Raw genomic sequence first — 57,671 nt, 5'->3', positions numbered from 1 at the left:
CCACCGACCCTGAACAGGCCCGGCTCCGCAACAACCTGATCAGCGCCCTCCTCGGCAGCCACTTCAAACGCTACGCCGACGTCGTCCACGGCAAAGGCGAAGCCTTCGTCACCCTCGACGAAGGCCTGTCCCTCATCAGCCGCCACGCTAAAGAAGAACTCGGCTACGACGCTGTCGTCCTCCTGCTTGACGAGCTGATCCTGCGCTTCACCCGATTCCTCGGCGGCGACGAGGCACGCATCAACGCCGAAGCGCAGAAAATGTCCAAGCTGGTGGAATCCTCCGAGTCCTACCGGCCCGCCCCCATCATCAGCTTCGTGCCCCGCCAGCGTGACCTGCGCGACCTCGTCGGCACCAACGTCACCGGCGCCACCGGCGGCCTGTTCGACACCCTCAAATACTGGGACGGCCGCTTCGGCCACATCAAACTCGACGACAGCAACCTCAGCGAAGTCGTACGGCACCGGCTGCTGCGCCCCAAGAACTCTGAGGCTGCCGCGGAAATCAGCGCCGCCTTCGAGCGCATGGTCAACACCCGCCCCGAAGTGCGCGACACCCTCCTCGACTCGTCCGGCGGGGAAGCCGACACCTGGGACGACTTCCGCGCCCTCTACCCGTTCAGCCCGGCACTGCTGCACGTCATGGTCGACCTGTCCGCGGCCCTGCAACGCCAGCGCAGCGCCCTCAAACTCATGCAGCAGCTGCTCATCGACCACCGCACCACCCTGCCCGTCGGCCAGCTCGTGCCGCTCGGCGCCATCCTCGACGTGCTCGTTGCGGGGGAAGACAAACCCTTCCACGACCGGCTCAGCGTCGAATACGAGAAAATCCGCAACTTCTACCGCGACAAGGTGCGGCCCTGGCTGCTCAGCCGCCACAAACTCACCGAAGAAACCGCAGCCAACCTCGACGTGCGCAACCCGTTCCGCGCCGAAGACCTGCTGGTCAAAACCATGCTGCTGGCGGCCCTCGTGCCCAACGTGCCCGCGCTCAAAGAAATCACCGTCAGCCGGATGATCGCCCTCAACCACGGCATCATCCCCGCGCGACGCACCGGACAAGACATCGCGCGGACCGCCGCGTTCTTCCGGGAACTCAGCGCCCAATTCGGTGAAGTCCGCGTCGGCCCCGGCGACAACCCCACCATCAGCCTCAACCTGCTGCGCGTCGACACCGAATCCCTCATGCGCAGCAGCTACCACGCCGCCAGCGACCAGGCCATGCGGCGGCTGTTCAAACGCCTCCTGTGGGAAGAACTGGGCCTCGAACCGGACGCCACCCGCACCCACATCCTGTGGCGCGGCACCCTGCGCACCGTGGAACTCGACTTCGGCAACGTCAGGTCCGAAGACTCCCTCATGCGTCAGCGGTTCGAACCGGAAGACCCCGCGGCGATCCGGATCGTCATCGACTACCCCTTCGACGAAGGCACCCACAGCCCGGCCGAAGACCGGCAGCGCGTCCAGGTGCTCCGCGAAGAATTCGACAACCCGCCCGCCACCCTCGTCTGGCTGCCGCACTTCCTCTCCGAAAGCCGGCAACAGGACGCGCGACGGCTCCTCATGATGGAATACCTGCTCCAAGACGGCGTTATTGAAGAAAAAGCGCCCGACTGGAGCTCCGACGACCGCCGCGAGGCCTACAACCAGATCGACAACCAGGCCACCCAGCTTCGGGAACGGCTCCGCGGCCTGCTGCGCAGCCTCTACGGGGCCACCGAACCCGACGACACCGAAGTCGGGGAACGGGTCACCCAACACGTTGAAGCGTTCCTGCCCAACGTGGACATCGCCATCGAAGCGGGTAGCCAGCTCCGCGACGCCCTCCAACGCCTCGCCGGGAAACTCCTCGACCACCTCTACCCCGAACACCCCGACTTCACTGCGACCAGCGGGGCCCGGCGGGAAGTGCGCCGCAGCGACCTCAACGCGGTCCTCCACGCTGTGGAGAAAGCCAAAGCCGACAGGTTGCAGCGCTACGAGCCGGAAAACAAAAACGAGATCCAGGCGCTGCGGCGCGTCGCGCAACCGCTGAACCTCGCCACAGTCAGCGAAGTATTCGTGCTCCGCGATACGTGGCTGACCGCGCTCGACGACGCGGCGCGCACCGAATACGCCGACATCACCGACATCAAAGTCCGCGACCTGAAGAAGTGGATCCGCGAACGCGGCGACGGCAAAGGACTCCCCGACGACATCGTCGACCTGCTCGTCCTCGTCTACGCGATCCAATCCGACCGGGCATGGATCCGTGCGGGCAGACGCTACACCCAGGTCGCGATCGGCAGCCTGGAAGGCGACATTGTGCTGCGCCGCCAGCCCTTGCCCTCGGAAGAGGACTTCGCGATCGCCAACCAGCGGGCCAAACTGCTGTTCGGCCTGGAACCCCAGCCTGTCCGCAACGCGCGGGCCGTGCAGCGGCTTGCTGAACAGCTCAAAGAAAAAAGCGTTGACTGGTTTGCCGCTACCGAGAGTCTGCTGAGCCAGCTCCAGCGGCACACCGAGATGCTCGAACTTGACGAAGAAGCCCCGCGGCTGCGCACCGCGAACATCACCTACGACCTGCTAGGACAGATCCGCGGCCAAACCGAAGACAGCACGCTGATCACCGCACTCGCCCGCGCCGACCTGCCCGGAGACGCTGCTGTCTACAAGGTCAGCATGGAAACCGCTGCCAACGTGGCGGCAGCACTCGACGGCGCGCACTGGAAGTTCCTTCGCACCCTGGAGAAAATCGCCAAAGGCGCAGGCGAGCACGCCCCGGAGGCTAGGAGACTACTGCAAGAGCTCAGAACAGTAGCGCGCCACAACGAGCAGCAAAAGAAGCTCGCCACCGCGCTCGACCAGATCACCGGCGAGGCGATCGCGCTTATCGAAAAAAGCGTTGACCCCTCCACTCCCGGCGGTGAAAAGAAGGACGACTTCTCTGGCCCCAGACCGGTCACGCCTCCTCCGCCGCCTTCCTACACCAACGCCGAAACCACCATCCGGGTGTCACCCGGCGAGGACCCGGCCGCGGCCGTCGCTAACCTGCGCAGCAGGCTCAACATCCCTGAAGACACCGAACTTGAGATCATCGTGCGGGTGGTGCGCCGATGACCACTGCCACGACAACCGTTCCGCCCGTCACCGTTGACGCGGTCCGCGGCGCGCTCCGGCGCGCCCTCAAACGCCAGCAGCGGCGCGCAGAACGCGACCCCGCCGCGGCCCACGCCCGCGCGGTCGCCCTGCGTGCCGCCCCCCAATGGGCGGGACCCGACGAAATCACCGTGGACCACGACGGGCGCCACGTGAACGCCCGCGTCGTCCCCGCACCCACCGTGCTGGCGCTGCTCGCCGAACTCAGCCGGCCCCGAGACGCCGAATACCTGGTGCTCCTCACCCCATGCACCACCCAAGAACTCGGCAACACCCTGCTCTCCCGGCTCGTCGGGCAAGAAGTCTTCACCGTCAACAACTGGGAACTAGTCCTCGACCAGCTCGACCTGCGCCACCTCGACCCGCGCCTCTACTCCCGGGAATGGGCGTGGCTCGCCAACGCCCTCTACGACATCAGCCTCGGAACCGAGTGGCGGAAAAGCAGCACCATCCTCAAACTCGACGACGCCCTCCACCGGGTCGCTGCGGCCCGCTTCGGCTACGAGGACGCTGACCGGCTTGACGCGGCCGCACTCCTCGACTGGACCCGCGACCCTGCCCGCATCACCCAATACACGTCCCTGCCCGAAGAAGAACGCGTCGGGCTCCGCCACGCCCTTGAACAGCACATCGGCGCGGTCGCCACCGTCGTCTTCCGCCTCCTCGACCGGCAGCAGATCTCCGACACGCTGCCGCTCGGACTCGTCTTCCGCGAACTCCTCGACCCCGCCAACAGCAGCCTGCCCGGTGTGACCGAGACACGCATCCGCATCGAAGAACGCTTCCTCGGCGCACCCCCGCCCAGCCTCGACGAACTGCGCCGATTCGCAGACAACTGCGAAGCCGCGCTGCTCCGCCTCATGGACGGTGCGGAACACGACACCGCCATCAGCGCCAGCAGGCGGGCCGAAGAAATCCTCGCCGCCGTCGGCGCGGACGCGGTCGCCAACAACAGCCAACTCCTCGCCAGCGGACTCCACGCCCGGCTCGCCACGCTCGGCGAACACATCAGCGAACTCCTCCACCCCGGCAAAGACGATCCGCAACCCCGCGACCTGGGGCACGTCGAAGAAGCATTCACCCGAGTCCGCGACCACCGGCGCTGCGACCCCACCGCCCCCGAATTCGTGGGCGCGCTCAACGCGGTCCGCCTGCTCCGCTGGCTCGCCACCGACCCAGCACCCCCCACCACCGTCGCCGACGGGGTCGCCTCCCACATGGCCGTCACCGCGTGGGTGGACCGTGCCGCCAGCGCCCTATACACCTCCGCCACCGACAACCCGGCGCTCAGCGAGGCCTACCAGCGGCTCTACACGCGCGTCCGGGAACGGCGCGCCCGCATCGACGAAGCATTCGCCCGCCGTGTCGCCGCGTGGACCGAAGTGTCCTCGCACACCGACGAACTGCTCCTCGCCGAAAACCTCCTCAAACGGATCGCTGTCCCCGTCGCGAAACAGCAAGCCCCGCTCATCATCCTGCTCGACGGGATGAGCGCCGAAGTCGCCGTGCAACTCGGGGAAGACATCGCCGCCAGCGGACAATTCATCGAAGTCGCCCGCAGCGACCGGGGACGGGAAGGAGCACTCGCCACCCTGCCGTCCATCACCACCTGCTCGCGGGCCTCCCTGCTGTGCGGCACCCTCACCACCGGCGGGCAGAGCGACGAACGCGCCGGATTCGCCGCCTTCTGGCGGAAAGCCGCCGCCGGAGCCCGCCCCAGCGCCCTCTTCTACCAGCGGGAACTCGCCACCGGCCCCGGGGACCGGCTGCCCGCCGACGTCGAGGCGGCCATCGACGACACCGAACAGGTCGTCGCCGTCGTCCTCAACATCGTCGACGACTCCCTCGCCACCGGCCGGGAAAGCGACACCGCGACCTGGCGGGTCCACCGCATCGGGAAACTCCGCACCCTCCTCGACACCGCGCACCGCGCCCACCGGCCCGTCATCCTCGTCTCCGACCACGGCCACGTGTGGGACCGCGACGAAAACCGCAAAACCAGTGACGGGGAAGCCGCCCGCTACCGCACCGGCACCCCCCACGACGGGGAAATCCTCGTCACCGGCGACCGAGTGCTCGCCGGAGGCGGCAGCATCGTCGTCCCCTGGGACGAACGCATCCGCTACACCTCCCGCCGGGCCGGATACCACGGCGGCATTTCCACCGCCGAAATGGTCATCCCTGTGCTCGTGTTCCTCCCCGGCAAAGAACTCCTCCCCGACAGGTGGGAAACCCTGCGGCCCACCCAGCACGAACCCGCCTGGTGGAACCAGTCCATCGCCACCCGCCTTCCCGACGACACCACACCCACCCCGAGACGGGCTACACGCGCCCCCGCCGTCGACGACGACAACGCGCTCATCAGCCGCGCCGAAGTCGTGCGCAGCCTCGGCCAGCGGATCGTCGACACGGCCGTGTTCGCCGACGTCCACCAGCAAATCCCCAAGAGTCCGCCCAAGGAAGAAATCGCGGCCGTCATCGACACGCTCGCCGAAGTCGGAGGCGACCGGCCCCGCCTGCCCGTCGAACGCGTCGCTGAAGCCGCTGGGAAAGAACCCTTCCGCGCGGCACGATTCCTGAAAATGGTGGCCAAAGTCCTCAACGTGGAAATGTTCCCGGTGCTCGTCCTCACCGACGCCGACCGAGCCGTGGAACTCAACATCCCGCTGCTTAAAGAACAATTCCCGGAAGGTGCCTCCTAGGTGAAAACCGTCAGCGCCGCCCGCCGCCGCGAAGTCCTCGACGCGCTCCGCCGCGGAACCGTGCCCCAAAACGGCCTCGACCTGTTCGCCGTCGGACTCGACCGGTACGAAACCGTGCTCGACGAGGAACTCGCCGCCGTAGGCGCGGGCAGCGCAAGCTTCAAAGCCGTCCGCGGCGAATACGGTTCCGGAAAAACCTTCTTCTCCCGCTGGCTCGCCGAACGCGCCAAACGCGCCGGCTTCGCCGTCACCGAAATCCAAATCTCCGAAACCGAAACCCCGCTGCACCGGCTCGAAACCGTCTACCGGCGGCTCACCGAACGCCTCGCCACCGCCACCCAGCCGCCCAGCGCCCTCCGAGAAATCGTCGACAACTGGGTCTACACCCTCGAAGAAGACGTCCTCGACCACGGCACTGTGCCCAGCGGCGACGAACACGCCCTCACCCAAGCCGTCGCGGAACTCCTCGAACAACGCCTCGCCGGAGTCGCCCGCAGCAGCCCCGCCGTCGCCCTTGCCCTCCGCGGCTACCACCGCGCCCAAGCCGAAGGGCAGCACGCCATCGCAGACGCGCTCGTCGCCTGGCTCGGCGGACAACCCAACGTGGCCGCCGCCGCGAAACGCTACGCCGGAATCAAAGGCGACCTCGACCACTCCGGGGCCCTCGCTGCCCTCCAAGGCCTCCTCACCCTGCTCCGCGACTGCGGCCACCCTGGGCTCCTCATCGTCCTCGACGAACTCGAAACCCTGCAACGCGCCCGCTCCGACACCCGCGACAAAGCCCTCAACGCGCTCCGCCAACTCATCGACGAAATCACCGCCGGCCGCTTCCCCGGCCTCTACCTCGTCATCACCGGCACCCCCGCCTTCTACGACGGGCCGCAAGGCGTGCAACGCCTCGCCCCCCTCGCCCAACGGCTCGCCACCGACTTCATGCCCGACCCGCGCCACGACAACCTGCGGGCCGTCCAAATCCGCCTCCCCAGCTTCGACCTCGACCGGCTCCACCAGCTCGGCACCACCGTCCGCGACCTGTACGCCAACGGAGCCGAAGCCCCCGACCGGATCCGCGCCCGCGTCGACAACACCTACATCCGCGACCTCGCCCAAGCCGTCGCCGGAGAACTCGGCGGCCGTGTCGGAGTAGCCCCCCGCCTCTTCCTCCGCAAACTCGTCGACGTCATCGACCGGGTCAACGACATCCCCGACTTCGACCCGCGCATCCACTACCAGCTGACCGTGCGCGCCAGCGACCTCACCGAAACCGAACGCAACACCTGGACCCCGCGCGCCGCATCCGCCGATGAGGTAGAACTCAGCCTGTGACCGCCCCCACCAGCTTCGACCTGCTCCACCCCACCCTCGCCTACCACGTCGCCAACACCCTCGGCTGGCCCACGCTGCGCCCCCTCCAGCGGGAAGCCCTCGCCCCCCTCATCAACGGCGACGACGCGGTCCTGCTCGCCCCCACCGCGGGCGGCAAAACCGAAGCCGCTGTGTTCCCCCTGCTCACCGCCATGGCCAACCAGCAGTGGGACCGCGTCTCCGTGCTCTACGTGTGCCCGCTCAAAGCCCTCCTCAACAACCTGCTGCCCCGCCTCCAGGGCTACACCGGCTGGCTCGGCCGCACCGCCGCCCTCTGGCACGGCGACGTCACCGCCGCGGCCCGGCAGCGCATCCTCCGCACCCCGCCCGACGTGCTGCTCACCACCCCCGAATCCATCGAAGCCATGCTGGTGAGCACCACCGTCGACCACCGCGCCCTCCTCGGCAACGTCCGCGCCGTCATCGTCGACGAAGTCCACGCATTCGCCTCCGACGACCGCGGCTGGCACCTGCTCGCCGTCCTCGAACGCCTCACCCGGCTGTCCCAACGGCCCCTGCAACGCGTCGGCCTCTCCGCCACCGTCGGCAACCCGCACGACCTCCTCACCTGGCTGCAAGGCAGCAACGCGGGCAACCGCCCCGGCCGCGTCATCGCCCCCGGTGTGCCCCGGGTCAGCCCAGCCGCAGCGAAAAACGGGCCACCACCCGGCGAAGTCGAACTCGACTACGTGGGCTCCCCCGAGAACGCCGCCACTGTCATCGCCGCCCTCCACCGCGGCGAAAAACGCCTCGTCTTCTGCGACTCGCGGCAACTCGTCGAACGCATCGGCGCGGCCCTCCGCGCCAAAGGCGTCACCGTGTTCCTCTCCCACGCCTCCCTGTCCGTCGACGAACGCCGCCGCGCCGAACAAGCCTTCGCGGAAGCCCGCGACTGCGTCATCGTCGCCACCAGCACCCTCGAACTCGGCATCGACGTCGGCGACCTCGACCGGGTCATCCAAATCAACGCGCCCGCCACCGTCGCATCCTTCCTGCAACGCATCGGCCGCACCGGGCGCCGCCCCGACACCACCCGCAACTGCCTGTTCCTCGCCCTCAACGACATGGGCTTGCTCGGCGCGGCCGGGCTCCTCCACCTGTGGGGACAGCATTGGGTGGAACCCGTGCACCCCACCCCCGAACCCCGGCACATCGTCGCCCAACAACTCCTCGCCCTCAGCCTCCAAGAACCCAAAGTCGGAGAACGGCTGTGGACGGAATGGTGGAACGGGCTCGCACCCTTCACTGAAGGGGAGCCGATCCTCGCCCACCTGCTCCGCGAAGGATTCCTCACCAGCGACAACGGCATGCTCATCGTCGGCCCCGAAGCGGAACGCCGCTTCGGGCACCGGCACTTCGCGGAACTCACCAGCGTGTTTACGGCCCCGCCCGAATTCACCGTGCTGCACGGCCGCACCGAAATCGGCCGCACCAACCCGGCGCTGCTGTCCGCAGCCGAACCCGGGGAAGGGCCGCGGCTGCTCCTGCTCGCCGGCCGCAGCTGGGCTGTGACCGGAGTCGACTGGAAACGGCGCCGCTGCTACGTGGAACCCGCAGACAGCGGGGAAGGACGAGCCCGCTGGGACTCTGGGACTGTGCTCGGCTGGTCGTTCGAACTAGCGCGGGCCGTGCGCGACGTGCTTCTCGGCACGGATCCACCCGTGAAACTGACCCGACGTGCCGTCGACGCTTTAACGCACGCCCGAGACCGGCACGCCGACCACGTGCACCCCGACGGCACCGTCATCACCCGCAGTAACGGGGAACTGCGCTGGTGGACGTGGGCGGGCACGCGCGCCAACCTCACCCTGCGCGCCACCCTCAGCGGGATTGTTGACCCGGGCCAGCAGGTCCGCGACACCCACCTGCGGTTGAGCGGGGACGTGGACCGGACCCGGTGGCGGGCCATCCGCACGGCTGCCGCCGAGCGCATCGTGCTGCCCGAAGTCGACGACAAAGCCCTGCACGGGCTGAAATTCACCGCAGCGCTCCCTCGCCACCTCGCCGAACGCACGCTGGCCGCCCGGCTCGCCGACGTTGCAGGGGCACGGACTGCGCTCACCGAACCCACTCGGTTCGTCGTGGGGGAGTAGGCCCTCAGGCTGTGCGATGGGTCCGTTCTTCGCCCGGCGCGACCAGGGGAGCGAGGGGCCTGCGGCTGTGCTCCTTTTCTCGAGCGTGGGTGGCTGCTGCGGAAGGCGAAGGCCGCAGCGAACCCCCGCTGGTCTGGTACCGCGTTGGGGTGATCACTCTTCCTGAGTGAGAAGCTGCGCTGTTTCCGGAGGCCCGTAACGTCCCGTACCGGGATGGAAGACGACGTCGTCGCGGAAACAGTAGTAGAGCTGGTGCCAGTTTTCCAGCTCCCGAGCGTGCTTCTCCCTGTTCTTATGCAAATAGTTTTTTCTTAGCACTACAAAAGCTACGAGAGAGGCTCCTGCCAAGAAGGTGGTGACGCCGTAGAAGGATCCCGCGAAAAGGAACATGATGGCAAGGCCGGAGAGAATGCTGGAGATCCATCCTTTGAGGCTAAAGAGGCTCTTCAAGATGCCTCTTTCCCACTCTTTGGCCATAATAAATATGCATACAACAAGAACGACGGGTACCCCTGTCAAGAATCGGATGAAATCCGGTCCGAAAGCTGCGAGGGCGTAGATGGCCCCTATGAATATGAGGCATCCGGGGGGATCCCAGGGGTGCTCGTAAGAAAGCTGGGAAGCAAGACTGTTCTGAGAGAAATGCCTCACAGAATAGGAGCTGTCCCCCACCCACCCGGTGGTGTACCCCGTCGTGCTTCCTGACCCTACAATCGACGACACTTTTCTTATCTGGTCGTTGTTCAAGCAGACCGGGCATTGGATCACGGCGGTCCTCCGCTGATCACTGCAGGTTGACTCGCGCTCGCAGACTTCTCTCAGAGCACATGATTCACCGCGGGTTTACAGCACCCGGACTCTGCGGATCAGTCCGGAAGGCGAAATAGAACTGAGGGCGCGGAAAATCAAAGAATCAAGCCGCGTATGAGTACTGAGCACGCGTCGACCATGCGAGACCCCCTCATCGCCGAGAGCGGACTGTCCCCCTGTGTCCTGCTGTCGCAGTGCTACCTGCTTTTTACCACACCGAAGACAAGAAATGCACGAGGAGAAAGAGATTGTAGGCCTATGGAAAAGGAAGCTAATGCCAAGTTGCCAACTTTTCTTTTCTGCTTTTCGTGGTGATCGGTAGAGGCCCTCGTGCCGCTGCCGCTGTTCAGGTCAGGGAAATATCCGCTTCGACGGGTTGCGTTCTTTTGTTTCTGGAAAATCCTTTCCTGGCGGGCTGTATGGTGGACACAGAAGGAGCATCCGCTTCGGTGTGCGGCGGGACCGGTGGCGTCTTCCCGCAGCCAGCAGAAGTACGCAGACACTGTCCGCTACGCCACCGCGGGCCCGGCATCCCGCAGGGGCACTCCCAGAGCAGTCAAGCCCGCCTCGAGCGCCAGGAGGAGACGGCCACTTGGGGGAGCAGGCTCGAACAGCGGGCAGCCAGTCGAAGCCTCACGCCACAGACAGCGCAACCAGAAGAAGCGAGGATCGAGGGCGAGTGCACACAGGGGGAAAGGCCGCAAACCCGTCATGGAAACCGGTTAGTCACCCACGACCGCTGCGTTTGATCAACGACTCTCAACAGCGGTGGAAACCCCTGTTCGGAATATAAGAAAAAGCGCAACAACCGTTCCCTGATTCAGTGCGAATTCAGGCCAGAATGCTATCGGGCGCTGCAATCACCGTCCGAAGATAGAACAGATAATCCTTCATTATTACGCGCCCAGGAAAACAGGAGCAGAACCCCTATCCCAGGACCTTGCCTGAATCCACAGCCAGCACCCGCTCAAGACCTCGTCCAGCAAACAAGACGAACAGTATCCTGACCGACTCTGCTGCCACTACTGAAAGCTCACGCTACTGCACGCAGCGCAAAAGGAACAGGCGTTCGGGAATCAAATGCCCGCTCCACAAAATTAGGGAATTTCCGGCACTTCTCTTCAAAAATTCTGCGGTGTGGGACATCGTAGCGAAGGCATACAGTTCTCCGGAGGTTCCCCCATGGTGTTCCACTACGGGCGACTCACCCGACGCGGCGGACTCGACCCCCGCACGCTCACCTACGCGGTCCTCGACCTCGAAACCACCGGCCTCAACCCCAAGCGAGGAGCCCGCGTCTGCGAAATCGCCGTCGTACGCATGCGCGGCGACGGCACCGTCCTCGACGAATACTCCACCCTCGTCAACCCTGGATCCTCGATCCGCAACTCGGCATTCCACGGCATCACCGACACCTGGGTGAAAACCGCGCCCAGCTTCGACCAAGTCGCCGGCGACCTCCTCGCCTACCTCGACGGCGCCATCGTTGTCGGCCACAAACTCGACTTCGAAGAAAAATTCCTCGCCGCCGAATTCGCCCGCCTCGGTGTTCCCCTCACCGGCATCCCCGGACTCTGCACCCTCGTCGCCGCCCGCTACCAACTCGACCGCTATGGCTACCGCCTCGCCCACCTCCACCACCTCCTCACCGGCCGGTGGCCCACCGCGGAACACAGCGCACTCGGCGACGCCCGGTCCCTCGCCGCTGTCCTCACCGAACTCATCAACGCCGCTCCCCAACCCCTCCACTGGGACGGACCAACCCCCGCGCCCCTCCCGCAACTACCCCGCACCCGCATCATCGCCCCCCGCGCCGCCGCACTCCGCAAAGGCAGCGAAGGCTGGCTCGCCACCCTCACCGCACGGCTCCCCCTCATGGTCGACTCGCCTCCGCCCCGGTCCGAGGCTCTCGACGACTACCAGGCGATGCTCGCCCACGCCCTCTCCGACGGCCGCGTCGTCGGCGAAGAAGCCGAACAACTCGCCCTTCTCGCCTCCCACGCCGGACTCACCCAAGAAACCGCGCGCGGCGTCCACGGAGAATTCCTGCTCCGCGCCCGCGACCGGGCTGAAGCCGACGGCGTCGTCACCGCAGCAGAACTCCGCGAACTCCAACGCGCCGCGAAAAACCTCGCAGTCAGCCACCTCATCAGCGACCTCGAAGAAGCCGCTGCAGCCGAAAAAGCACGCCGCAACGGGCCCCTGAAAGGCTGGCGGATCCTCCCCGTCGGCGAAGGCAAAGAACTCACCGACGTCATGGACTACGCGGTTGACCACGGCGCGAAAGTCGCCGCGAACGTCACCAAGACCGTCCGGCTCGTCATCGCCCCCGACGGCGTAGAAACCACCAAAACCGCGCAGGCCAGGGAACGAGGAGTCCCCATCCTCACCCCCAAAGAAGCCTGGACCCTGCTCAGCGCCGAAGTCGAACAGAAGCAGCGCGGGGCAGCACTCGTCGCCGACACGCGGGCTGGGGACGTGGCTGCGCGCATCGCCGCCGAGCAAGCCCACGAACAGGCCGGGGAAACCACCAACGAATGGCACCAGTTCTGGCGCCCCCGCGAACTGACCGACGCCGAATACCGGGTCAAGTTCGTCGACCGGTTCGCCGACGAAACAGCACCGGTCTTCACCTCGAGCAAAACCACGCAAAACGGAGGATGCGCCGGGGCGATCCTGCTCCTCGCAACCCTCGCCGGTGCTGCGGGCACGGTGCCGGGCCTGGTCGGTTGAGCCTGGCTTCACACGTCCTCGCTGGCCGCACGTGGACGGCGTATGCGGCCAGCGAGGACCGCATAGCCGGGGGAGTCAGCGGTTCCGCTCACCGGAACAGCAGCATCAACCAGGCTGCTGGCCCTCCCACAGTGAAGGGAAAACGGCATGTCTCTGGTGGGAGCTATGTTCTCGCTGACATGGCTAGGACCACATTGGCGGAGTAAGCGGATGGGAGGGCGGTTCCGTGCCAGTCTCCGATCCTCAACAGGAACGCTCCCATCGAACCGCTATGCAGCAACGTGAAGAACGGGCCGCCCTGTTCGCTCTGCTCCTCGCCAAGCGCACCGCGTGGTCGAAGATCGTGGAGGAGATCCTCGACGCGGACAGCGTACGGGCCGTCCTAGAGAAGACTTTCCGGACGCGGAACATGCCCTGCGGCACCGAAGACAGTCCACTTGAGCGTGCGATCGCCAAAGCCCGAGCTTTGCTGGACCAGTGTGCCTCGCACGGAGTCGGTGTCCACGCCTTTTGGGAGGACCACTATCCAGCGGCGCTCCGCGAAATCCACGAAATGCCTCCAGTGGTCTTCACCAAAGGCGCAGTCGCCCATGACCGTCGTGCCGTCGCCGTTGTCGGACCGCGCAGACCGTCCCCGCGAGGCCGAGCAATCGTGAGCGGCGTCGCCGAAGCGCTCGTCGAGCGGAACATCACAGTCGTCAGCGGACTGACAGCGGGGGTCGACACGGTGGCGCACACTGCTGTCCTCCGCCGAGGAGGCAGGACTGTGACTGTGCTTGGAACTGGGATCAACCACTACCGCCCGCGGGGCAGCCGGAAGCTCCAGCAGGAAACCGCTGAGCGGGGGATGGTACTCAGCCCATTCCTCCCCGACACCCCTGCCGCACGGGAAAACCTCACACTGCGAACCGCGGTGATGAGCGGTTACGCGGCCGCCACCATTGTTGTAGAGGCTGGAGAACACAGCAGTGCGCGCGCCCAAGCGCACATCGCACTCCGCCACGGGAGGCCGGTGATCTTCACCCAGGAACTCCTGGCCAACCAGTGGGCCCGGGAGCACAGCGAACGTCCCGGAGTGTACGTGGCATCGGGGATAGCGGAACTGGTCGAAGTCGTGGACAGCATCCTCGCAGAGGCCACGATGACCGCCGATGAATTCATCGCTGCGCTGGAGACGTCGACATTTGACTGGTGAAGCTCGGTAATTCCAGATCTCATATGCAACAGGCCAGTTAAAGAAATGTGCATCAGAGTGGATAGAACTCTCTGTAACCTGTTGTCAAAAATCATTTGGATGTTCGGAGCGGGCTACTCCGCTGATCCATGATGCTTGAGAGCACGTGGCAGACTGGAGGCCGTATTTTTGAAGAAGGACATCCTGGACTTGCAGGATCATTAGAGTGCAAGATTTATTCGAAAGTTCTGGGTCGCGAGGTGGCTTTCCAGTTCTTGTGCTCTGATTCAAATATCTGGAACTAGGCCTCTCTCCTGGCGTCATGAGCCGGGGCTCGGAATTAACGAGAGCGAGAACCTTGTTCGCTCTCCTTGTTCCCGAAGGAAAGCACATGACAAACGCCAGGAAGACTTCTGTGCTCCAGAACTTCCCCTTAATTGGTCAATTGTGAGAACCATTCCTCGGGTAACCATCAATAGTAATCATTGGATTGATTCTAGATGAAGGGAGATGGGCCAGTGTACTGGCTTGCCAGGGTGCCCTGCTTCTCCTAAATGCCAAATAGGGCAAACCTATGGCAGCGGTCATAGTGCGCTTGGTAAAAAGGAGCGACAAACTCAGCCAGGCAGAAGTAGAGGACAGCGGTGGAGTCTTGGCAACGGTTTCTCGTGAGACCGATGGTGCGAGCAAAACTCAGCGAACTGCACGGCCAAGAGTTCGAGTCCTTTTTCCATGACTTGATGCAGCTTCGCTATCCCGACTTCGTGCCGGTTCGTACCCAGGGCCGTCTGGGAGACCGCAGCGCAGACGGGCTCACCATCAACGATCGGAAGCTCTACGCGTGCTACGCGCCGGAGACCTACAACGCGTCCGAGATCAGCAGGAAGTTCACCAAGGACCTCACCGGTGCTTTAGAGAAGCGCAGGGACGAGTTCGACACTTTCGTTTTCGTCCACAATGACCTCCGCGGCGTCGGGCCGGTGATCAGCTCAGAGATCAGCAAAGCCCGGAAGGACCACCCTTACCTCAAGTTCGAAGTGTTTGGAGCATGCCGTTTCATCCAGGAGGTCTGCAAACTCGACGTTTCGGACGTAGAGGACTTGCTTGGGCAGAGCCTTCCGGCGAAAGAGGTAGTCGTCGGCGTCGAGATGGAAGACCTCGCCCCGCTTCTCGCTGAACTAGGAAAACGGCGGATACAAGCAAGGCCGTCAGATGTGATCCTTCCCCCGCCGCGCAACAAGCTCGAATACAACGGATTCTCTCCGGACCTGCGGGACGAATTGATAAGCCGGATGAAGTACGTCCCCCTCGTCGAGGCCTACTACCAGCAACGGAACGACCCGTTTGAACGAGACAACACCGCTGCCGCCTTCCACGCCGAGTACCAGCGGATAAGCCAGGAATACTCGGATCCCGACGAGATCCTCTACCAGATGCAACAGTATGTTCTCGGCAATAAAGCTCCGACAAGAGAGGGGTACGTCAACGCACAGGTCATCTTGATGTACTTCTTCGGAGAGTGTGAGATCTTCGAAATCCCGCCGGAGGACTGGCAGCCGTCGAACGAGTACGCGGAGGTAGCAGGGTGATCACCCCGACAAAGGGCATCGCACCACAACGCGCTCTGCTTGCAGTCGGCGCGCAGATCCTGCTAGCCACGGAACACCAGCCCGTCACCGTCACCCAGGCGTGGCGGCGGCTCAAGAAGTGGCGAGCCGAGAACCGGCACACCTCCCCCATTCCCTTCTGGTGGTTCGTCCTGGCCCTCGACGTCCTCTACGCGTTGGGAGTGGTCGAACTCCGCAACGACATCCTTGTGTTCCGGGAGCGCCCCCATGCTGCGTGAACTCGGATCGGACGATCCCCGCTTCCGTACAGTCCGCTTCCGACCAGGGCTCAACCTGATCGTCGCGGATCGGACAGCAACCTCCACCCCTGACCAGAGCCGCAACGCCGTCGGCAAGACGAGCGTGGTGGAACTGCTGCACTTCCTGCTGGGGGCAGACAAAACCGGGATCAAGCTGATGGACGACAAAACCATCAGCCAAGCAACCTTCCGGCTCGACATGGACTGGCCGGGACAGGAAGACCCGATCCGAATCAGGCGGAGCGGCCGCAGCCCGAACGAGATCCTGCTGAACCCGGACATCACACAGGAGTCACACACCCTCTTCGAGGACGAAAAGCCCGTCACACTCAAAGAGTGGCGTGCTGCCATTGAACGAGACCTGTTCGGCATACGTCCCGAGGACAAAGGACTCAGCGGACGCATCCTGCTCAACCTCTACATGCGCCGTGAGGAGAAAGGCGGGTTCAAAGACGCCCTCAAACCTGCAGAGCGGACCTCCGCTCACCTGGTCACCACTAACCTGTCCTACTTGCTCGGCATGGACTGGAGGTTGGCCCGGCGTTACGTTGACCTTTCCGAGCGGGAGGCAACCAGAAGGAAACTCGTCGCTGCGCAGAAAGACCCTGTATGGGGCAAGATTGTCGGTTCGTCAGCGGAGCTGCGAGGACAGATTCGTACAGTCCAGCAGCGGGTCAACGAGCTGGAACAGCAGATCAACGAATTCAAGGTGGTTCCCGAATACGAAGAAATCCAACGGGAAGCCGACGAGGTCAACAGACGCATCCGCAAGCTCCGCAACGAGGAAGCCGTCCACCGCCGCAACCTGGAAGAACTGGAACAGGCCGTCACCGATGTCTACGAACCTGATGATCGCTACCTGGAGAGGGCCTACGCCGAACTCAACGTCATCCTCGGTGACCAGGTACGGGCACGCTTCGACCAGGTTAGGGAATTCCACCAAGCGGTAGTGCGTAACCGTCGGCACTACCTGCAAGAGGAGATCACCCAGCTCCGGGAGCGAATCAGGGCCAGTGAACAGGAGCGCGAAGAATTAGGTCGGCGACAGGCTGAACTCATGAGAATCCTGAACGAGGGCGGTGCTCTGGACACGCTCACCGTTTTGCAGAACGCTCTCGGCCAGGAACGCGCACGTCTTGAAGCGCTGCAACACCGGCTCGCCGCGGCGCAGGCCCTCGAGCAGAGCAAACGAGAGATCGACCGAGAAAAAGACCGGCTCGAAGAGGAGATGCAGATTGACATCGAAGAACGAGCCGAGGTCGAACAGCAGGCCCACGCCCTGTTCAGCTCATTCGTCCAAGAGCTCTACGGGAACGACCGCACGCCCTATCTCGCTTTCAAAGCACGCAAGAGCTCGCTGGACATCATCCTCCAGCTCGACAGTGACAGCAGCAGCGGCATCTCCAACATGAAGACCTTCTGCTTCGACCTGACCTGTGCGATCATCGCGCACCGAGAAGGACGCGGCCCAGACTTCTTGGTCCACGACAGTAAGCTCTACGACGGAGTCGATGAACGCCAGGTGTACCGGGCGTTGACGCTAGCCGCACGACTCATGGAAGACGAAGGCATGCAGTACGTCGTCACCATCAACTCCGACGACCTTGCCAAGGCCGAGAACCTCGGATTTGATCCGGATCCCTACGTCATCAAACCTCGCCTCAATGACACGCCCAGCGGTGGCCTCTTCGGTTTCCGGTTCTAGGGGATCTCCAAGCGGTCGCGGACCTACGACGGAGATCGATACCGCGGTGCATACGGCTGCTCTCTGCCGGGCGGGGCGATCGGACCGGACTCACCTCTGCTATCCGGGGAGCTGGTGTGCGTATCCATGCACGCCCTGCCTTTTGACCACGGACAACCGGTGATCTTCACCCGGGGGTTCCTGGCCAACCAGCGGGTCCGCGACTACAGCAAACTTCCCGAAGTGTTGTGGCATCATCGTGGCCAGCATTCCTGCGGTCCGATGAACGCCGCCGAGTTCATCCTCGTGGGTCAAACCCCCTCAGCGAGCAAAGCGCAATTCCTGCAGCTCCGGGCTCAAACAGGCAGAGTGGTTGATTCCCTGGGTTAGCACTCGGCGAGTGCCGCAGCACAGAAAAACGGGTCGTTGATCTACCGTGCTGTTCTTCCCTGCCGGGGCGGGAGAGCGGCTTCCCGATGCTGTAGCCGATACGACACGCACCGAGTCCGAAAAGTCCCCAAAAGTGATGATTTGTCACCGTTTCTGCTTATTTGGGGCGGTGTCTCGTTACTCTCACCCGACGGAACACACCACGAAACAAACGTGACAGGGTGAGGAGTCTGCATGGGCGCGGAGACTGCGCGACAGGACACCGAAATCGCACGCCGCATCTTCCGTTTCCTCGCGGAAGCAGAACAGACACGGCTCCGTCCGATCAGGACGCTCAGCTCCGCCCATCGAAAACTCTGGTTCAGCGAACTTCCCACAGGCAGCGACTACGTGGCCTCTGGCCTGCTCGACCCAGACCAGAAGGCGTGGCTCCGCATCAAGAGGATCCACCAGCAAGAACCACCAGCAGTCCCTGAGGTGCTCGAACCCTGGATCACCCTCAGTGACCTGTACTGCTACCAGAACACCGAACCGCCGAAACTGCGGGAACGGATCACCGACATCGACCTCGTCGACGACATCGACGACATCGACCTCGAAGCGCCTCGAGAAATCTTCCTTGACGACCACGAGGACCGCGACCAGATCCGGAAAGCCTACGCCTCGTGGAGCGCCCAGTGGATGAAATGGGCGGAACGTGAACGCGAAACCGCGGAAGCCGTCCGGCACTACGAGACTCTCTACCGCATGCGCGAGGAGATGGAAGACCTCGGAGAGTCGTACGAACTCGTGCTCGGCTTCGGCTACCTGACCTGGAAGTCCGACGGGAAACCAGTCGGCCGCCACCTGGTGACCCGGAAAATGGTCATCACCCTCGACGACACCGGCGCCCTCACCCTCGCACCCGACCCGGAAACCCCCGGACTCGTCCTCGAAGAAGACATGCTCGACCCCGACCAGCGGGTCAGCGAAGAAGTCCGGGAAAGCATCACCGCAGAACTCGACCAGGGCGCCGCCTACGAAGGGGTGGAAGGCCTCGAACACCTCCACACCGCCCTCCAAAAATGGAGCATCGAAGCGGCAGCGGACGCCCACTACAGCGACAGCCTCACCCGCCACGCCGACCAAGGCACCGAAGCTCCGCGCATCAGCTTCGCACCCGCCCTCATCCTGCGGGAACGCCCCCGGGACAACCAGCTCAAAGCCCTGCGGGAAATCACCAAGCGCCTAGAAACGTGCGAAGACCTCACCCCGCTGCTGCGGTTCCTCACCGGAGCTGACGACGACCGCAGCAGCCACTCCCTCGCAGACGTCGACGACGAAGACAAGCGCGCTACCCCGGCCCGCGAACCCTACTTCGCGCTTCCCTCCAACCAGGAGCAGCGCTCCATCGCGGAACGACTCGACCAGAGCCACCTCGTCGTCGTCCAAGGACCGCCCGGCACCGGGAAGACCCACACCATCGCCAACCTGGTCACTGACCTGCTCGCCCAGGGAAAGAAAGTGCTGATCACCAGCCACACCGCCCGGGCCCTGCGCGTCCTCAAAGAAAAACTCCCCGAAGAAATCCAAGCCCTGTGCGTGAGCAGGACCGGTGACGGGGTCGAAGCCCAGGAAGAACTCGAAAAATCCGTTCGCGCCATCCTGGAGCGGCGCTCCGACTTCTCCCCGAAACAGTCGAAGAAAGAAATCCGCCGCCTCGAAGAACACTTGGACAAGACACGCCGCGAACGGGCAGAAGTACTGCGGCGGCTCCGCGAAATCCGGGAACAAGAGACCTACCACTTCTCCCCGGAAATCGGCGACTACCAGGGCTCACTCCAAGACATCGCGGAGCGTCTCGCCGCAGAAGAACCCCGATACCGGTGGATCGGCACCGTCAGCCAACCGCAGCCCGCCCTGACCGCCGCCGACGCCCTCGCCCTGCTGCGCGCCGCCCGCAACTACACCCCCGAACAGCGGAAGCGGGCTGCTGACGTGCCTGCAGCCGACCAGCTTCCCACCCCCACCGAATTCCGCGACGCCGTCCACAAGATCACCGAAGCGGAGAAGGCCGCTCAGGCTGCCGAAGGCCTGTGGGAAGGCGAAGCCGACGCCGCCATCCGCAGCCTGTCCCCGGAACGCTGCGCGGACATTACTGCGGCAGTGGAAGCCTTCGTAGCATCCCGCGACATCACGGCACGGCTCAGCGACCGCTGGCAGCAGGCCAGAAACGACGTGCTTGCCGGTCGGGACCGCAGAATCCGGGAACAGCACGCGCAGATCGAACAAGCGATTGCAGCCGCGGAACAGAAAACCGCGGAAGTCGGTGACGCACGCATCACCGGCCTCGACACCTTCCCCCTCGACAAAGCCGCAGAATATGCGGTCCGCCTCCACGACGGGCTCGCCGCAGGCGAGCAATTGCGCGGCCTGTTCGGCATGCGCACCCGGCTCGGCAAAGAAGTCCGGGAATTCGTGGAAACCGTGCGCGTCGACGGCAAAGAACCCACCACCGCTGACACAGCGGCCCTCGTCCGCGCCCGCGTCGAAGCCGAACAACTCCTGGCGGAAACCGAAGAAGAATGGTTGCCCCAGCAGGCGGCCGGCAACGCGTGGAAGAACCCCCGCTCCCGGATCGCGGCCCTCCGCGACGACCTCGACGGGCTCGCCCAGCTCGTGCACCTGGCAGACACCCGCGCACGCGTCGCCACCGAGACCGCGACCGTTCCCGGACTCGCTGTGCTCGACTGGGCTGATCCCACCGCAGTCGACACTGTGCGCCTGCTGCTCACCGCAGCCACCGCGGAACACGCCGCCAGCCCTGCCCGCCAGCTCGTCGACCGCGCCCTCACGGAAATCCAGCACTGGGAAGAACGCGGAGTGGTGTCCGACGACCTCCGGCAGGCCCAGCTCGCCTTGGAAAAACTCGACCCGGACGCCTACGAACACGCCTGCGCGTCCCTCGCCGAGACCCGCGCTGCGGCACAAGCCCGCCAGGCCTACCAGGATGCGTACGCGACCGTTGACGAAGCCCACCCCACGCTGGCACGGGCCATCGCCGAAACCTACGACGACACCGTCTGGGACGAACGGCTCCCCGAACTAGAGAAAGCGTGGGCGTGGTCGGCGTGGAACACACGGCTCGCTGAACTCACCGACCCGGAAGCGGAAGACCGCTGCCGCGCCAAACTCAGCGAAGCCGACAGCGAGATCCGCACCACCATGCGGAGGCTCGCCGCTGCTCTCGCCTGGGACTCGTGCCTGCGGCGCCTCACCCAAGGCCAAGAAGTCGCGCTCCGCTCCTACCAGCAGAGCGTCCGCAAAATCGGCAAAGGAACCGGGAAATACGCTCCCCGCTACCAGCGGCAAGCCCAAGAAAGCCTCCGCGAATGCCGCCCCGCTGTCCCGGCCTGGATCATGCCCATGTACCAGGTCGTCGCCACCATCCCCATGGACACGCCCCGCATCTTCGATGTGGTGATCATCGACGAGGCGAGCCAGTCCGGGCCGGAGGCGATGCTGCTCGCCTGGATCGCCGACCGGATCGTCGTCGTCGGTGACGACAAGCAGGTCAGCCCGGCCAATGTGGGACTCGACCGGGAACAGTTGTTCCGGCTGCAGGAACGGCTGCTCGCCGACTTGTCGCCCTCGCGGCGCAACCTGTTCTCCCCCGACCGGAGCTTCTTCGACATCACCTCCGGGCTTGCGGGCGGCCCCGGGCAGCTCATGCTCAAAGAGCACTTCCGCTGCATGCCCGAAATCATCGGCTTCTCCAACGAACTGTGCTACCAGGGCCAGTTGCAGCCGCTGCGGCAATACGGCGCGGACCGTCTCCCCCCGCTCAAAACCGTCTACGTGCCGGGCGTCGTGGAAGGAAGCGGGCAGCGCCAGATCAACCGGCTCGAAGCGGAACGCCTCGTGGGGCAGATCATCGCCTGCTGCAACGACCCCGCCTACGAAGGGCGCAGCATGGGCGTCATCACCCTGCTCGGTCACGCCCAGCAGACCCTGATCGAAGACCTGCTCGCCGAACGGCTCCCCTTCGACGAACGCAGTGAACGGCGTATCCGCGTCGGCAGCCCGGCCGCGTTCCAAGGCGACGAACGAGACGTGATCTTCATCAGCATGGTCGTCAGCCGGGAAGGCACCGACGGGCCGCGCCGCCTGAGCCACTTCAGCGCGGAAGGGAACAAGCAGGCCATTAACGTCGCGGCGTCGCGGGCCCGAGACCAAGTGTGGGTGTTCCACAGTGTTTCCATCTCCGACCTGGGACAGAACGACCTGCGCCGCGCCTACCTGGAATACCTGAACCGTCCGCTCCACCTGCACGACGGCACCGGGATCGGGGACGTGTCCCCCGACGTCCGCCAAGAACCGTTCGACAGCCTCTTCGAACAGCGCGTGTTCCTCGCCCTGCGCGACCGGGGCTACCGCGTTTACCCCCAATACCAGGTCGGCCGCTACCGCATCGACTTGGTCGTTGAAGGCGGCAGCCGCCGCCTCGCGGTGGAATGCGACGGGGACGCCTACCACAACGAAGAAAACGCGGCTGAAGACGCCGCCCGGCAGCGGGAACTCGAAAGAGTCGGCTGGACTTTCGTGCGGATCCGCGGCAGCCGGTTCTTCCGCGACCCTGAAGCCGCGCTGCAACCCCTGTGGCAGCGGTTGGCGGAACTGGACATCCGGCCCATGACCCTGCCCGCGGAGACAGGCAGCGGAATGTAGCGGCCAGCGATTCTCGAAGCGGAATGTTGGTGGGGGTCGTGGCAGCCGAACACTGCCCGATCCCCACCAAAGATCGTTTTCTGTGTGAAGGTTTTGGGCCGGCTGCTCATGCCAAGAGTGGCACCTAGGCTGCGTTCCGCGTTGATGCAGAAGTCGCTTCTGAGGAATTGAGCCCTCTAGGGCGGGGATAGGGGGCACAAGGTTGGCCCGGGATGTGCACCGGAGATCAATCCCCTTCCGAGAGGTTGTTGCTGCGGTTCCTGGAAGAAGAGCAGAAGAACACTTCTAGGAAAGAACAGATCAGATGCACCGCTGAAAGTTGACCACAGCAATCAGCACCCGCTGCCCAGGTCCCCTTGCCTAAGAGAGAGGACGAGAAATGGGAAAAGTCTGGCAGCAGCCTCTGTGGTCCTACTACCGCTGTCGTGGTCGCAGAATGGTGGCAAGCGGCGCAAGAGCATACTCCGAAGCGTAGTGGTGAGACCTCATAAAGGCGGCTACCTGCGGCGACGTCTCGGTTTGGTCTTGGTGGAGAGGACCAGAGCCCTCCACTCTCCAGGTCTTAATCCTGGTCGACAATGCACTTTCGAGTAAAGATCAGGAATTGGGGTTGAAGATGTAATGATGTATGAAAAGAGGATAGATGAAACTATCGAATTAGATATCTCTTTATATGGAATCTCCTATACTTTGAGTATTTGAAACCGTTGGTTGTGTGATAGGTGGTGATCAAGTGAAGGAAGTTCGGAGGTTGGGGAAACCCCCGAAAGAACTCGGCAACACCATTGGTGTGAGCGGTTCGCCAGATATCTTGGAGCTTGACGACGGGAGCTTTGCGGTTATCGGTGTGGATGTGACCGAGGAGCTCGGCGAAATACCGCTGCCTGACGCCAGGTGTGCGTCAAATGAGCGTATTGTCCGCATACCGCGTAACACCCTACTAGCGGCACGGAACGATATCCCGGAGGAATAGGTGCACCCACCCGGTTGGGCAGTGGACCACGGAGAACGACTCGACCTCGACGCTTTCGCCGCAGCGTTCTCTCAAGCATGGACTCGGCTAGAGAAGAGATTCCTCAGGGTCGAGTGCTGGCAGTCCTACCGGGAAAACGTCAACAGCGCCTCCCAACACGCCTACGAGCGGGGCGAATACGAGCAAACTGTGCGGCTCTTGCGCGAAGAAGCCGAAGCCGATCGCGCGCTGTACGAAGATGTGCGCTCGCGGGGAATCGACTTCGCGCGTATCCGGGTAGTGCGAGAGCCGTGGACCGACTATCTCCGCTACGAGCTCCTGGCCTACCAGATCCGCGCCGACATGGGGGAGACCATCGAAGTGGTCCAGGTTACGCGAGATACCCCGCTCCCCAGCAACGACTACTTCGATTTCCTGCTCTTCGACCGAACTATCGCCCTCGTCCACGACTACGGGTCGGGACCGGTTGGCGAGCAGACCGGTGGGTGGCTGGTCCGCGACGCCGAGCCCCTGCGCCGGTTGGAGGCCAAAGCCCTAGAGCTGCGCAGCAGAGCAGTATCTTTGCGTAGTTTCCTCGCAGAGGCGGGGTTTTGAGTAAGAACTGCAGATGCTATGAAGTTTTCAACGGGAAGTTCGGGTGAAGCGGGAATTTCCGCGAGCTGTCTCGTTGGGCGCCACTAGTCATTCTCCGGACTGCTGCAGAACAAGCAATTTCCGATCTTCCCCGGCTGGTCATCAGCATCAAGGCAAAACAGTTGCCTGAAAGGGATCCCTCTCAGGTTAGCGCGATGCCCTGTTTTTCAGAAGACAAGAGAGAAGGCTTATAGCTCTGCGTTACCGATGTTCATTATCACTGATAGTCAGGATGAGGGATGGGGATGAGGATCTTTTCTTGATCTCGGCGGAAAAGAACTGAGATCGTTGCCTCCCCTGTCTAAAGTTCTCTTCGGTTTCCTTGGACTGGTATCCACTCTTTCTAAGGAATAGAAATATTCCAGGATAGAGAGGTCCATTTGTGTTGGGCGAGTTTCAAGGAATTCTTTGAAATATGACTTTGCAAGACAGGGGTTCTTCGGTGAATGAAAAGGTTGGATGTGCCGCTGCAGGATTAGTCTTCTTAGTCATCGTCGCTAGCTGCTTCCCATCGAAGGAAGACGAGGGGGAGCCCCGGGCGGAACCCACGCCTACCGTCACCGTTACCGCAACCGAAACCGTCGAGGTGGAGGCCACCGAGACCGTGGAGGTAGAAGTCACCGTAACCGCCACGGAGACAGTCCAGGAAACGGTCTCTTCAGGGTCAGGCTCCACCAACCGGGAACCTGCTCCGCCTGCGCCGCAGCCCGCACCAGCCGCCGAATACTACGAGAACTGCGCCGCTGCACGGGCCGCTGGAGCTACACCGATCTATGAAGGCCAGCCGGGCTATGGGGCCGCCACTTGGACCGCGACGGCGACGGTGTGGGATGCGAGTGGGGCTAACCCTCAGATAACTCCGAGAGCGCCGCGGCAATCCGTTCCCCGCGATCCCTGCCATGCTGCGGCGCTCCCACAACGATTCCACTGCGACAGCCAGGAGAGAGGCTGCCGGATCACGTGCAGTGGCGGGATCCTTTGCCCGGCGGCGGGTCGAGAACCGTCTGATAAGGATCATCGGCCTCGATGGCCTTCGCCATCGCGTCGTAAACCTCGAGGATCGTGTCCTTCGTGCGGTAAAAACCGTGCTGCTTGAGGTCCTTCCGCTTCACAAGAGGGAACATTTCCATGATGTAGGAAACGTCGTCGCGCGCGATCCCGTACAGGTGGAAGAAAGCGGCGTCGATCTCGCAGCGGAGGAGAAACCTGCGTTCCTCGTCCCAAACGAAAGGCGCTCCGAAGTCCCCGAGGTCACGCGCGAACAACTCCATGTCCCAGGTGGTGTAGCTGAGCTCGAGGACACGGGGGGTCAACCATTCATGCACGGTGAACCCGAAATCCCACGCTGCTTTCCTGCTGAAATCCTCCGGACTGATGACGGGGAGCTGTTCAAACTGGAAGAAGTTGAGGTTTGTTCCCCCGAGCTTCTGGCGCAGCGTGTAGTCGAGAATAAATGAAGTGATGTTCGCGTAGAGCGAAGACTTCTCTTCCTTGTCGGTGAGGAGGATGTTTCCTGAATCTGCCAGGGCGCGCAGCGGAAAAGCGAAAGAAACCAGCGTCCGCTCGTTGGTCACGTTGGAGATCTTTCGGAAGCCGATCAGCCAGCCGTTCTCCCGCCCTACCCGCTTCTCGACTTCCTGCCGGGGAACCCAGTACCGGGGAAGAGCGAACCCGTGGGGGTTGTTCTTCTCCTCCAGCGGGATGTCCCGGGCCGATCTGCCGGTTTTTCCGTACGTCGCCCACCTGTGGTCGTAGTGGTGCAGCATTTTCGCCTCGTACAAGGGGAGCATCTGCTCCTCCCCGCGGACGAAAATGTTGCCTTCCAGCCGCCAGCCGTCAGAAGCGAGCTCCGCATAGCTTCGGAAAAGCTGGGCGTCGTTCGACATGTCGAACATTCTCGTGAACGACACACCCCACGGATTCTCCGCTTCTTCGCCGTGGGTGACGAGGACAGGAGCCCTGTCGTAGATCTGCAGTGTGATCTCCGCGTCACGGCGGGAACGGAACACGGGGCAGGTCCCGGTGTTCGGGTTGAGTTTCAGGATCTCCTTCGTGCTCAACGTGAACACTTTGTCCGGCTCGTTCAGTTCAGCAGCGCTGTGCAGGAAGAAAGCGAACCTTGCGTGCTCGACAGTGTCCGCGTGGCCGGTCAACGTCACCAAAGAGAACTTGAGGCGGCTGTCAACGTCAGGAAACAGCCTTCTCCGGTTCTCGAAATCGAACACAGAGGCCAGCACCTGGCGTCCCACGACATCTTTGAAGAAATGCTGAGTCGTGGCGTCAGTGATGATGCCCGTCGGAACAATGACACCGAGCCTGCCGTGAGGATGCAGCAGGTCCTTCCCCTGCTCGGTGAACACGGAATACGTGTTGACGTCGCCGCGCCCGTTCAGCGGATACTTCCCTGACTCACGCAGGAAGAGGCTGAGCCCTTCCGACGTGTGCTTAGCCTCCTGGAACTCGCGCAGCAAGTGCGCGCCTTCTTCGCTCCCCGCCAACTCGCTGATCAGCGCCTTGCGTTGAGCTTTGTTCGCCGCTCCAGCGACTTCTGAATGCCGGGATTCGAAAAACTCCCTCTCTTGGAGCTTCACCCGCTCCCACGGCGGATTGCCGAGCACACACGTGAACCCGCCCCGCCAACCGGTCACCGGGTTGAAGTCCTCCGCTGGATCCCCGTCGCACCCGCGAAAAACCTCGGGAAACTCCACATGCCAATGGAAGAACCGGTACTTCCGGGCCAGCCGGTCGATCATCTCCTGCTGGTCTGGCGGCAGAGCCTGCCCCTGGCTGATGCGGAGAAGAGTGGCCGTCGTCACCCCGTCGGGAGCGCCGGGACGTTGCGGCCACACAAACGCGGCACACCACGCGTCAGCGGCACGCTTGCACCGCTGCTTGTCTAGGGGCGCGTCAAAAACCCGCACCTCCTGGGCTTGCCCGCGAACCTCTCTTCCCCTCTCCCGGTGGAGGGCCCGCACCTCCCGCCGGTTCCGGGCTCGCAGCCCTGCCGCGACCTTCCGGTCGTCACCTTTCAACGCTGTGAAAGCCCCGTCCGGGATCCCGGCCTCGAGCAGTCTCGGCGTGGCTCCGAACAGTGCGTTGCCCACTTTGATGTGGTCGTCGAGGAACGCCAGCGGCTTCCCCGGCTCCACAGACGCAAGCCACAGCGACACTTTGGTCAGCTCCACAGCCAGCGGGTTGAGGTCCACCCCGTAGATGCAGTGGCGCACCACCTTCGGCATCGCCCGGCTAATAGCGTCCGGAGTAGGCTCCTCGTCCCCGGCTTCCAAGACCGCGTAGGCGCGGGCGATACGACGGGCCGCAGCAACCAGGAAATGCCCGGAGCCGCACGCCGGATCGCACACCGTGATCTTCAACAGGTCGTCTGGGACCCCACGCTTGGCGTGCTCCTCGATAACCGGGTCGAGTGTGCTGTCCAACAGCGTCTCCACCAGAGAAGACGGTGTGTAATAGGAGCCGGTCGTCTTCCGGTCGTTCCCGGCAGCGCTCCGCAACTCGAAAACCCGGACAGCAGGGTCGGTGTAGGGCACCAAGTTCAGCAGCGACTCGTACACCAAACCCAACTCTTCGGCGTCAAGATGCTGGTAGTCGACCTGCTGCCAGCACCCGCCCTCGTCTTCGACCCGGGTGAGGTGACGCACCGCGGCCAGCAGACGCCGGTTGGACAAAGTGACGTCCCGGCCCCGCAACAGCCCCGGGTGCGAGCCGTCCCCTTCCACCGCGTTGGCCGGGACAAACAAGCCTCCTAAGGCAGGGAGCGCCAGCTCCGGGCAGCCCTCATCCGAGCCGAGCGCGTTGAGCACGATCAGCAGTGTCCGCCACAGGTCGTCGTGGCGGTCGCCTACCCGCTGCACAGCGATACGGCGCAGCCGCTGCGTAGAAAAATAGGTGCGGTACCGGTCCTGGGCAGCCTGGTCCGCATCCGGGGCGAGCAGCGCACCCTTGTCTTCGGCCACAAACAAGAACAGCAACTGGTAGGCCAGCCGGAGCAGCTCGTCACGGAATTCCCGGCGGGACACGTCCCCGCGGCGCAGCTTCTCCCTCAGCTCCGCGTTGCCTTCCAGAAACCCCGTGCCCAGTTCCTCCAGCGCCGCTTTCAACCCGTCGCGGAGCTTCGCGCGGAACCGGATTCCCGCACGGTCGCCCTCAACCCGCCAGCGTTCAATCCAACAGTTCGCCACGCTCGGCTGCTCCGCACTGTTCCCCGGCTTGTCGGAGGTCCGTGCCTCAAACCGGGAAGAATGGGCGAGCGCGAACAGCAGCACAAAGTCGGCGTACAGGGCGCCGTCGAACATCGACTCCAAGTCGAACTCGATGAACGCGGCCTCTGAGAGTGATGCGGCGTCACGCAGCAGGCGGAGCTTCTGCCCGTTGCTGAGCATCCCCCACACATGCTCGTCGCTCGAGTTCAAGAAGTCCTGGAGCATCGACTGGGGGGCACGTTCCCCGTTGGACCGCCGGTCGAGGTCGCGCCCCCACGCCACAAGGTGGATAGGCACATTGCGCCCCAGATGGCTGACCGGAAACGTGCGCCCGGCCACCGTCAACCCTTCGCGCTGGGGGTGGAGCCGACCGAAACCGAGCGCATCGAACAGCGGCAGCAGCCAGCGTTCCCGAGTGAGCGCTGCCCGCGACTCGCCAGAGCTGGCCTGGGTGAGTTGTTGCTGGAACTCCCGGTAGACGCCGAGCAGCTCCTCCCAGTGGCGGCTCGCAAACTCGCCTAGCCGCCGCCCCGGGGCAAGGCCGTAGTCTTCGGAGCGAAGCCCTGGCAACTGCGGGTCGCCGGAACCGATCCGGCCTATGAGGGCAGCGGTGAGCAGCGAGCCCGCTACGCGCACCGACGAGTAGCCGCGCGGGGCGGCAAAAACCGTCGACGATGCAGGTGGAGAAGACACGGCGGTCACGGGGCGTCCCCCAGCGGAAGGTAGACGTACACGCCAACCACGTCGGCACGGCCATGGGGGACGAGTGCCAGTCCTTGGCCACGGGACCCAGCAGACGCGCGGATGCCGTAGTGGGCGTGGCGGAGCTGTTCGGCGCGCACCACCCCCCACTCGGCGAGGTCGCCGCGGATTTCGTCAAGCTCCGCAACGGCGCGCCGAGCGTGGCACTGCACTAGTTCCGGTGGCAGATCAGCGTCAGGGGGAGTGTCTACGAGTGCCGCAGTCTCAGCGTCGGTAAGCCACTCGCGTCCGTGGGCCCCCGCCCGGTAGCCGCGAATACGAGCCTCCTCCACCACCACAGTGCGCGGCCCGTCCACCCCAGGCAGGGTGAGCAGAAACCGGTAGCGCACCAGCAGCAGCACGGTGCGGACAGTTACGCGGCCGGTCCACGTCACCCCGCAGCGTTGCACGACAGGACGCGTTCCCGGATCCGGTTCGAACGCGGTCTCCACCACGTAGCGGGCTAACGCGCGCACCGCTGGATCAGTGCGCACCAGCACGTGCTCGTGCGGCCCGGCAGGCAGGTCACGCCGGAACACCAGATCCTGGTGGGCGGTGTCAGCGACCCCCAGGGCAGCGCGCACCCCCGGCGGCAGCGACTGAGGGGGCACGGTGAGCTTCCCGGCATCGGCGTGGACTGGCACTCCCAGCCTCGTGAACACGCGTGCCACAAAGGAAGCGATATCGCGGGGACGGCCCAGTTCGTCGTCGATGGCGGGGATGAGACGCTCCAGATGTTCCACCACATCCGGGACGTCCCCGGTGGAGGGCGCGAACGTTGCGCCCTGGTGCGGTGCAGGCTCCGACACCAGTTCCCTTTCGCGGTGCAGCACAGCGCTGGCCTCAGCAAGACCGGGGGTGCGGCCGAGCTGGGGGTGTGGACCGCACAGCAGGAGGCTTTCCGCGAGCGCCTGCAGCACCGATTCGCTGGACGTCGGCACCGGGACCGCACCCCCCGCCTGCGCCGTGATTGTGCGGTGCTTCCGGAGCAGCACGTCCCGCACAGGGCCGTCGATACCGTTGTCAGCCCCGTAAAGCGTGACGACGCGCACCCGTTTCGCCCGCTGCCCGAACCGGTCTACCCGGCCTTCCCGCTGCTCGTGCCGGACCGGATTCCACGCCATGTCGTAGTGGACGACCGCGGGGAAAAGCTCGTGCAGGTTGACACCCTCGGACAGGCAGTCCGTGGCCACCAGCACGCGTCGGCGGTCCGTTGCCGCGAGGTGTGCGACACGGTCCTCCCGCTCGCGTGGGGGAAGCTCACTGGTGACCGCCTCCACTGCGCAGTTCTTCGGCAACGCCTGCCGCAACTCTTCAGCGACATAGTGGGCGGTGGGAATGTACCGGCAGAACACGACCGGGTCGCAGCCGTCGGCGAGCAGACCTTTGACTGTGGCGATCAGCGCCCGCAGCTTAGCGTCGTGCTCCACGCCCTGGAGTTTCTCGGCCCGTTCCGCTAGCGCGCGCAGGCGTCTCCGGGTGCTCTCCGGCAAGGTGTCGGGGTCGACTGCCGCGCCGGGGACCGCGTCCCCGCCCTCTGTGGCGGCACTGTCTGCGTCATACACCGACTCGCGGGCGAGCGCGTCGACGTCAGCCGCACTGCGCGCCGCCGAGAATGTTGTCGACCGGGTGCGGAGCGCTGCGGCTGCGGCCGCCGGGGACGAAACCACCGACCGGAGCAGCGCCAACGCCGACCACCAGCGCACCCGCTGCTGCAGCTTGGTGCCGCTGGGGTCAGCAGCCGCTTCCCGCGCATACGCCAGCACTTCGGCGTTGAACTCAGCGTAGGCCGGGCTCCACTCGTACTTTTCGTCCCGGAACTCGCGTCCTTGCGGGAAAACTGTCTCCTGGTCGAGGAACCGCTGGATGTCGCGGCGGTGACGCCGCACACAATGACGGGCCAGGAGTGCCCGCCCTCGCCGGCTTCGACAATCCGCCTCGGCGAGTTCTGGGGTGAGCATGTCCAGCAGGTCGTGGAACGCGTTCTCCCTCCCGCTGTGCGGGGTGGCGGTAACCAGGATCAGATGGCGGTCCTGCTGTGCGGCCACGTTCCGTAGCAGTTCCTGACGCTGCTGGCGCAGCCTCGTGGGCGAAGCATTCACCCACGTGTGCGCCTCGTCCACGATCACCAGGTCAGGGCAGTGGGTGAGGAACTGGGCGCGGCGCTGCTCAGAGGTGATGAAGTCGGTGGAGACGATCGTGTACGGGTACGTCTTGAACACCGATTGGTCGGCGCGCAGCGGACGTTCCAGGCAGCGCACAGTCGAGGGGAGAACCAGTTCGGCTTCGATACCGAACTTGTCCCGCAACTCTGCCTGCCACTGTTCGGCCAGCGCCGGGGGACACACCACCGCCATACGCCGTGCCTCCCCCCGCTCCACTAGTTCTTTAGCGATCAGCGCGGCCTCAACCGTTTTCCCGGTCCCGACATCGTCCGCGATGAGCAGCCGAACCGTCTCCATGCGCAACGCCAACAGCAGCGGCACGAACTGGTAGCGGCGCGGCTGCACGCGGATCGACCCTAAACACCGGAGCGGAAGCGCGGGGGACGTGCACCCCACCCGCATCGCGGTGCGCAGCAGAGACGCGGAAACATGGTCCCCGATCTGGGACAGTTCCGTGGACGGGGCGGGAAACTCTGCGGGCGTCACCTCGTCTCGGTACAGCAGCGTGGTGAAAGCCTCGTCCCCGTTGAGGGGACGGACCAGCACAAAGTCCTCCTCGGTAGAGGGCAGCACCACCCATTCCCGTCCGCGTCCTGCCACGAGAGAACCGGGTGCAAAAGCCGCGGCAGCGGCAGGACTCATGCAGCACCACCTCGCAGGGCAGCAGACACACCACACCTCGCAGGGACGGGAACACCACGCCAGCTTAGAAAAATCAGGGCAGCAAGGAGCCGTCCTTGCCCGGCGGGCGGATGGAGCTGGAGCGGAAGGAACGCTAGCCTTCAGCAGCACTATCCACGTGGGAAACAGCAGCCCTGTCGGAACCGAACACTTTCGGGCGGTTCACGGATCCGGTCTCGGAGTTTCTCCTCCTCTTCCTGTTTTCAGAGAGTCCACGGTGGTGGAACACGGATGCGGCTAAACGAACTCGTGCACCCGCGGTGATGGTGGATGAGTCCGCAGTGCACAGAGGAGGCGCCCACCGCCTCAAACCTTGGTGAACCAGGCCGGAAGCCCGTTGTGACCTCGGACAATGTGGGGAAGCCCGGGGAAGCGCAACGGGACAGCAAAAAGAAAAACAGTGCGCAAGTGTTTGCAAAAGGAAAACGTTCGGACAGGGGTCAAGAATTGTTGGTCCGGGCAGTGCCGAGACAGTTGCTACTGTTTCCCGTGGCTGTTTCGGAGATCAGCGGGCGCAGGGAGCGAATTCCGTGTTGCGGGACAGGGAAGCACTCGAAGAGTTCAAAGACCTGAAGAAGCGGCTGAACATCGAATTCGCCGCTCTCGACCAGCGGCTCACCGAGATCTCCCAGCAGATCAGCGAGTATTCGACGCAGATCAGCGACGACCTGGACGACTTCCACTACCCCAGACTCAAACGGTGCATCGGCGGCCTCGCCACCACCGTTCACTGCCTCGACGAAGCTCCGCTGCGGGTCTATGCGGCCCTGTCCCGGGTCGCCAAAGACGTGCTGCTCGACGACCGGGGCACCGACTTTTGGGCAATCCCCGGAAAAATCGGCTACACCCCTAGCGGAGAAATCCCGCGGTGGCAGGAAGAAGGACAAGACCCGCTCACAGCCGAAGACGACCTGGACGACCCCGCGGTCGATGAAGAGGAGGCAGAGGAAGAGCACGCGGCGGAGCTCCTCGACCAGATCTCCCGTACCGCCGACTACATCCGGGCCCTGTGCAGCAGCCTCGCGGAGATCTGGACTGCGGCCCGCTCGGCGGCAGAAATCGGCGACGACTCCGCGCTCACTTTCGAACTCGCTAAACTCCGCGCACTTCCCGCAGCACTCGATTCGGCTCTCGACGAGTGGGCGTACCAAGTCGACCTGCTCTACGAGGTCTCCCCGGAAAGCCTCGGCTACGTCAGAGCTGTGGTGCCACTCACCCCGGGACAATTGGAGCTTTTCTGAGCCTGGCGGCACCCGCCAGCTCAGCAGCAAGCCCATGAGAATCACCGAATCGCCTCGGGGCCCGCTCCGGAGTGCAGGCCCCGAGGCATGTGCCTGGAAAGAGCCGCCCACGGCAATGCGACGGCCAGCAGCACTCGCCGTCTGCTTCCTCACCGGGGGCATGGCCCAGCCTTTAAGGGCATGGAGAGCACGGACTATCGGCCCGCTGCGTCTTTCCCGGCCGCCGAAGCACGGCACGCCGACAAGCCTTCCCTGCTTGTCGGGCAGCCCTCGGCTTGGGGAAGCCGATCCGGGTCTCGCGCAGACCATGACCGGTGCGCGAGACCCGGACGCAGGATCACCAGTAGCCGTCGCGCGTGTACGGCTGGGACCACAGCGCGATCTGCATGGTGACCGACTTGAACCAGGCCTGGTACATGGCTTCCACCTGGTCGGCGCTGTGCCCCTTCTTCGCGAGGAAAGGCCGCAGCGTTGCTGTCACCGGATAGATGAACGCGATGACGTAGCGCAGCGGGATGTTGTCCACCGAGTTCGCGTTGTCGGTGACGTTCTTCTTCTCCGGCGTGTGGCGCAGCGCGATCTCCTGCTGGTAGTCGAGCCACTCCTGGTTGTAGGGGCGGCGGCAGGTGTCGAGGATCCACTGGCCGAACCGTTCCCGCACCCGGTCCAGGTACTCCTGGATCGGGTGCCCGTCGGGAGTGGAGAAGTAGGCCAGCAGGTGGGGATGGTCGGCCACGAACCCGTACCACACGTCGAGCACGTCCTCGACCTGGTCTTCAAGAACGTCCCCGGCCATCCGCAGCGCTTCCTCATCGGCGCTGGTGAACATCACCGTGGTTTTGAGCTTGTTCAGGTCTTCCAGCCCGATCGGTGACTTGGCGACCTGTTCGGTGCCGTACGTGTAGCCGGGAATCAGCGTCTTCGTCGCCATTCCTACCCTCCGTGCGGTTGAGGACTGCGCGAGCTGCACCGTACGACTGCCCGAAAAAGCCGGGAGAAGACATGCGCAAGGTCATTGAAAGGTCGATTTCTCCTGGTGGGAGGGGTAAGGACGGGGCTGGGTGCGCTCGGTCCGGGAACTCGTCAGGGCACTGCCTGGCCTCGTCTGCTTCCGTTCCGGTGGTTCGTCGAACGGTTGCGCCGCGGGGAGAGATCCCGCCGGAGGCTGGGGTTGAACGGGTGCCGGGGAAGCACAGTGCCGGGTCGGGAGACCTGGTTGTGCACGCCGCTGCTGGGCTGGTAGCAGCCCACGGGGGCGTACTCCCGGAGATGAAGGGGACAGCGGGCGGCCCAGCAGGGCAGCGAAGGACAGCCCGAGAGGACCGAGGCCGTCCACTAGCGGTGGCTGCGCACCGGTTGAACCTCTGGAATAGAAGCATGCCGTGGAGCGGTCTGCGCCTGGATGCTGCCCTGGAAAGGGAGGCTCGGCACTGTCCGGCAGAAGAAGCGGGAGTAAGGACGGGACCGGTGACACCATTACTAAAAACGTAATCAGCATTCCGGTTCGAAGTGTCGTTTCCTCTTGGTGCTAACAGCAAGCGGAAGGTCGAGCGCCGCAGACAAGGAAATCTGAACACCTTGAGTTTTTATTCGCCTTTGTGGTGTGCCGTGTCAAGAGTGCAAAGAGAATCCGGAAAACGCTCCGGGTAGCGGCACGAAGCATGAGAAACGGCGATGTGTGCAGGTCGCAGGGTGGTCTGTGCTCCCTGATCCCGTCGAGAGGGGATCGTGCAACTCCCATCCACTCAGCTCGGAGTGAAAAGGGAAACCATTGTCTTCTCGCTGGGAAGAAAAGCCGGAAAAGGGGATTTTTGGGACGTTTCCTGTTGTCTGTTGGGTGAGGCAAAGGGAAACTTTCTGGTTTCCGACCCCTTTGAGAGAAGTCTTCGGAAAAATGGCTCCTGTTCCAACTGCCCCTCGCAGAGACAAAAGACCCGGACAACCCGAGGCCGGGGGGTTTGGGTGTCCGGCGCTGGGAGGAGCCCTTCATGCCACTTGTCTTCGTCAACTACCGCAACAATGACGAAGAAGCCACAGCCACCCTGCTCGACCAGCATCTCTCCAAACGGTTCGGCAGCAACGCGGTCTTCAGAGCCAGCAAGTCCATCCAGCCTGGAGACGACTACCGCGAACGCCTGCTCAACGCGGTACGGCGCAGCGAAGTGCTGCTCGCCGTCATCGGCTCCCGCTGGCTGGACGCCACAGCCGAACGAGGCGGACGCAAACTCGACGACCCGCACGACTGGGTCCGCCAAGAGATTCTCGAAGCCCTCGCCTACCAGGTGCGGGTCATCCCCGTACTGGTCGGTGACGTGCGGCCCTTGTCTCCTGCGAGCTTGCCTCAGCCGTTGGAGCCCCTCGCCCACTGCCAGTACCTGAGGTTCAGTCACCGCAACGCGGACGCGGATCTGGCACGCGTTGCTGAGGAGGTCGCCAAAGTGACGGGAAATGCGGCGCAGGCTCAATGGGATTCCCGCTCGCATGGGGATCAGGTGAACAGCACGGTCAGAGACGTGCACCAAGGCAATGTCGTCCAAGGGCGTGACCGGTTCACGCACAACCCCGGCGGGGTGGGGGACGTCGTCGGCGGTGCAGGGACGGTCATCGGTACCGCGTACGGGCCGCTGCACACCGGAAGCGGAGCCCAGTACAACGCGCCCCAGTTCCACGGGGATGCCGTGAACTACGTCGCCGGAGACAACCACGGGAGCCAGCACCAGCGCCACGGCAGCGTTCCGCGGGAGGACGACTCGTGACTGTGGAACTTCCACTGGATGGGGGGAGAAGCGGGAGGAGCGAGTGGGACGAACCGCCCGCTCCTCCCGCGGTAGACGAGCCCGACGCAGTCCTCGACGAGCCTGCTGCCACGGGGGGAGACAGTGTGGACGGGGATTCAGCGGCCCCCGTCCACACCCCTCCCGCCGCTGACACTCCCCGTGAAGAAGACCGCGACCTTCCGGACACGCCCCGCTCCCACACGGAGCTGGGAACCGTTTACGGACTCATCCACACCGGGGACGGGGACCAGCACATCTACCTGTCCAGCGCCGCGTTCACGATCGACGACCGAGGCCGGCTCCACCACCGCGTCCCCCTTCTCGTCGGTGAAGACCAGGTAGCACACCTCCGGAAATGTTTCTTCGCCCCCGACGGCTACCGGGACGCCCTGCAAATGCTCGCCGAACGGCGGACGGTGATCATCACGGGGGAAGCAGGAAGCGGACGGACGACCGCGGCGAAAATCCTGCTCGCTACAGCCGGCGGTGGTGAGATCCGGCTACGGGAGCTTCCCGAGGACGACTATGACGTGGGGGACGGGCCGACCGGCATGCTCCTCCCGGAGCGGTTGAGCCGCGGGGAACAGCTCCTGCTCGACCTGTCCGGCCCCAACCGGGAGCTGCTCGCTCCAGCCCAGGCGGTGCTGGAGGGCTACCGGAACGCGGTACGCGCACACGACTCCTACCTGGTCGTCGTCATCGACCCGGACCAGCGGATCGAGCTGCGCGACGAGTTCCGGGACCTGATCGTCCCGCTCGGCCGCCCCGATGGGGAACAGGTGCTGCGGCGCCACCTCGCAGCACAAGGCATCGCCTGGGAAGGCGAGTTCCCCGACCAGATCAAAGCCTGGATCCCCAAGGCGCGGATGGGGGAGATCGCTGAGCTGGTCCGGATCGCTGGGGAGGGACGCCGCAGCGCCCCCGAGGCAGGACCAGCGGAATGGCTCGCCCAGGCATTGGACGCCCTCACCGCGTACGGGGCCGAGGTCGAAAAACAAGTCGAGGGACTGGACAGTTGGCAGCGGGCACTGCTGTTGACGGTCGCCATGTTCGAAGGGGCCCGCTCCAATGTGGTGGCTGCGGCCGCCGGGATGCTCGCGGAGCAGGTGAAGACACCGGAGCCCGAAGAGCCGCGGCTCCAACGTCCCACGTTCACCTCCCGTCTGAAGGACATTGAGGCACGGCTGGAGCCAGACCACAGTGTCCGGTTCGGACGGGTGGGCTACGCTGCCGCGGTCCGCAACTGGTTCTGGGACAACTATCCCGAGCTGGGCAGGGACCTGTGCGTCTGGATCGACCAGTGTGTGCGGCTGCGCGGGCTGACTGGCCGCGACCGGGACCAGGCTGTTGCGCACTTCACCCGCGAGATGCTGCGGGTCGGCCGGATTGAAGAGCTGTTCGTCTACATCACCCACTGGGCTCGGGGAAGACTCGATCTTTCCGCCCAGATCGCCTATGCCCTGAGCGAAGCCCTAGCCCACGATGGCTTTTCCCGCAAGGTGCGTCGCCAGGTCCTTCTCTGGGCGCGCAACCACAATCTGTCCCCTCGCCTTGCCCGAGTGCTCGTCACCGTGTCCGCCCAGGTCATCGCGGACGCCTGGCCGGATGAGGCGATGGTCCGCCTCCACCAGTTGACCCGTCACACCGCGAGGAAGGTGCAGGAAGAGGCGACGGAGGCGCTGCTTGCGCTGGTGGAGCAGCCGCAGTTGTGCCTCAGGCTGATGCTGCGGATCGCCGACGCGCTGAGCCAGCGGTACAGGGCCACCGATGTGGAGCTGTTGGAGCGGCTCGCCGCCACGGAACCCGGAGCGTCCCTTGTCGACGATCCGCAGGTGCGTCCCGTCCTAGTGCAGGCGTTGGCCACGGTTTGTGCGCAGGAGACCGTGCTCGTCCAGTACGCCTACCGTTGGGCGCTCGCCACGGGGGCGGCGTCATCCTTGGTGGATCTCCTTGTCGAGGCAGCGGAACGCGCCGGGCAGGGGGTGGTGCTCTACGCGGCGGCGCTGCGGTGGGCCATGGGCACGCAGCACGGCGGTTCCGCGGAGAGAGCGCGGCGGGTGCGCGCTGCCAGGTTGGTCACCCGACGGATCGATGAACTCCACGAAGCGTGGCGGCAGCGGCCGGGGCAGGAGGAAGAGGCGTGAAATTCTTCGAGGAGAAGAAAAAGGCCAAGGCCATCCTTGGCGCGGTTGGGGCGGGAACGTTCCTCTGGGTGCTGATTCTCTACCCCGGCCTGTGGTGGGTCCTCGTGCTGCTGGTAGGCGCAGCGCTGGGCCTGGGGTTTTTCCTGGGTGAGGGGTTCCTCCGCCGTGGACTCGCTGAAATCCCGCAGCCCAGCGTCCCAGAGCCCCCTGTCGCGCTGATCCAGAGCGCTGAAGTGGTAGGGGTGGAACTGCCCAGCGCGGAAGAAGGGTATTTGTTCCGTTTCTCCGCGAACGTGCGCTACCAGGGCACGCCGACCGGGCAGCACGGGAACCCCGCCCAGGTGGCGGCGCTCGCGCTCCTGGAACGTGCTCGGGAGCTCACTAGGGACTACCGTCCGGAAGAGCACACGATCGCCCAATACCGGCTCGCTGCTGTCCTCGGGGAACCCGTGGTTGACGCCGCCACAGGGTTGACCGTGTGGGCGAACAACGTCGTCTTGACACTGGTGGAAGAGGACATTCAGCGGCTGCAGCGGCTCTCCTCGTTCCGCAAGGACTTGCGGATATGGGAGCGGGAGCAGGAGGTGGAGCAGGTCCGGCGGGATGCTCTCGGGACGACGCTCTCCTCCCCCGCACAGGCCTTGCTGTGGTGGCTGGCCCGGGACAGCAAGGCACGTCCTCGACCAGAGGAACTGCGGGAGGCCGCCCGGCTGGTGGAGGCTTTCAGCCGCATGTCGGAGACGATCTCCGGACGTGAAGAGGCAGCGTTCTCCCCGTGGTGGATCGGCTCGGACTGGCAGGACCGTGCGGACCGGCCGGATGCGGTCACCGGATCGATCTCCTACCAGCAGGCGTGCGCGCTCGTCGACAGCCTGCCGGAAGGACGCCACGTGTTCGCGGACCGGCTCGCGAACCTGCTCGAATGGCAGGGGCACGAAGACACCGCGCGGTATTTGCGGGAGCGCTACCTTCTTCCGGAACAGGACTGGGACGAGCCGGTTGCCGAGAAAAGGGACGGCTCGGACCCCCAGGAAACGGTGAGCATGTCCGAGCCGTCTCGGCTCAACGGCGCCTCACCGTTCACACCGGGGCCCGACGCAGCGCCAGGACCAGCCGGGGGTTGAGGTTCCGGACTGCCGGGTCGTTGTGCCAGCGGGAGAGGGTGCGCGCGAGTTGGCGGACGTCGTGGGCGACGGTCGCGGAGTCCACGGCGGCGAACTTCTCCAACAGGCCGTGTGCGAGGGTGCAGGCGCGTTCCAGGTTGCCTGCGGCGGCGTGCGCGAGCGCACGCCGCATCCCGAACCGGACCCGGGCGCGCACCGCGGTGTGGGGGATCGCGGAAAGCTCCCGGTCAAGGATCTCGGCCGCCTCAGCAGGGCGGCCGAGATCGTACATGCACCATCCCGTGACGACAGCGAGCCGGTTCGGCACTGTCGAACTCCCCAGAAGGGGACGGTCTGACGGTTCCGCGGTCTCGTGCGCTGCTTCCTTCTCGGCCCGGTCCAGGGCACGGCGGCATTGGTCGTAGTCGCCGGTCAGGGCGTGTCCTTGGGCTTCGCGTTCGCTTGCCATAGCGCGGAGCCGGGGCGAGGGAGCGATCGCGTACGCCTGCTGGGCCAAGGCGACGGTGTGCAGGCCGTCGTGGGCGTACATGGCTACACAGGCCCGGCGGATCAGAGCCTGGGCCCGCATTTCCTGGTCCCCGGCCTGGGCAGCAAGGTCCACGGCGTGTTTGGTCCACCACAGGGCGCCGTGGCTGTTGCCTGCTTCTTGGGCAAGCCAGCCGCCGTATTCGGCGAACCGGGAAGCGAGGAGGAGCGCGGGAACCGCTAGTTTCGGTTTGGCGCCACGGGCCAGCCGGGTGAGTGCGTGGGCTTGCGCGGCCACGGTCGGCAGGACCAGGGTGGGGCCGGTGCGCTGGCCGAGGACCCGAGCCTGGTCGAACATCGAGCGGAACGCGGTGAGCACGTCCGCGGACCCCAGGAAAGCGGGCGGTTCTTTACCGGAAGGCCCTAAACCGAGCAGTGCCCCCGCTCCGAGGGCGAACGCGTGGGGCGGCGACAGGGGAGGGCCTGCGGCGGGCAGCGGCGGCCCCGAGGCACCGGATCGGGTGGTGGGCCGACGTCCGCGGACCAGCGCAGCAAGGCGGCCTTCGGCGCCGAGCGCGGTGTCGCAGGCACGGGCTAGGTCAGCGGAGGGGGATTTGCGGCCCGTCTCCACTTTGGACAGGTGGCTTTTGCTGTAGTGCACTGCTTCCGCGAGGTCCGCGAGGCTCCATCCGGCTTCCGTGCGCAGCCGGCGGAGTTCAGCCCCGAACGAAACGTTCTCCTCGCCCATTCCACTCCTTTTCTGTCAGGAGAACAGCGTTTTTCGGCGCGTCCGAAACAGGGAGTATTGCGTGGGAAATGGAAAGAATGCCCCCTAGTGCGTGAGAAGGGAAAGGGTGCGGGACGCTGCGCCTTCCGTGCCGGACACGGCGGATTCGGTGATCTGGTGAGAAGCCCGGCGCGGTCAGACATCGAGCACTGACCATAATTAATGGTTCGAAAAAACGCCATGGAACGGCTGTTGTCTCCTCGTTGCCTCTTGGGACTGACGTGGGTGAAAGGCTGGGGGAGGACTGTCGAGGAAAAATTTTCCCGACAGGGGAGTCCGTCCGGAGAGAACCGCAACACCCAGGAAAACACGTTTTCCCGGAGGACGGAACACTACGGGCCTAGGAAACGAGAACTCTGAAGAATCCCGTCCTGAACTGGGCGGATTTCGAGGAAACGGCGCGTTGGACCGAGAGAAGTGTGCGGAAAAGGATTTCCGTACCGTTATGTATTGATTGCTCAGAGTTTTCGGGCCTGCCATCCGACCGGGAGCACACCACCGAAACCCCACTTCGGAGGAGGTCCCGTGCGTTCCGCAGCACGTCGCCGTCTCGGGCAGTGCGCGCTCGTCGTAGCCGCAACAGCCGCACCGCTGCTCTCCACCCTCACGGTCGGCACCGCGTCCGCCCACGGCCCCACCATCAACCCGCTCTCCCGCCCCTACAGCTGCTGGGAACAGTGAAGACCCCGTGTGCTGGCAAGCATGGCAAGCCGACACCACCGCCAGGGGAACTGGAACGGGTGATACCGGGGAGCACCTCGCAGACAACCACCAGGCGGCAATCCCGACAGGCAACTGTGCAGCGCGGGCCGCACCGGAAACAGCCGCTACGCCGCCATGGACGTCCCCGGTGAAGGGCACGCCACCGAAGTCAACCACCACTCCACCGTCCACGACCGAGCCCACCACGGAGCCGACGACATCCGCATCGACGCCACCACACAGGACTACAACCCGGTCACCGACCCGCTCCGGTCCGACCTGGAACTCGTCGCCGACACCGGAGTCCTCACCGCCGGTGAAGACCGACCCGACAACCAGTACCCCCTCAACGGAGTGTCCATCGACATCGACGTGCACGCCCCGGACGCCCGGGACGCCACATCGTCTCCATGAACTGGAAGGCCAGCCACGACGACCGGACGTTCTACGCCTGCAGCGACGTGGTCTTCCCCGGCTGATCCAGCAGACCCCGCGCGGTTCCGTTCGGATCCCATCCCCATGGCGAATGGGACCGCGCGGCCTCCCACTCCACAACCATGGCGTCCCGAGCCACGACCATGCTGACAGCCCACGCGGCCGTCAGCGGCTAGCCCTTTGCAAGGCTGCACCTACGGTTCCTGCCTGGCCAGACAGGAAGACCCGCTGCGCTGCGCTGGATCCGGCACCGCCAACGATTCCGCCACCAGCTCGTCGAGAAGCGCGTGCAGATCAGGGCAGGTGAGGAAGTCGTCAGCAGTGCACTTCAACGTGTGCTCCACCAAGGCCCGAGCCCGCTGCAACTGGGCGATCTTGGCGTCAAGCGCAGCCAAATGGTCGGTCAACAGTGCGCGCCGCGTCTCCCCGTCCGGCGCGACGAGCAAATCCCGCATCTGTTCCAAGCTGAACCCGGCGTCCTTGCCGCGCAAGATCAACGCGACCAGCCCTACATGCTCGGCGGTGTAGCGGCGGCGCCCGTTGACTCGGCGCGCGGGGCGCAGCAGCCCTATCGACTCCCAGTGGCGCAGCACGTGCGGGGCAAGCCCGAACCGAGCGGCGAGCTCCCCGATAGACAATTCCACGGAGCTTGACTTCATGTTGACATTAACTTTCACACTGGGGGCAGAGGTCAACTACGGGTCTACCAACCGCAGGGCGAACAATGAACACACAGATCAGCAGGGAACGCCAAGATCGCGCCGTCGCCCACACCCGACAGATCTGGGACCGCAGGGCCCCCAGATACGACGACGGGGCGTGGCTGGAACGGAAGATCCTCAAAGACACCCGGCAGCGGCTGTGCGCTCAAGCATCCGGCCGGGTCCTCGACGTGGCCGTAGGAACCGGCCGCAACCTTGCCCACTATTCCGCCGACGTGACCGAGGTGGTCGGCATCGACCTGAGCCCCGGCATGCTGAGCCAAGCCCGCACCGCAGCCAGCCGGGCCAGCTTCCCCGTCGAACTGCACGAAGGGGACGCCCGCCACCTGCCGTTCTCCGACGCCGACTTCGACACGGTCGTGTGCTTCCTCGCCTTGTGCGAAATCCCCGGGCAGGCCGCCGCACTCAACGAAATGCGCCGCGTCCTCCGCACCGGCGGCCGACTGCTCCTCCTCGACCACGTCGAATACACGCGCGCACCGATGCGCTGGATCGAACCGCTGCGAGCCCGACGGCGCGGCACCGCACCCCGCCGCCGCCCCGTAGACGTCGCCCGGGACCAAGGATTCGTGATCGACCAGCACCACTCGCTCGCCTGGGGATTCTTCGACGGGGCCGTCGCCCACCGGCCGCACTCTTGACCCACAGTCCCCTCTTCCCCCGCACAGCAGCCCAGAAGAAGGAGACGTCGTACGAAGCCCTTCGGTGCTCCTGCGATATCGCGCACTGCCCGAGCCTTTCACCCCGCACATTACGCCGCAGCCGAAACCGCACCACGCGCGCCCCGCACAGCCATGCACGCAGACAACTGCCGTGTTCGTGGGCGTGGCATCCCGCTATTCGTCGGTGTTCGCTGCTTCACTAAGGGCGGCCCTGGCCTGGTATCGACAGGAATACGATCTATGAGCTTCTACGAACACCTCACCGACTTTGCTGGGCTGCCCGTCGTGGAGTTCCTCTCTCCCGCGATCGAACAGCAGAAGCTCCTCGACGCCCAATGGCGCGCCCGCCGTGCCGAGCAGCCGGTCCCCGACCGCTGGGAGCCGGGGGACATCTACGCGGAGGCGCTCGCCCAGCCGGGCACCGCGGCGTGGCGGCTCCGCGTCGTCGCGGACTCAGACGAGACTTTCGAAGACCACTTCACCCGGTTTATTTCCAGCGTGGACACCACACAGGTCACCGCGCTGATCATCGGCTGCTGGGGTGAAAGCTACGAAATCGCGGGGGACATGCCCCGCGACCTGCTCACCGCCCACGCCGACCGGTTCCCCGCACTGCGCTCCCTGTTTTTCGGCGAATTCATCGTGGAGGAAGCGGAAATCTCCTGGATTGAGCAGACTGACCTGGCGCCGCTGCTCGCCGCCTTCCCCGGTATGGAGGAGCTCGTGGTGCGCGGCGGGAACGGCCTGAGGTTGTCCGCCACCCAACACCGGTCGCTGCGCAAACTCACCGCGCAGACGGGGGGACTGCCGCGGCAGGCCACCGCAGGGATTCTGGCTTCCGAGCTTCCCGCGCTGGAACACCTGGAACTGTGGTTCGGGGTGGAAGGCTACGGCGGCACCACCACCCTGGACGACCTGACCCCGCTGCTCGCTGGGGAACTGTTCCCCTCTTTGCGTTCCCTGGGATTGCGGAACTCAGAGTGGGGCGACGACTTGGTGCGTGCTCTCGCTGAGGCGCCCGTCCTGGAACGGGTGCGTGTCCTCAACCTGTCGGATCATGTGCTGACCGACGCGGGCGGCGAGGTGCTCGCCACCGCCCCCACGTTCCGGACTTTGGAGCGGCTGGTGATCCGCCACCACTTCCTCACCGAGGGGATGCAGGAGCGGGTGCGTGCAGCCCTGGCCGGGGTGGACCTCGAGCTGAGCGACGCCCGCAAACCCGAGGTGTACCAGGGGAAGACCTACTACTACCCGTCTGTCACCGAGTAGCCGTAACAGCAGAGACAGGCTCCCGGCCCCGGGCAGCTCACCTCCCCGGGGCCGCTATCGAAGATTCCTTGGGCGCTGATGCAGGGGGTCGTCCCCGCATGCGCGGGGAGTACGCAGCCTGTCTGTGACCCGAGGGACCACCCAGAGGACCATCCCCGCATACGCGGAAAGCACACTAAACGACCTGCGAGTTTACCAGCGGGTGGCGCTGATTTCATTCACTTCCCAAAAGCGGAAAAGGACTCGTGGGTGGGTCTGGTCCTCGTGTGGGCACTATCGGTGGCTGCCACGCTCTGCGTGGAGCGGATAGGGCAATGCCTCTGACCGGGGTATAGCGCATCCAGCTCTGCTGGGCCATTCTCTTCACCCGTGGTGAGCGCGACCGTTGATGCGACAGCGCTGTTGTGCTCGAGCGGGGAAGGGGAGTTTGCGACCTCTTCGTCTCATGCACAGCAAACTGCAAGGCTTCCCGTGGCCGCATGCCGCGGAGCTGTCTTGACGCGAGGTCGACCACTGTGCCGCCGAACCCGAGGCTGCATCGCGGTCACTGCCCGCTTGTAAGGTCGCCGAGTGGACGTCTCTCCTCTTGCTGTCGTCGCTGTCCCCGGCAGTCGCAGGCTGCACCTGTTCACCCAGGCGGCCCGCGCCGCCGGGCTTCCCGACCCGGTTGTCCTGCCCTGGGCGGAATTAGCTGCCGGGCGGGTGCGGGTGCCGCCCGGGGCCCTGGTCCGGGTTGACTCCCCCGGGGAAGACGCTGAGACAGCACGGCTGCTCCGCGGACTCAGCCGTGCTCCGGACCTCCACCGGGTGGAAGGCAGCGCGGCCTTCCACACGGGTTTGTGTTCTGCGCTAGAGCGGCTCGCCGCGGCTGTGGGCGCTGCTCCCGGGGCCCGGCTGCTCCAAGACCCCGCTGATCTTGTCGTCATGTGCGACAAACGGCGCTGCCATGCCCGCTTGAGTGCCGCCGGAGTCCCGGTTCCGCCTGCCTTGGACCGTCGAGTCACCAGTTACGCGGACCTGCGCGCGCAGCTAGCGGAGCGCGGCTGGGCTCGGGTGTTCGTCAAACCCGTGCACGGCTCCTCCGCGTCCGGGGTGGTGGCGTTGACCGTGCACCGCGACCGGGTCCACGCGGTCACCTCCGCTGACCTGGTGCACGCCAGCACCGGGGTCGCGCTCTACAACAGTCTGCGTATCCGCACCTACACCGATGAGGCCGAAGTGGCGGCCCTCATCGACACGCTGTGCGCTGACGGGGTGCACGTGGAACGCTGGCTGCCGAAAGCGGGACTCCACGGTCGCACTATCGACCTGCGGGTGCTGGTCGTGGCGGGCCGCGCCACCCACGTGGTGGTGCGCTCATCGACCTCGCCCATGACCAACCTGCATTTGGGGAACGCGCGCGGGGACCTGGCCGCGTTGCGCGCCCGGATGGGGGAAGCCGCCTGGCACACCGCGATGCAGACCGCGGAGGCCGCTGCCGCGTGTTTTCCCCGCACGCTGCACGCCGGTGTCGACCTGCTGCTGGCACCCGGCTGGCACCGCAGCGTCGTGTGCGAGGTCAACGCGTTCGGGGACCTCCTCCCCGGGGTCCTGCATGAAGGGCGCGACACCTACGCCGAACAGTTGCACGCTGTGCGCACCGGACGGTTCACCCCGCTGCCGCCCCGGACAGTGCGGGAGCAGTCCAGTGGAAGCGCGGGAAAGGAAACGGTGGTGGCCGCGGACTGAGCCGTGCCTGCGACCCGACACGCCCCAACCGAGACCGGACTTGCCTGGACCCCTCTCTAACGGAGCCGCCGATGGACACCCGCCCCAACATGAACGACGTGGTCGGCACCCACGACATCCTGCTGATCACCTTGGACACGCTGCGCTACGACGTGGCGGACCGTCTCGCCCGGGAGGGACGCACCCCGAACCTCGCTGCCGTGCTCCCCGACGGGAGGTGGGAGCGGCGGCACGCCCCCGCGAGTTTCACCTACGCCTCCCACCTGGCCATGCTCGCCGGGTTCCTGCCCACCCCCGCCGCGCCTGGCCCGCATCCCCGACTGTTTGCTGCCGCTTTTCCCGGGAGTGCCACCACAGACGAGTACACGTGGACTTTTACGGCCCCGGACCTGCCGACCGCGTTAGCTGAAGTCGGCTACCACACGGCGTGCGTGGGCGGCACAGGGTTCTTCAACCGGCGTTCCGCGCTCGGCTCAGTCCTGCCGGACCTGTTCGCGGAAAGCCGCTGGGAGCCGTCGTTCGGAGTGACCGAGCCTGCCTCTTTTGAACACCAGGTGGCGTGCGCGACCGGCATCATCGCGGCCACCCCGGCGCAGCAGCCCCTGTTTCTGCTGGTGAACGTGGCCGCGCTCCACCAGCCCAACTGGTTCTACCTGCCTGGGGCGACCCGAGAGGACGGGGACTCGCCTGCCAGCCACGCCGCCGCCCTTGAATACGTCGACCGGCACATTCCCGCGCTGTTCGAAGCGGCTGCGTCCCGGCGCCCGTGCTTCACCATCATCTGCTCCGACCACGGCACCGCCTACGGCGAGGACGGTTACACCGGGCACAGGATCGGCCACGAAACAGTGTGGACGGTCCCCTACGCCCACTTTGTCCTCGGCCACTGACTCGTGGCGGGCCTGCCCGTATCCGACACCGCAGAAAGACTGGCATCCCTGTGACCACACTGCACAGCTATCCCGTTGCCGCGCCCCCCGCGGACACGCCGTACCGCACCTACGTCTACGGCTATCCGCACAAGACCGCCTACCGTCCGCTCATCCCGGCCCCGCGGCTGGCCGACGTGTGGCGGGACGAGCCCACCGATGCCCTGTTCCTGTACTTCCACATTCCGTTCTGTGAAGTGCGCTGCGGGTTCTGCAACCTGTTCACCCGCGCGGTACCGCCTGCCGAGCAGGTCACTGCCTACCTGGATGCGCTTGCCCGGCAGGCTGAGGCGGTCGCGGACGCGCTCGGCGGCACAGCGCGGTTCGCCCGTGCTGCTTTCGGCGGCGGCACTCCCACCTATCTGACCGCTGACGAACTCCACCGGCTCTACGACCTGGCCGACCGGGTTCTTGGCGTGGATTTGGCGGCCATTCCCACGTCGGTGGAGACTTCTCCGGCAACCGCCACCCCGGAGCGTCTCGATGTGGTGGCGGCCCGCGGGGCCAGCCGGATCAGTATCGGGGTGCAGAGTTTCCTGGACGCCGAGGCGCACGCGGTGGGGCGGCCGCAGCGCCGCGCCGACGTGGACCGGGCGCTTGCCGCGATCCGCAGCCACGCCCCGCGCGCCCGGCTCAACATCGACCTCATCTACGGCATTGCCGGGCAGACCCCGGACAGTTGGCGCTATTCGCTGGACGCTGCCGTGGCGTACCGGCCGGAGGAGATCTACCTGTACCCGCTGTATGTGCGCCCGCTGACCGGGTTGGGGAAGCGCGGCCGGGCGTGGGACGACCAGCGCCGCACCCTCTACCAGCAGGGCCGCGACTATCTGCTGGAGCGCGGCTATCGGCAGGTGTCGATGCGCATGTTCGAGCGGGTTGATGCGCCGTCGGAGACGGGGCCCGCCTACTGCTGTCAGACTGACGGCATGGTCGGTTTGGGCTGCGGGGCCCGCTCCTACACCCGCGGGCTGCACTATTCCTTCGATTACGCGGTCGGTGTGCGTCAGGTGCGGGCGATCCTCGACGACTACATTTCCCGTGGTCCGGGCGGGTTCGACTGTGCCGAAGTGGGGTTCCGGCTTGACGAGGACGAGCGGCGGCGGCGCCACCTGCTGCAGTCGCTGCTGCAAGCCGACGGTCTCGACCTTGACTGGTACCGGTCGCGGTTCGCTTCTGATCCGCGCACCGACTTTCCCGCGGAGTTCGCGGTTTTGACCCAGCGTGGCTGGGTGACGGAAACCTCCCGGGTGGTGCGGCTCACCGACGAAGGGCTCGCCTACTCCGACACGGTGGGTCCGCTGTTCTTCTCACCCAGGGTGACCAGGCTGATGGCGGAGTACGACGCGCGATGACTCTTCCCCACGACATAACCATCTTGTATCGGGGGCCGCTGGCCAGTTGCGACTACGACTGCTCGTACTGTCCGTTCGCTAAGCGGCGCGACACCCCGGAGCAGTTGCGCGCCGACCGTGCCGCCGTGGAACGGTTCGTGGACTGGGTGGCCAGCCAGGCTACGCAAAGCCCGGGAAAACGTATCTCCGTCCTGTTCACCCCGTGGGGGGAAGGACTTGTCCGGTCGTGGTACCGCGCCGCGATGGTGCGGCTCAGCCACCTGCCGCATGTGGAGCGGGTCGCTATCCAGACCAATTTGAGCTGTCGTGTTGAATGGTTGGCCGAATGCGACCGGGAGACCGCGGCGTTGTGGGCGACTTTCCATCCCTCGCAGACCCGGTATGAGCGGTTCCTCGCCAAATGCTTCCGGTTGCGGGAGCTCGGGGTGCGGTTCAGTGTGGGCATTGTCGGGCTGCCGGAGCATTTGGCTGCGGCCTGCCGCCTCCGCGCTGACCTGCCGGACGACGTCTACCTGTGGGTGAATGCTGTGGGAGGCCGCTCGTACACGGATGCCGAGGCAGCACCCTGGCAGGAGATTGATCCGCTGTTCCCCTACAGCCGGGATCCGCATCCCAGTCGGGGGCGGCTGTGCCGGACAGGGAACACGGTGGTCTCCGTGTTCGGGGACGGCACGGTGCGCCGCTGCCATTTCCTGCCCACGGAACTCGGCAACTTGTACGACGGGTCTTTCGTGGCGCGGCTCCGTCCCCGCCCGTGCCCGGCAGCCAGTTGCGACTGCCATATCGGCTACGTCCACTTGGAGTCCCTCGACTTGTATGACGTGTTCCGCGGCGGCGTGCTGGAACGGATTCCCGCGGGTTGGGGGCGCGGGGAGCTCAGCCCGCAGTCGTCGCGGTGCCGGTGAGGCCGGTCGCACTCTGAAAAACGAAGGGGCGGGGACCCCGTGGGGTAGGTCCCCGCCGGTCGTGGAACCCTTCAGGTCAGAGCTTTCCGGCGCCGGTGCGCACGATGCTTGGAGTGCTGCTGGGGGTGTCGAGGGCGGAGGGGAGGGCGCCCACTGCCGTTGGGGCGCTCACTACCAGGGTGCGGACCGCGGTGGTCGCGGCGTCTGCCAGCGCTCCGGGGGTCGTCGAGCCGGAGCGGCCGCTGGGTGCGCTCGCATAGGCAGCCTTTCGTCGGGTGTGCTGCCGGCACCGATGGCGGCCGCGGGGCGGTCCGCCGTGGGGATATCGGTGACGACGGCAGGACGTGAAGGGAAGGCACGGCTTGGGCCGTGCCTTCGATCGGTGGAGGAGCCACCTTGACGGACACCGCGCTGTTAAGAAAGCGCTTTCCGTAAAGGAATTGTTACGGAGGGAATGCGATCGTGTCAATAGTTGACGTTGATTCACGGGTTTCCGCAGGACACGAAGGCTGCCCGTGGTCTGCGAGCAACGCTACGACGCGGCCGCAGGGGAACGCTCCACCCCCAGCATCGCGATCACAGCCAAAAGCCGGTCCCGCAGTACCTGCCCGCGTTCGCTGAACTCCCGCTGCGCCGCGGTGAACTCCGCCTTGCCCTCCGGGGTTTCAATGCACACCGGGGCATACCCGTGGTCGGACAGGTCGTAGGGGGAGGCGCGCATGTCCAGCTCCCGGATGTCCCGCGCCAACGCGAAGCAGTCCAACAGCAGCTCGCCGGGGACCGCGGGGGAGAGCTTGTACGCCCACTTGTAGCAGTCCATGGTGGCGTGCAGGCAGCCCGGCTGGTCGAGGGCGATCTGGCTTTCCCGGGTGGGCTGCAACTGGTTGAGCGGACGCGCCTCGGCCGTGAAGAACCGGAACGCGTCAAAATGCGAGCAGCGGATCCGATGCGACTCCACGACCCGGTCGGTGCCCTCGGCACCGAGCCGCAACGGCAGCGCATGCCGCCGCTCCTCAGAGGACTGCCGGTAGACCATCGCCCACTCGTGCAGGGCGAAACAGCTGAAGTTCGCGCTGCGCGCCCGAACCGCGGACAGCAGGTCGGCGATGAACCGCACCGCTTTGCCCCGGTCGGCGAGGAAAGCCGCGACGTCCAACTCCACACCCGTCACCGGGTCGCCGGAAGGCCCCGGGACCGTGGTCGTGCGGTACCAGCGGCGGAACACGTTCCGCGCGGACTCGCCGAGCAGCACCACTCCCGGTCCGGGATGCCAGCGACGCAATTGGGCGGGACGGTAGCTGTAGTAGGTGAACAGGAAGCTCTCCACCGGCCGCGCCTCCGGGCGCTGGGCGCTGCGGATGAACTCTTCGGCACGCGCGGCATGCCGGGCGGCGCGTTCCTGCCATTCCCGCTCGGTGAGAACGGTGCGGGGGTGAGCTGTCGCGAAAGGGGAAGAGCTGTCCATGACCACTCCAGGGTAGGACGTCGGGCAGGTCGGATGTATCCCGCTTCGTGGCGACGTTACCCGCCCCACAGGCAGAGTGATCTGCGTCACTTATTTCGCGGGAAGTTTTCAGCGGAGAAGTCGGACACGCCTGCCGCGCCCAACCGGGCAAATGGCGAGAAAACCGCGGCTCTGCATCCTGGGAAAGGCGTCGGGAAACCCTTTGCTGTCCTGCACTGAATCCCGTCCTGGACTGGGGTTTTCTACTCTCAGTCGCGTGACGGAACGACACTATGGGCAATGGCGGATCGCAGCGGTCCGGAACACGAGGACCGTGGGCTGGGCTCGAGAGCCACGGAAAGGACCGTGGTCCGGCTACGTCACCCTCCCCCTTGTCGGTGTCCTCGCCCTCGGCTTGTTCGCGTTCTCGGCCGTCCTGTTCCCGCCGGCAGCGCCTGAACAAGACACGATTGCTGTGGACACGCCAGAAGAGTCCGCGAACCCCGCAACGCCCCCGACCACCGCGGAGCCGCAGGAGCGGACCGCGGACGCCGACGTCTCCCCGCCCCAGGAAGACGCGGCACCCCTCCCCGAAGACCACCGGGCGCAGGCAGACGAGAACCACGAGCCCCAGGCAGACCCGCCCCGCACCATTACCGCGGTCGTCCACTTCTCCCACAACGGCACCGAACTCACCTACGAGGGGATCGTGGAACTGCAGCGCTTCGCGGAGGAAGCTGCCGCAGCCGACGCCTCCTGGGTGCGGATCGACGGGTACGGGGACGACACCGGCACCCCGGAAGCCAACCTGCAGGTGTCCTTGCAGCGCTCGGAAGAAGCCGCGGCATTCCTCCAAGAGATGATGCCGGTCGACGGGGTCGCCTTCATCACCGCCGGGCATGGCGCCGCCAACCCGATCGCCGACAACAGCACCGTGGAAGGCCGGGCCCGCAATCGGCGGATCGAGGCGGTCGCGGGCACCGACGCCGACTTCGCCCGCCTCTTCGATGCGGGCAGCACGCCCGCTATGCGGATGACCGAACCCGACAGCGACCCCGAACACGAGCCTGCGGCCGAACAGTCGCCGTTGCATCCAGGCCCCTAACCTGGTTTTCTCCGGGTGCGGCGGCCATGCCAGGCGCCGACAGCGGGCAGTAGAGTGCAGCGCGTGCCGATGCAGTCTTCGGGCCGCGGGCGTCGACCCGCCACGAGAGGCGGCAGCAAAAACAGGCACGGGCCACCGGCCTGTCCCGCGGCCCGAAGACCGGCCCGGCACGCTCCCGTCAATTCGTGCTGTGCACGGGCAGGTGACGGCCGAGATACCCGATGTAGATCCGGTTGGTCCGCCCGGGACCCAAGTCCGGGTAGTAGTACAGGCGCGGGCAGACCCCGTACTCGGTGTCCAGTTTGATGTGCGCGAACATGGGGACCACCCCGTCCGGGTGCACTTCGGTAGGCACCCGGAAGATGCGTTTGCCGCTGAACTTCGCCCGGTTCTGCACGGTGTCGCTCTCGTGGGCGGCCATCCGCTTCACCGGGATGGTGAAGAAGCCGTCAGGCTGGTCCCGCAGATAGTCGTGGAGCGGTTTGCTGTTCTCCGGGTGGGTCAACTGGTAGCGCACGTAGTCGTTGAGGGCCCGCAGCGCCTCCCACGCTTTCGTCACCCACAGCCGTTCTTTCTTGTGGCCGCTGAGCTCCCGCATGTCGTCGAGCGCGTCGTCGATCGTCACCCGCAGATAGGGGAAGGAGGTCTCATCGGTCATCCGCTCCCACAGTTCTTCGAAGTCCTCGGGCGGGACTTCGCTCGGCGGGATCGGAGGGTGGGTGGCAGCCGTCTCGTAGTGGCCGAAGTTGCGGAGCTGGTCGCGCAGCCACGTGTTCTCGTAGCGGGCTTTGCGTAACTGCTCCCGGTACTGGTTGCGTTCCCGCACCGTCTCCCTAAGTTCGGAGCGCAACTGCTCGTAGTCCCGTTCCAGCTCGGCGAGGCGCGCATTGCGCCGTTTCAGTTCGGCGGCCAACGCCAGGGTGCGTTCCCGTTCCGCGTCCGTGGGGTCGGGGGCGGGGGAGCGTGCCGCGGTCGCAGACTCGGTGCGGTAGACGACAGTCGCTTTGGAGACGCGCGGCGCCACAGGGGAGGCGGGAAGGTCCGCTTCCTCCTCGTCCAGCAGCGCGTCCACGTGGAGCAGCGCGTCAGGCAGCGCAAGGTTCAGTGCGGTGGTGTGCAGTGCGGGCATGAGTTTTCTGCCGACCCGGGCGCGGATCATCCTGCCGGTGCGGGACTCGTCCATGCTGCGCGCGCTGAGCATGGGGTGGCGCAGGTGGTCGGTGAGGTCGGTCAACTGCACCCCGGGCAGGAAGGTGCGGACCCCGCCCATGGGGATGCTGAAGTCTTTGGGGAGGCGGGCAGCCACCCGCTGCTGGGCTGCCCGGTCGAGCACATAGCCGGAGTACATGCCGCACGCGAACTTGAGCACTTGCCCTATCGCGTTCTGCCAGGTGAGGACGGTGAGGTCTGCGGGGACCCCGGTGGCGACCAGCGCGAGCCTGCGGGAGCTGTCGCAGATCGCGGTCAGCAGCGCCTCGACGGCCTGCTCGTCGCGGCCGCGGACGATGACCGGGGTTTCGGTGAGCATGGCCGCGCCGTCGAAGCACCGTGCCGAGTTCAGAAACGACCGCACGAGTTTGGGCCGGACCACTTCGAAGACCCCTTCACCGCCCACACCGATCCTCTCCCGGGGGGATGTCGCGGTCATCTCGATCCAGACGGTGCGATCGGCTTCGCGCCCCGGGTCGGACACGGCAGTCAGCACGGTCTGCCAGACGGTTCCGCTGCGCTCGTGCAAGGACTCGGTTTTGAGCCGGACAAAACGCAGGTTTTCGTCGGGGTTGTCGTGCCGGATGACTTTCACGGTGTAGCGGTGGTCCACCACGTAGTGCCCGGACCGGCTCATGTCCGGGGTCCAGCCGTCGGACTTCTGCGCAAGCCAGGCCGAAAACGTGTCGAGGCTCAGGTCGACGACGTCGCACGGCGGTGGAACGGTGAAAAGAGTGCGGTAAACGAGTGGCAAGCGGTGATCTCCAAATAACGGTTCTCGTCGCGGTCTCCTTGATGCAAGGCTCGGGCAGAAGGATTCCTACCCTGAACACGCGGAACAGCGGGGGAGGACCGTCGCGCGCTCTGACACCAGAGTGGCTGACCGGCATCGGCTGCGCCACCGAATGGAGACAACTGTGCACAACACTCGCACAGGCCCGCGGGAAAGGCGCGGGAACAGTGCAGAAATCGCCAGGATGGAGTGAAGGCCTGCGTTGTTGGGCCCGAATGGATGAGGAAGACGACACTGCGAAGCAGTAGCGTCACGAACATGTCTCAACGTCCGTTCTGGCTGGCCGGGTCAGCAACTACCGGCGACAACGAACTCACTGTCACCAACCCCTACACGGGGCAGACCGTGGCAACGGTCGCCGTCCCCTCCCCGGAACAGGTCGACCAGGCTGTGGCTGCCGCGCACGGTGCCCTCGACGCCACCGCGGCGCTCCCCGCCCACGTGCGCGCTACGGCCCTCGCCCACGTGGCACGGCGGCTCCAGGAGCGCTCCGAAGAGATCGCCCAGCTCATCACTGCGGAGAGCGGGAAGCCGATCTTGTGGGCGCGTGCCGAGGTGGGGCGGGCTGTCTCCGTGTTCACCTGGGCTGCAGAAGAGGTCCGCCGCGACAGCGGGCGGGTGCAGCGCTTGGACACCGACAGTGCGGGGGAGGGTCGGATCGCGTTGATCCGCCGCGTCCCCAAGGGTGCAGTGCTGGCAATCTCCCCGTTCAATTTCCCCCTCAACTTGGTCGCGCACAAGGTCGCTCCGGCGATCGCGGTGGGCGCGCCTATCGTGGTTAAGCCCGCTCCCGCGACGCCTCTTTCTGCATTGGTGCTCGGCGAGATCCTCGCTGAAACCGATCTGCCGGCCGGGGCGTTCTCCGTGCTGCCGATGCCGAACGAACTGGCGCAGCCGCTCATCACCGACGAACGGCTGCCGGTTATCTCGTTCACCGGCGGCCAGTTCGGCTGGGAGCTGCGCAAGATGGCCCCGAACAAGCACGTCACCCTCGAACTGGGTGGGAATGCTGCGGCCGTGGTGCTGGCCGACGCCGACTTGGACTGGGCGGCCCGGCGGATCGCCCTGTTCGGCAACAACCAGGCCGGCCAGGTCTGTATCGGCGTGCAGCGGGTCATCGTGGAGGACGCCGTCTACGACGAGTTCGCCGCGAAGCTGGTCCAGCGGGTCGAAGAGCTGGTGACCGGGGACCCCGCCGACGAGGCCACCCAGGTGGGGCCGCTCATCAACGAGGCTGCCGCGGCCCGCGTCGAGCAGTGGGTGAACGAGGCGGTGGCGGGTGGGGCCACGGTTCTCACCGGCGGCACCCGGGACGGGGTGACCATGGCTCCGACCGTGCTGGCGGACGTCCCCGACGACGCGAAGGTGGTGTGCGAGGAGGTCTTCGGCCCGGTGATGGTGCTGCGCCGGGTCAGCGGCGTGGATGAGGCGTTCGCCGAGGTCAACAACAGCAAGTACGGCTTGCAGGCGGGGGTGTTCACCCGGGATCTGGCGACGGCGTTCCGGGCGCACCGCGAGCTGAAGGTGGGCGGGGTCATCATCGGTGACGTGCCCACGTACCGCGCCGACCAGATGCCCTACGGCGGCGTGAAGAAGTCCGGGGTCGGCAAGGAGGGGGTGCGTTCCGCGATGGACGACCTGACCGACGAACGGGTGATGGTGCTCACCGGGGTGCTGTAACCCGCATGCGAAGCGCGGCCTCGGAGCTGGTCTTCCGGTCCCGGCTCCGGGGCTGCGGGTGGTGCCGCCCGACGCGTGCCCGGGCGGCCGGGGCCGGGCTGGACGCCGCCTCCACGTTACTCGTCCGGCTCGGCCCTTCCCTTGTCTCTACGGGTGGTGGGTGCGGGGCTGTGCTGCGAGTGGGCGGCAGCCGCACGGTCTGCGGCATGCCTGTGTGCCCGGCGGACCCTGCGGGTGGGCCCGCCGGGCGGTGTGTGCAGCCGGCACTCGGGTGCCGGTGGTCCGGTTACAGGATCTGCGCGGCCTCGTAGACGCGCCGGGCTTCGTCGCCGAGCCGGGGACCGTATTGGACAGCGGCGTTGTCGGTGTACTTGAAGCTGGTCAGCGAGGTGATGGTTCCGGTTCCGGTGGTGGTGTCGAAGTCGGCGAACCACGGTCCGCCGCTGGAGCCTTGGGTCATGGCGCAGTCCATGCCAGAGCCTAGGGTGCCCTGCCGGTCGGGGTGGGTGGCGCCCGCGCAGTAGTACAGGTGGCGTCCCGAATAGGGCGGGGACGACGGGTAGCCGAAGGCGTGCACGTAGGGGGCGATGCGTCCGCTGAAGGAGACTTTCTGGGCCCCGGTGCGGTCGGCGACGTGCCGTCCCCGAAGGTCGGTGTTGAGGACGACGAAACCGAAGTCGTAGCTGTCGTCCCCTTGCCGGGACCACTTGGGGGAGACGAGCATGTCGCGGGCGGTGTACCGGCCGTAGGGGGCGCGACCGTCCGCGTAACCGGGGACGAAGATCCAGTTCTCCGCCCACGAGCCGGTCTTGTTCTTCAGGCAGTGCCCTGCGGTGAGGACAGTGTCGCGGTTCTGCGCGTTGATCACCGAGGCAGTGCAGGTGTAGTCCACGCCGTCCAAGGTGAGGTACACCCGTCCGGTGGTGGCGGCGACCAGGCCTCCCCCGGTCCAGCGGCGGACCGAGGAGTCGGACAGGCTAGTCGTGTCGGTGTCGGTGTCGGAGGCGCGGCGGCCGCCGAGGAGGGACAGGGAGACGGGCAGGTCGTCGAGGGCGGAGGGAAGGGGGAGGGCGGCAGCCATGCGGTCGGGGGTCCAGTAGGCCGCGACGGCGCGCTGCTGCTCGGGGGTGGTCGCCGCGGACTGGTGCACCACCTCTGGGGCCGGGTCCAGGGGGACCGGGTGGGAGGGTTCAACAGCCGAGGCGGGGGCTATCCCGGCTGCGACAAGCGTGAGTGAGGCGAGGAACGCATACATGATTGACCGGTTCATGTCCCCGAAGCATGCCACACTCTCCGTGTTCAAGTGACTTCTTTTAGTTATCTTTGCTGGCTGTGCGGGGACGAACCGCGGAAAAGGCACGGCCTCCCCGGCGCGGAGGGAGGCCGTGGTCCAGGGGTCAGCCGTTAGGCCGTGGGAATGCGCAGCCAGGACGGGTCGCCGGCGGGGGAGCTCACCGTGACGGTGCTGCCCACGCCGTTCTCGCTGCCGTAACGCAGGTCCTGGCCGTCGATGACGAGGGCGAGGCGGTGTCCGGAGGGGACGCGCCATACCACGGGTTCCAGGGCGATCTCCACGGTCTGCGCCTGGCCGGGGGTGGCTCCGCGCAGGGTGTAGGGCTTGTGCGTGATGAGCGCTCCCGTGCCCGAGGAGTTCACCGCGTACAGGTAGACGAACAGGCTGGCCTCAGACCGGTTGGGGGTGACCGTCAACCGCAGGCGCGGGGTGCCGCTGACGGTGACGTTGGTGAGGGCCGGACCGGTCCACACCCCCGCGTAGACCCGGCTGACCAGGGGCAGCGCCACCCCGGTGGGGATCTGGGCGAGCTGCTGGATTGCGCCGCTGAGCATGAGGGCTCCGCTGTTGGCGGTGGTGCCCAGCGCGGTGCGGATCTGGTAGTTCCAGCCGGTGGCGGGGTCGGGGGAGAGGCCGCCCGTGCTGAGCCAGTTGGTCCAACTGGCCGCGGGCTTGGTCAGGTGGTAGACGAGCTCCCCGGAGGAGACCGACTCCCAGTCGGGGTATCCGGTCCACGGTCCGCTGCCGCTGTTCGGCTTCACCTGGACGGGGGGTTCGGTGTTGATGCCGTTGTCGATGCCGCGCAGGTGGTGGTCGAACCAGCGGT

General features: G+C 65.5%; 34 protein-coding genes and 2 pseudogenes (2 of these 36 cut by a window edge). 26 read left to right on the top strand and 10 right to left on the bottom strand.

The window, feature by feature from the left end; genetic code table 11:
* The 4 genes in view from TF1_RS04110 to TF1_RS04095 are tightly spaced (each overlapping or abutting the next) and all read left to right on the top strand, a layout consistent with a single transcriptional unit that may run on beyond the window.
* Positions 1-3,098 carry the 3' portion of a hypothetical protein gene (locus TF1_RS04110; protein WP_011291156.1) on the top strand. It extends 688 nt beyond the left edge of the window, so 3,098 of the gene's 3,786 nt are visible here — the last part of the coding sequence; its start codon lies beyond the left edge, outside the window; the stop codon is at positions 3,096-3,098.
* Positions 3,095-5,839, top strand: a complete 2,745-nt coding sequence (pglZ, locus tag TF1_RS04105) for a BREX-2 system phosphatase PglZ (RefSeq protein WP_061783642.1) — start codon at positions 3,095-3,097, stop codon at positions 5,837-5,839. The genes TF1_RS04110 and pglZ overlap by 4 nt, the downstream gene beginning before the upstream one ends.
* The gene (gene brxD / locus TF1_RS04100; RefSeq protein ID WP_011291158.1) at positions 5,840-7,165 is read left to right on the top strand and encodes a BREX system ATP-binding protein BrxD; all 1,326 of its coding nucleotides are present in this window, start codon (positions 5,840-5,842) and stop codon (positions 7,163-7,165) included. It abuts the gene before it with no gap.
* Positions 7,162-9,297, top strand: coding sequence for a DEAD/DEAH box helicase (locus TF1_RS04095; protein WP_011291159.1), 2,136 nt, complete (start codon positions 7,162-7,164; stop codon positions 9,295-9,297). Before brxD ends, TF1_RS04095 begins: the two co-directional genes overlap by 4 nt.
* Before the next feature lie 153 nt (positions 9,298-9,450).
* On the opposite strand, the gene TF1_RS04090 is transcribed toward TF1_RS04095, so the two are convergent.
* Positions 9,451-10,044 carry a hypothetical protein gene (locus tag TF1_RS04090; RefSeq protein ID WP_152436222.1) on the bottom strand — a complete coding sequence of 198 codons (594 nt, stop codon included), beginning with the start codon at positions 10,042-10,044 and terminating at the stop codon, positions 9,451-9,453.
* Positions 10,045-11,289: 1,245 nt separating this feature from the next.
* Between TF1_RS04090 and TF1_RS04085 the strand changes: the two genes are divergently transcribed.
* The 8 genes and pseudogenes from TF1_RS04085 to TF1_RS16630 all read left to right on the top strand — a co-directional run.
* Positions 11,290-12,840: an exonuclease domain-containing protein gene (locus TF1_RS04085; RefSeq protein ID WP_061783641.1), complete on the top strand. Its 1,551-nt coding sequence runs from the start codon at positions 11,290-11,292 to the stop codon at positions 12,838-12,840.
* Positions 12,841-13,111: 271 nt separating this feature from the next.
* The gene (locus TF1_RS04080) at positions 13,112-14,035 is read left to right on the top strand and encodes a DNA-processing protein DprA (RefSeq protein WP_016188304.1); all 924 of its coding nucleotides are present in this window, start codon (positions 13,112-13,114) and stop codon (positions 14,033-14,035) included.
* Between the two features lie 623 nt (positions 14,036-14,658).
* Positions 14,659-15,603, top strand: coding sequence for an ABC-three component system protein (locus TF1_RS04075; protein ID WP_234351641.1), 945 nt, complete (start codon positions 14,659-14,661; stop codon positions 15,601-15,603).
* The gene (locus tag TF1_RS04070) at positions 15,600-15,860 is read left to right on the top strand and encodes an ABC-three component system middle component 6 (RefSeq protein WP_011291164.1); all 261 of its coding nucleotides are present in this window, start codon (positions 15,600-15,602) and stop codon (positions 15,858-15,860) included. Before TF1_RS04075 ends, TF1_RS04070 begins: the two co-directional genes overlap by 4 nt.
* Positions 15,850-17,586 carry an ABC-three component system protein gene (locus TF1_RS04065; protein ID WP_011291165.1) on the top strand — a complete coding sequence of 579 codons (1,737 nt, stop codon included), beginning with the start codon at positions 15,850-15,852 and terminating at the stop codon, positions 17,584-17,586. The genes TF1_RS04070 and TF1_RS04065 overlap by 11 nt, the downstream gene beginning before the upstream one ends.
* Before the next feature lie 603 nt (positions 17,587-18,189).
* On the top strand, positions 18,190-22,662 hold the full coding sequence (locus TF1_RS04055; protein WP_061783640.1) for an AAA domain-containing protein: 4,473 nt from the start codon (positions 18,190-18,192) through the stop codon (positions 22,660-22,662).
* Between the two features lie 973 nt (positions 22,663-23,635).
* Entirely contained in the window at positions 23,636-24,229 is a 594-nt protein-coding gene (locus tag TF1_RS04050) for a DUF6879 family protein (protein ID WP_011291169.1), read from the top strand.
* 454 nt (positions 24,230-24,683) lie between these two features.
* Positions 24,684-25,034 (top strand): annotated as a pseudogene (locus TF1_RS16630) (excalibur calcium-binding domain-containing protein); the annotation flags it as partial.
* Positions 25,035-25,224: 190 nt separating this feature from the next.
* Here TF1_RS16630 and TF1_RS04045 read toward each other — a convergent pair.
* Positions 25,225-29,181: an Eco57I restriction-modification methylase domain-containing protein gene (locus tag TF1_RS04045; RefSeq protein ID WP_152436224.1), complete on the bottom strand. Its 3,957-nt coding sequence runs from the start codon at positions 29,179-29,181 to the stop codon at positions 25,225-25,227.
* A gap of 5 nt (positions 29,182-29,186) precedes the next feature.
* The gene (locus TF1_RS04040; protein WP_061783639.1) at positions 29,187-32,036 is read right to left on the bottom strand and encodes a helicase-related protein; all 2,850 of its coding nucleotides are present in this window, start codon (positions 32,034-32,036) and stop codon (positions 29,187-29,189) included.
* A 569-nt stretch (positions 32,037-32,605) separates the two neighbouring features.
* Here TF1_RS04040 and TF1_RS04035 point away from each other — a divergent pair.
* Positions 32,606-33,316 carry a hypothetical protein gene (locus TF1_RS04035; RefSeq protein ID WP_011291173.1) on the top strand — a complete coding sequence of 237 codons (711 nt, stop codon included), beginning with the start codon at positions 32,606-32,608 and terminating at the stop codon, positions 33,314-33,316.
* 337 nt (positions 33,317-33,653) lie between these two features.
* Here the strand turns inward: TF1_RS04035 and TF1_RS04030 are convergent, their stop codons facing one another.
* Entirely contained in the window at positions 33,654-34,247 is a 594-nt protein-coding gene (locus TF1_RS04030; protein WP_011291174.1) for a protoglobin domain-containing protein, read from the bottom strand.
* Positions 34,248-35,304: 1,057 nt separating this feature from the next.
* Between TF1_RS04030 and TF1_RS04025 the strand changes: the two genes are divergently transcribed.
* The 3 genes from TF1_RS04025 to TF1_RS04015 are packed head-to-tail and all read left to right on the top strand — an operon-like array spanning position 35,305 to position 39,361.
* The gene (locus TF1_RS04025) at positions 35,305-36,072 is read left to right on the top strand and encodes a toll/interleukin-1 receptor domain-containing protein (RefSeq protein WP_011291175.1); all 768 of its coding nucleotides are present in this window, start codon (positions 35,305-35,307) and stop codon (positions 36,070-36,072) included.
* A 2-nt stretch (positions 36,073-36,074) separates the two neighbouring features.
* Positions 36,075-38,237, top strand: coding sequence for an nSTAND3 domain-containing NTPase (locus TF1_RS04020; protein WP_156482481.1), 2,163 nt, complete (start codon positions 36,075-36,077; stop codon positions 38,235-38,237).
* Positions 38,234-39,361, top strand: a complete 1,128-nt coding sequence (locus tag TF1_RS04015) for a hypothetical protein (protein ID WP_011291177.1) — start codon at positions 38,234-38,236, stop codon at positions 39,359-39,361. Before TF1_RS04020 ends, TF1_RS04015 begins: the two co-directional genes overlap by 4 nt.
* Here the strand turns inward: TF1_RS04015 and TF1_RS04010 are convergent.
* Positions 39,318-40,574 (bottom strand): helix-turn-helix domain-containing protein, encoded by a 1,257-nt coding sequence (locus tag TF1_RS04010; protein ID WP_011291178.1) that lies wholly within the window; start codon positions 40,572-40,574, stop codon positions 39,318-39,320. The two genes, TF1_RS04015 and TF1_RS04010, sit on opposite strands and share 44 nt — an antisense overlap.
* Before the next feature lie 564 nt (positions 40,575-41,138).
* Here TF1_RS04010 and TF1_RS16370 point away from each other — a divergent pair.
* Together TF1_RS16370 and TF1_RS16365 are read left to right on the top strand one after the other, a co-directional pair.
* Positions 41,139-41,294, top strand: coding sequence for a hypothetical protein (locus TF1_RS16370; RefSeq protein WP_016188313.1), 156 nt, complete (start codon positions 41,139-41,141; stop codon positions 41,292-41,294).
* 114 nt (positions 41,295-41,408) lie between these two features.
* Positions 41,409-41,794 (top strand): annotated as a pseudogene (locus TF1_RS16365) (lytic polysaccharide monooxygenase).
* Positions 41,795-41,944: 150 nt separating this feature from the next.
* On the opposite strand, the gene TF1_RS04000 reads toward TF1_RS16365, so the two are convergent.
* Positions 41,945-42,409, bottom strand: a complete 465-nt coding sequence (locus tag TF1_RS04000) for a helix-turn-helix domain-containing protein (protein ID WP_016188314.1) — start codon at positions 42,407-42,409, stop codon at positions 41,945-41,947.
* Between the two features lie 65 nt (positions 42,410-42,474).
* Between TF1_RS04000 and TF1_RS03995 the strand changes: the two genes are divergently transcribed.
* From TF1_RS03995 to TF1_RS03970, 6 genes are all read left to right on the top strand, one after another.
* On the top strand, positions 42,475-43,113 hold the full coding sequence (locus TF1_RS03995; RefSeq protein ID WP_011291182.1) for a class I SAM-dependent methyltransferase: 639 nt from the start codon (positions 42,475-42,477) through the stop codon (positions 43,111-43,113).
* A 261-nt stretch (positions 43,114-43,374) separates the two neighbouring features.
* Positions 43,375-44,403: an STM4015 family protein gene (locus TF1_RS03990; protein WP_011291183.1), complete on the top strand. Its 1,029-nt coding sequence runs from the start codon at positions 43,375-43,377 to the stop codon at positions 44,401-44,403.
* A 570-nt stretch (positions 44,404-44,973) separates the two neighbouring features.
* On the top strand, positions 44,974-46,131 hold the full coding sequence (locus TF1_RS03985; protein ID WP_011291184.1) for an STM4014 family protein: 1,158 nt from the start codon (positions 44,974-44,976) through the stop codon (positions 46,129-46,131).
* A gap of 71 nt (positions 46,132-46,202) precedes the next feature.
* Positions 46,203-47,021 carry an STM4013/SEN3800 family hydrolase gene (locus TF1_RS03980; protein ID WP_011291185.1) on the top strand — a complete coding sequence of 273 codons (819 nt, stop codon included), beginning with the start codon at positions 46,203-46,205 and terminating at the stop codon, positions 47,019-47,021.
* Positions 47,022-47,071: 50 nt separating this feature from the next.
* A complete protein-coding gene (locus TF1_RS03975; protein WP_011291186.1) occupies positions 47,072-48,415 on the top strand; it encodes an STM4012 family radical SAM protein in 1,344 nt (447 codons plus the stop codon).
* On the top strand, positions 48,412-49,320 hold the full coding sequence (locus TF1_RS03970) for an STM4011 family radical SAM protein (RefSeq protein ID WP_011291187.1): 909 nt from the start codon (positions 48,412-48,414) through the stop codon (positions 49,318-49,320). The genes TF1_RS03975 and TF1_RS03970 overlap by 4 nt, the downstream gene beginning before the upstream one ends.
* Before the next feature lie 532 nt (positions 49,321-49,852).
* Here TF1_RS03970 and TF1_RS03965 read toward each other — a convergent pair.
* Positions 49,853-50,785, bottom strand: a complete 933-nt coding sequence (locus TF1_RS03965) for a hypothetical protein (protein WP_061783638.1) — start codon at positions 50,783-50,785, stop codon at positions 49,853-49,855.
* Between the two features lie 313 nt (positions 50,786-51,098).
* Between TF1_RS03965 and TF1_RS03960 the strand changes: the two genes are divergently transcribed.
* Positions 51,099-51,869 carry an OmpA family protein gene (locus tag TF1_RS03960; protein WP_016188317.1) on the top strand — a complete coding sequence of 257 codons (771 nt, stop codon included), beginning with the start codon at positions 51,099-51,101 and terminating at the stop codon, positions 51,867-51,869.
* A 178-nt stretch (positions 51,870-52,047) separates the two neighbouring features.
* Here the strand turns inward: TF1_RS03960 and TF1_RS03955 are convergent, their stop codons facing one another.
* Positions 52,048-53,832 (bottom strand): hypothetical protein, encoded by a 1,785-nt coding sequence (locus TF1_RS03955; protein ID WP_016188318.1) that lies wholly within the window; start codon positions 53,830-53,832, stop codon positions 52,048-52,050.
* A gap of 297 nt (positions 53,833-54,129) precedes the next feature.
* Between TF1_RS03955 and TF1_RS03950 the strand changes: the two genes are divergently transcribed.
* Entirely contained in the window at positions 54,130-55,551 is a 1,422-nt protein-coding gene (locus TF1_RS03950; RefSeq protein WP_016188319.1) for an aldehyde dehydrogenase family protein, read from the top strand.
* Between the two features lie 286 nt (positions 55,552-55,837).
* On the opposite strand, the gene TF1_RS03945 is transcribed toward TF1_RS03950, so the two are convergent.
* The gene (locus TF1_RS03945) at positions 55,838-56,821 is read right to left on the bottom strand and encodes a trypsin-like serine peptidase (protein ID WP_061783636.1); all 984 of its coding nucleotides are present in this window, start codon (positions 56,819-56,821) and stop codon (positions 55,838-55,840) included.
* A 134-nt stretch (positions 56,822-56,955) separates the two neighbouring features.
* On the bottom strand, positions 56,956-57,671 hold the final stretch of the coding sequence (locus TF1_RS03940) for a CocE/NonD family hydrolase (protein WP_011291193.1). The gene runs 883 nt beyond the window's last position; only the last 716 of its 1,599 coding nucleotides appear in the window; the start codon falls outside the window, past its right edge — the gene reads right to left on this strand; the stop codon is at positions 56,956-56,958.

The organism is Thermobifida fusca NBRC 14071 = JCM 3263 (genome assembly GCF_001592045.1).
Taxonomy (GTDB): Bacteria; Actinomycetota; Actinomycetes; order Streptosporangiales; family Streptosporangiaceae; genus Thermobifida; species Thermobifida fusca.
Note: the sequence above shows the minus strand (reverse complement) of the source record. Positions and strands in the feature narration are given on the sequence as shown.

Excerpts from the sequence above, each read along its gene's own strand:
- TF1_RS04085 (WP_061783641.1), top strand. The coding sequence starts at position 11,290 with ATGGTGTTCCACTACGGGCGACTCACCCGACGCGGCGGACTCGACCCC.
- TF1_RS04055 (WP_061783640.1), top strand. The coding sequence starts at position 18,190 with ATGGGCGCGGAGACTGCGCGACAGGACACCGAAATCGCACGCCGCATC.
- TF1_RS04040 (WP_061783639.1), bottom strand. The coding sequence starts at position 32,036 with ATGAGTCCTGCCGCTGCCGCGGCTTTTGCACCCGGTTCTCTCGTGGCA.
- TF1_RS03950 (WP_016188319.1), top strand. The coding sequence starts at position 54,130 with ATGTCTCAACGTCCGTTCTGGCTGGCCGGGTCAGCAACTACCGGCGAC.
- TF1_RS03990 (WP_011291183.1), top strand. The coding sequence starts at position 43,375 with ATGAGCTTCTACGAACACCTCACCGACTTTGCTGGGCTGCCCGTCGTG.
- TF1_RS04065 (WP_011291165.1), top strand. The coding sequence starts at position 15,850 with ATGCTGCGTGAACTCGGATCGGACGATCCCCGCTTCCGTACAGTCCGC.
- TF1_RS04000 (WP_016188314.1), bottom strand. The coding sequence starts at position 42,409 with ATGAAGTCAAGCTCCGTGGAATTGTCTATCGGGGAGCTCGCCGCTCGG.
- TF1_RS03945 (WP_061783636.1), bottom strand. The coding sequence starts at position 56,821 with ATGAACCGGTCAATCATGTATGCGTTCCTCGCCTCACTCACGCTTGTC.
- TF1_RS04030 (WP_011291174.1), bottom strand. The coding sequence starts at position 34,247 with ATGGCGACGAAGACGCTGATTCCCGGCTACACGTACGGCACCGAACAG.
- TF1_RS03980 (WP_011291185.1), top strand. The coding sequence starts at position 46,203 with ATGGACACCCGCCCCAACATGAACGACGTGGTCGGCACCCACGACATC.
- TF1_RS04010 (WP_011291178.1), bottom strand. The coding sequence starts at position 40,574 with ATGGGCGAGGAGAACGTTTCGTTCGGGGCTGAACTCCGCCGGCTGCGC.
- TF1_RS04080 (WP_016188304.1), top strand. The coding sequence starts at position 13,112 with ATGCAGCAACGTGAAGAACGGGCCGCCCTGTTCGCTCTGCTCCTCGCC.
- TF1_RS03995 (WP_011291182.1), top strand. The coding sequence starts at position 42,475 with ATGAACACACAGATCAGCAGGGAACGCCAAGATCGCGCCGTCGCCCAC.
- pglZ (WP_061783642.1), top strand. The coding sequence starts at position 3,095 with ATGACCACTGCCACGACAACCGTTCCGCCCGTCACCGTTGACGCGGTC.
- TF1_RS03965 (WP_061783638.1), bottom strand. The coding sequence starts at position 50,785 with ATGGACAGCTCTTCCCCTTTCGCGACAGCTCACCCCCGCACCGTTCTC.
- TF1_RS03970 (WP_011291187.1), top strand. The coding sequence starts at position 48,412 with ATGACTCTTCCCCACGACATAACCATCTTGTATCGGGGGCCGCTGGCC.
- TF1_RS04025 (WP_011291175.1), top strand. The coding sequence starts at position 35,305 with ATGCCACTTGTCTTCGTCAACTACCGCAACAATGACGAAGAAGCCACA.